The organism is Mycobacterium sp., assembly GCF_036273375.1.
Taxonomy (GTDB): domain Bacteria; phylum Actinomycetota; class Actinomycetes; order Mycobacteriales; family Mycobacteriaceae; genus Mycobacterium.
Genome location: NZ_DASUHS010000104.1, coordinates 1 through 56,072, shown reverse-complemented (window position 1 = coordinate 56,072; position 56,072 = coordinate 1). Strand labels below are relative to the sequence as shown.

At 66.7% G+C, this 56,072-nt stretch carries 49 protein-coding genes and 2 riboswitches; of the genes, 32 read left to right on the top strand and 17 right to left on the bottom strand.

Annotated elements, in window-relative coordinates:
- Positions 1-979: 979 nt before the first annotated feature.
- From VFW69_RS10465 to VFW69_RS10420, 10 genes are all read left to right on the top strand, one after another.
- On the top strand, positions 980-2,236 hold the full coding sequence (locus tag VFW69_RS10465) for a PPE family protein (protein WP_526500864.1): 1,257 nt from the start codon (positions 980-982) through the stop codon (positions 2,234-2,236).
- A 68-nt stretch (positions 2,237-2,304) separates the two neighbouring features.
- Positions 2,305-3,705: a PPE family protein gene (locus VFW69_RS10460; RefSeq protein ID WP_526500862.1), complete on the top strand. Its 1,401-nt coding sequence runs from the start codon at positions 2,305-2,307 to the stop codon at positions 3,703-3,705.
- 70 nt (positions 3,706-3,775) lie between these two features.
- Positions 3,776-4,099: a DUF732 domain-containing protein gene (locus tag VFW69_RS10455; RefSeq protein ID WP_526500860.1), complete on the top strand. Its 324-nt coding sequence runs from the start codon at positions 3,776-3,778 to the stop codon at positions 4,097-4,099.
- Between the two features lie 120 nt (positions 4,100-4,219).
- Positions 4,220-4,543 carry a DUF732 domain-containing protein gene (locus tag VFW69_RS10450; RefSeq protein WP_526500858.1) on the top strand — a complete coding sequence of 108 codons (324 nt, stop codon included), beginning with the start codon at positions 4,220-4,222 and terminating at the stop codon, positions 4,541-4,543.
- A gap of 550 nt (positions 4,544-5,093) precedes the next feature.
- Positions 5,094-6,335 (top strand): PPE family protein, encoded by a 1,242-nt coding sequence (locus VFW69_RS10445; RefSeq protein ID WP_526500856.1) that lies wholly within the window; start codon positions 5,094-5,096, stop codon positions 6,333-6,335.
- A 181-nt stretch (positions 6,336-6,516) separates the two neighbouring features.
- Positions 6,517-7,917, top strand: a complete 1,401-nt coding sequence (locus VFW69_RS10440; protein WP_526500854.1) for a PPE family protein — start codon at positions 6,517-6,519, stop codon at positions 7,915-7,917.
- A complete protein-coding gene (locus VFW69_RS10435; RefSeq protein WP_526500852.1) occupies positions 7,914-8,231 on the top strand; it encodes a DUF732 domain-containing protein in 318 nt (105 codons plus the stop codon). The genes VFW69_RS10440 and VFW69_RS10435 overlap by 4 nt, the downstream gene beginning before the upstream one ends.
- 121 nt (positions 8,232-8,352) lie before the next feature.
- The gene (locus VFW69_RS10430; RefSeq protein ID WP_526500850.1) at positions 8,353-9,069 is read left to right on the top strand and encodes an MgtC/SapB family protein; all 717 of its coding nucleotides are present in this window, start codon (positions 8,353-8,355) and stop codon (positions 9,067-9,069) included.
- Positions 9,070-9,109: 40 nt separating this feature from the next.
- Positions 9,110-10,054: a sterol desaturase family protein gene (locus VFW69_RS10425; protein ID WP_526500848.1), complete on the top strand. Its 945-nt coding sequence runs from the start codon at positions 9,110-9,112 to the stop codon at positions 10,052-10,054.
- Positions 10,055-10,151: 97 nt separating this feature from the next.
- Positions 10,152-10,829: an Rv1815 family serine proteinase gene (locus VFW69_RS10420; protein WP_526500846.1), complete on the top strand. Its 678-nt coding sequence runs from the start codon at positions 10,152-10,154 to the stop codon at positions 10,827-10,829.
- Between the two features lie 6 nt (positions 10,830-10,835).
- On the opposite strand, the gene VFW69_RS10415 is transcribed toward VFW69_RS10420, so the two are convergent.
- Complete coding sequence (locus VFW69_RS10415) at positions 10,836-11,291, bottom strand: nitroreductase/quinone reductase family protein (protein WP_526500844.1); 456 nt, start codon at positions 11,289-11,291, stop codon at positions 10,836-10,838.
- Positions 11,292-11,413: 122 nt separating this feature from the next.
- Here VFW69_RS10415 and VFW69_RS10410 point away from each other — a divergent pair, with 122 nt between their 5' ends.
- The 3 genes from VFW69_RS10410 to VFW69_RS10400 all read left to right on the top strand — a co-directional run bounded on the left by VFW69_RS10410 (position 11,414) and on the right by VFW69_RS10400 (position 14,275).
- Positions 11,414-12,097 carry a TetR/AcrR family transcriptional regulator gene (locus VFW69_RS10410; RefSeq protein ID WP_526500842.1) on the top strand — a complete coding sequence of 228 codons (684 nt, stop codon included), beginning with the start codon at positions 11,414-11,416 and terminating at the stop codon, positions 12,095-12,097.
- 133 nt (positions 12,098-12,230) lie between these two features.
- Positions 12,231-12,731, top strand: coding sequence for a VOC family protein (locus tag VFW69_RS10405; protein WP_526500840.1), 501 nt, complete (start codon positions 12,231-12,233; stop codon positions 12,729-12,731).
- A gap of 50 nt (positions 12,732-12,781) precedes the next feature.
- Positions 12,782-14,275 (top strand): FAD-binding protein, encoded by a 1,494-nt coding sequence (locus VFW69_RS10400; protein WP_526500838.1) that lies wholly within the window; start codon positions 12,782-12,784, stop codon positions 14,273-14,275.
- Between the two features lie 6 nt (positions 14,276-14,281).
- Here the strand turns inward: VFW69_RS10400 and bacA are convergent, their stop codons facing one another.
- Complete coding sequence (bacA, locus tag VFW69_RS10395) at positions 14,282-16,201, bottom strand: vitamin B12 ABC transporter pemease/ATP-binding protein BacA (protein ID WP_526500836.1); 1,920 nt, start codon at positions 16,199-16,201, stop codon at positions 14,282-14,284.
- Between the two features lie 93 nt (positions 16,202-16,294).
- On the opposite strand from bacA, the gene VFW69_RS10390 reads away from it, so the two are divergent.
- The 12 genes from VFW69_RS10390 (at position 16,295) to gcvP (ending at position 30,003) form a co-directional block, all read left to right on the top strand.
- Positions 16,295-17,938: an acetolactate synthase gene (locus VFW69_RS10390; RefSeq protein WP_526500834.1), complete on the top strand. Its 1,644-nt coding sequence runs from the start codon at positions 16,295-16,297 to the stop codon at positions 17,936-17,938.
- An 89-nt stretch (positions 17,939-18,027) separates the two neighbouring features.
- On the top strand, positions 18,028-20,358 hold the full coding sequence (gene secA2, locus VFW69_RS10385) for an accessory Sec system translocase SecA2 (protein ID WP_526500832.1): 2,331 nt from the start codon (positions 18,028-18,030) through the stop codon (positions 20,356-20,358).
- Positions 20,359-20,568: 210 nt separating this feature from the next.
- Positions 20,569-21,198 carry a CDP-alcohol phosphatidyltransferase family protein gene (locus VFW69_RS10380; RefSeq protein WP_526500830.1) on the top strand — a complete coding sequence of 210 codons (630 nt, stop codon included), beginning with the start codon at positions 20,569-20,571 and terminating at the stop codon, positions 21,196-21,198.
- Positions 21,191-22,117, top strand: a complete 927-nt coding sequence (locus tag VFW69_RS10375) for a DUF881 domain-containing protein (protein ID WP_526500828.1) — start codon at positions 21,191-21,193, stop codon at positions 22,115-22,117. Before VFW69_RS10380 ends, VFW69_RS10375 begins: the two co-directional genes overlap by 8 nt.
- A gap of 55 nt (positions 22,118-22,172) precedes the next feature.
- Positions 22,173-22,505, top strand: coding sequence for a small basic family protein (locus VFW69_RS10370; protein WP_007170008.1), 333 nt, complete (start codon positions 22,173-22,175; stop codon positions 22,503-22,505).
- A 136-nt stretch (positions 22,506-22,641) separates the two neighbouring features.
- On the top strand, positions 22,642-23,406 hold the full coding sequence (locus VFW69_RS10365; RefSeq protein WP_526500868.1) for a DUF881 domain-containing protein: 765 nt from the start codon (positions 22,642-22,644) through the stop codon (positions 23,404-23,406).
- A gap of 28 nt (positions 23,407-23,434) precedes the next feature.
- Entirely contained in the window at positions 23,435-23,833 is a 399-nt protein-coding gene (gcvH, locus tag VFW69_RS10360) for a glycine cleavage system protein GcvH (RefSeq protein WP_083096518.1), read from the top strand.
- A 294-nt stretch (positions 23,834-24,127) separates the two neighbouring features.
- The gene (gene garA / locus VFW69_RS10355; protein WP_526500866.1) at positions 24,128-24,589 is read left to right on the top strand and encodes a glycogen accumulation regulator GarA; all 462 of its coding nucleotides are present in this window, start codon (positions 24,128-24,130) and stop codon (positions 24,587-24,589) included.
- Positions 24,589-25,329 (top strand): transcriptional regulator FtsR, encoded by a 741-nt coding sequence (gene ftsR / locus VFW69_RS10350; protein WP_526500824.1) that lies wholly within the window; start codon positions 24,589-24,591, stop codon positions 25,327-25,329. Before garA ends, ftsR begins: the two co-directional genes overlap by 1 nt.
- A 112-nt stretch (positions 25,330-25,441) precedes the next feature.
- Positions 25,442-25,936, top strand: a complete 495-nt coding sequence (locus VFW69_RS10345) for a bifunctional nuclease family protein (RefSeq protein ID WP_007771374.1) — start codon at positions 25,442-25,444, stop codon at positions 25,934-25,936.
- A 278-nt stretch (positions 25,937-26,214) separates the two neighbouring features.
- Positions 26,215-26,844 (top strand): MerR family transcriptional regulator, encoded by a 630-nt coding sequence (locus tag VFW69_RS10340; protein WP_526500822.1) that lies wholly within the window; start codon positions 26,215-26,217, stop codon positions 26,842-26,844.
- A gap of 51 nt (positions 26,845-26,895) precedes the next feature.
- Positions 26,896-26,993: riboswitch (glycine riboswitch) on the top strand.
- Positions 26,994-27,119, top strand: a riboswitch (glycine riboswitch). It abuts the riboswitch before it with no gap.
- Between the two features lie 52 nt (positions 27,120-27,171).
- Complete coding sequence (gene gcvP, locus VFW69_RS10335) at positions 27,172-30,003, top strand: aminomethyl-transferring glycine dehydrogenase (RefSeq protein ID WP_526500819.1); 2,832 nt, start codon at positions 27,172-27,174, stop codon at positions 30,001-30,003.
- Positions 30,004-30,036: 33 nt separating this feature from the next.
- On the opposite strand, the gene VFW69_RS10330 is transcribed toward gcvP, so the two are convergent.
- The 8 genes from VFW69_RS10330 to VFW69_RS10295 all read right to left on the bottom strand — a co-directional run bounded on the left by VFW69_RS10330 (position 30,037) and on the right by VFW69_RS10295 (position 41,850).
- Positions 30,037-32,160 (bottom strand): vWA domain-containing protein, encoded by a 2,124-nt coding sequence (locus tag VFW69_RS10330; RefSeq protein ID WP_526500817.1) that lies wholly within the window; start codon positions 32,158-32,160, stop codon positions 30,037-30,039.
- 100 nt (positions 32,161-32,260) lie between these two features.
- Positions 32,261-34,465 (bottom strand): malate synthase G, encoded by a 2,205-nt coding sequence (locus tag VFW69_RS10325; protein ID WP_526500815.1) that lies wholly within the window; start codon positions 34,463-34,465, stop codon positions 32,261-32,263.
- A gap of 279 nt (positions 34,466-34,744) precedes the next feature.
- On the bottom strand, positions 34,745-35,785 hold the full coding sequence (locus VFW69_RS10320) for a CBS domain-containing protein (protein WP_526500813.1): 1,041 nt from the start codon (positions 35,783-35,785) through the stop codon (positions 34,745-34,747).
- Positions 35,782-37,152 (bottom strand): CNNM domain-containing protein, encoded by a 1,371-nt coding sequence (locus tag VFW69_RS10315; RefSeq protein ID WP_526500811.1) that lies wholly within the window; start codon positions 37,150-37,152, stop codon positions 35,782-35,784. The genes VFW69_RS10320 and VFW69_RS10315 overlap by 4 nt, the downstream gene beginning before the upstream one ends.
- 259 nt (positions 37,153-37,411) lie before the next feature.
- Entirely contained in the window at positions 37,412-38,848 is a 1,437-nt protein-coding gene (locus tag VFW69_RS10310) for a GuaB1 family IMP dehydrogenase-related protein (RefSeq protein ID WP_526500809.1), read from the bottom strand.
- Between the two features lie 49 nt (positions 38,849-38,897).
- Positions 38,898-40,367, bottom strand: coding sequence for an NADP-dependent phosphogluconate dehydrogenase (gene gnd / locus VFW69_RS10305; protein WP_526500807.1), 1,470 nt, complete (start codon positions 40,365-40,367; stop codon positions 38,898-38,900).
- A gap of 98 nt (positions 40,368-40,465) precedes the next feature.
- A complete protein-coding gene (locus VFW69_RS10300; protein WP_526500805.1) occupies positions 40,466-41,416 on the bottom strand; it encodes a M56 family metallopeptidase in 951 nt (316 codons plus the stop codon).
- A 14-nt stretch (positions 41,417-41,430) separates the two neighbouring features.
- Positions 41,431-41,850: a BlaI/MecI/CopY family transcriptional regulator gene (locus VFW69_RS10295; protein WP_526500803.1), complete on the bottom strand. Its 420-nt coding sequence runs from the start codon at positions 41,848-41,850 to the stop codon at positions 41,431-41,433.
- Between the two features lie 316 nt (positions 41,851-42,166).
- Between VFW69_RS10295 and VFW69_RS10290 the strand changes: the two genes are divergently transcribed.
- On the top strand, positions 42,167-42,595 hold the full coding sequence (locus VFW69_RS10290; RefSeq protein WP_526500801.1) for a PaaI family thioesterase: 429 nt from the start codon (positions 42,167-42,169) through the stop codon (positions 42,593-42,595).
- 76 nt (positions 42,596-42,671) lie between these two features.
- On the opposite strand, the gene ndh is transcribed toward VFW69_RS10290, so the two are convergent.
- The 4 genes from ndh to VFW69_RS10270 form a co-directional block, all read right to left on the bottom strand.
- Positions 42,672-44,057: a type II NADH:quinone oxidoreductase Ndh gene (gene ndh / locus VFW69_RS10285; RefSeq protein ID WP_526500799.1), complete on the bottom strand. Its 1,386-nt coding sequence runs from the start codon at positions 44,055-44,057 to the stop codon at positions 42,672-42,674.
- Between the two features lie 191 nt (positions 44,058-44,248).
- Positions 44,249-44,629, bottom strand: a complete 381-nt coding sequence (locus tag VFW69_RS10280) for a DUF4189 domain-containing protein (RefSeq protein ID WP_526500797.1) — start codon at positions 44,627-44,629, stop codon at positions 44,249-44,251.
- Positions 44,630-44,742: 113 nt separating this feature from the next.
- Positions 44,743-45,660: an LLM class F420-dependent oxidoreductase gene (locus VFW69_RS10275; protein ID WP_526500795.1), complete on the bottom strand. Its 918-nt coding sequence runs from the start codon at positions 45,658-45,660 to the stop codon at positions 44,743-44,745.
- 52 nt (positions 45,661-45,712) lie between these two features.
- Positions 45,713-46,390: an SDR family oxidoreductase gene (locus tag VFW69_RS10270; RefSeq protein ID WP_526500793.1), complete on the bottom strand. Its 678-nt coding sequence runs from the start codon at positions 46,388-46,390 to the stop codon at positions 45,713-45,715.
- 179 nt (positions 46,391-46,569) lie between these two features.
- Here VFW69_RS10270 and modA point away from each other — a divergent pair, with 179 nt between their 5' ends.
- From modA to VFW69_RS10240, 6 genes are all read left to right on the top strand, one after another.
- The gene (modA, locus tag VFW69_RS10265; RefSeq protein WP_526500790.1) at positions 46,570-47,346 is read left to right on the top strand and encodes a molybdate ABC transporter substrate-binding protein; all 777 of its coding nucleotides are present in this window, start codon (positions 46,570-46,572) and stop codon (positions 47,344-47,346) included.
- A gap of 7 nt (positions 47,347-47,353) precedes the next feature.
- Positions 47,354-48,148: an ABC transporter permease gene (locus tag VFW69_RS10260; RefSeq protein ID WP_526500788.1), complete on the top strand. Its 795-nt coding sequence runs from the start codon at positions 47,354-47,356 to the stop codon at positions 48,146-48,148.
- A gap of 2 nt (positions 48,149-48,150) precedes the next feature.
- Positions 48,151-49,254 (top strand): sulfate/molybdate ABC transporter ATP-binding protein, encoded by a 1,104-nt coding sequence (locus tag VFW69_RS10255; RefSeq protein ID WP_526500786.1) that lies wholly within the window; start codon positions 48,151-48,153, stop codon positions 49,252-49,254.
- A 123-nt stretch (positions 49,255-49,377) separates the two neighbouring features.
- On the top strand, positions 49,378-50,466 hold the full coding sequence (locus tag VFW69_RS10250) for an APA family fibronectin-binding glycoprotein (RefSeq protein ID WP_526500784.1): 1,089 nt from the start codon (positions 49,378-49,380) through the stop codon (positions 50,464-50,466).
- A gap of 137 nt (positions 50,467-50,603) precedes the next feature.
- Positions 50,604-50,906, top strand: a complete 303-nt coding sequence (locus VFW69_RS10245; RefSeq protein ID WP_526500782.1) for a GlsB/YeaQ/YmgE family stress response membrane protein — start codon at positions 50,604-50,606, stop codon at positions 50,904-50,906.
- 47 nt (positions 50,907-50,953) lie between these two features.
- On the top strand, positions 50,954-51,982 hold the full coding sequence (locus VFW69_RS10240; protein WP_526500780.1) for a zinc-binding alcohol dehydrogenase family protein: 1,029 nt from the start codon (positions 50,954-50,956) through the stop codon (positions 51,980-51,982).
- A 7-nt stretch (positions 51,983-51,989) separates the two neighbouring features.
- Here VFW69_RS10240 and VFW69_RS10235 read toward each other — a convergent pair whose 3' ends face one another.
- From VFW69_RS10235 to VFW69_RS10225, 3 genes are all read right to left on the bottom strand, one after another.
- Positions 51,990-52,751 carry a CPBP family intramembrane glutamic endopeptidase gene (locus tag VFW69_RS10235; RefSeq protein WP_526500778.1) on the bottom strand — a complete coding sequence of 254 codons (762 nt, stop codon included), beginning with the start codon at positions 52,749-52,751 and terminating at the stop codon, positions 51,990-51,992.
- Positions 52,752-52,844: 93 nt separating this feature from the next.
- Positions 52,845-55,229, bottom strand: coding sequence for a phosphoketolase family protein (locus VFW69_RS10230; protein ID WP_526500776.1), 2,385 nt, complete (start codon positions 55,227-55,229; stop codon positions 52,845-52,847).
- A gap of 44 nt (positions 55,230-55,273) precedes the next feature.
- The gene (locus VFW69_RS10225; protein WP_526500774.1) at positions 55,274-56,071 is read right to left on the bottom strand and encodes an SDR family NAD(P)-dependent oxidoreductase; all 798 of its coding nucleotides are present in this window, start codon (positions 56,069-56,071) and stop codon (positions 55,274-55,276) included.
- Position 56,072: the final 1 nt, after the last annotated feature.

Here is a 56,072-nt window from a genome sequence, read left to right as displayed (position 1 = left end):
ATGGCCCCACAGGAAATTGTCAGTAGCTAATCAGTGCCACAGCAGACTTGCCGCGTCTACTTCGTATAGGTGAACTCGAGGAGAACGGTTTGACGATCAACGACCCGGTTCGGCGACGTGGATCCCCACGGTGTCGTGTTTTCGTGGACGCCGCCTGGCAGGAGGCGGGGCACCAGGCCCTCGTGTCTGATGCGCCTGTGGCCGAAGGCTTGTGGGGCGGTGGCGCGCGGGAGTTCTGCAGCGGTGCTGGGTCGCGGCCTCAGGTCGTCCCGCGGGCGAGCCCATGCATCGGCAGGAGGTCCGGCCCACGAATAGCAAAGTAACAAGTGCCGACGGCGCAGTCGGTCCGAATTGGTTTAGCTGAATTCCGGAGAATGACCGAAGGCACCGAATGAACTTCGGCGCCGGATTTCCAGTGGCGCCGGTACCATAAATGCCGATCCGACTATTTCGGGGCCCGCAACCAACAAATATTGATGCAGGAGGTTGTCACATTCGCGACGGGATACGATAAATACGGCTTTCGGTCTATGCGATTGGCGACGACACCGATCCACAGATTGTTATTTAGTGCGCTTACAGATTAAATTCTAATTTGCTTTGAACTGTGGCTGGATGCTGCCCACTAACGCCTGACGTAAGTGATTTGGGCCACTAATCCGGTGGTGACGACGCGGATCTCTCACAGCCTCTCAAAGCCGGCGATATCTATTTGTTACAAAGATTTACCTGACCGGGCCGCCCACCGAAATAAGGGATGGGCACCATCGTCAGTGCATAGCAGCGTTGCTTGACTAGTCGTTCGCACGCCATTTAGGCGCAGGTCCAGAGCTAGGAGCGGTATGGCTTTGTTGTCTGCAGCACATGGAATCTGCGCATGTATCCGGTAGCGAATTCGATGAATTCCGCGACTTTGTCGATGTCGGGGTCGCGAAGCGGCGCCGACCATGGCCGCCAGAAGAGGGACCGGAGGTTTTAGATGTTGGATTTCGGGGCTTATCCGCCGGAATACAACTCGGGGCGGATGTACGTCGGGGCGGGATCGGGGCCGCTGCTGGCCGCTGCGGCGGCGTGGGACGAATTGGCCGCGGAACTGCAAAGCACCGGGGCGTCCTACAGCTCGACAATCGAAACTCTCGCAACGGGCCCGTGGACCGGCCCCTCATCCATCGCAATGGCGGCCGCGGCAGCACCGTACGTGGCGTGGATCCACGCCACCGGCGCGCAAGCAGAGCAGACGAGCGCCCAGGCCAAACTCGCGGCCGGCGCCTACGAGGCCGCGTTCGCGGCGACAGTTCCGCCGCCGGTGATCGCCGCCAACCGCTCGCTGCTCGCGACTTTGGTCGCCACCAACATCCTCGGCCAGAACACTCCGGCGATCGCCGCCACCGAAGCCCACTACATGGAGATGTGGGCGCAGGATGCCGTCGCAATGTACGCATACACCGCGTCGTCGGCGAGTGCCTCTCGGCTGGCGCAGTTTGCCGAGCCACCGCGCACTACCAACGACTCGGCCGGTCCGACGCAAGCCGCCGCGGTAAGTCAAAGCACTGGGCAATCAAGCTCAAACACCGCTGCTCAGGTGTCCCAGCTGAGCACCGGGATGCAGCCGGCGGTACAAGCCGCGACAACAGCGGCTGATCCGTCATCGGGCAGCGGACTTACGGTGCCGAGTTTCATCACCAACTGGAACGAATTCTGGTCGGTGGTCACCGGGCCCTTCTCGCCCCAGTCATGGAGCACCATTCCAGGCGGTCCGTTCCTGTCGTTCGGCCAGGCGTATGCCTGGGGACAAAACGGTCAGGGCGCGGCCGCCTATCTGGCTGGGCCGAAAGCCATTTCCGGGGCGTTGGCGCCGCTGACCAGTGGCGCCAACGCCGTCAAGCCGATGCTCAGCTCCGCCGTCGGGGCGGGGCAGGCGACGGGGTCGATGGGCAAAGCCGCTCTGGTGGGCAGCATGTCGGTGCCGCAGGGCTGGGCGGAAGCCGCCCCGGCGATCCGAACAGTCGCCCAGGGGCTGCCGGCCAACATGGCAGCGGTGCCCGCCGCGATGGCCGGTGAGGAGGGTGTCTTCAACCAGATGGCCTTATCCAGCCTGGCCGGACGCGCCGTCGCGGCCGCCGCAACCCGACCGGTCGGCGGCGCCGCGTCGATGGCTGGTTCGCTGGGTGGCGTTGCCGCCGAGGCTGATCCGGCCGCGGCCACCATCATCGTGATCCCGTGCATCGAGGAGTGACCGCGATGACCAACCCGTATGGCAGCCAAGCGCTGTCGATCCAGGCAGCCAGGTAGGAGGTACGAGCCATGTTTTACGGAGCCTTTCCGCCGGAGTTCAATTCGGGCCGGATGTACAGCGGTCCGGGGGCGGGGTCGTTGGTTGCGGCCGCAGCGGCCTGGCAGAACCTGGCCACCGAATTGCAGTCCACCGCAACGTCGTACTCGTCGGTGCTCTCGAGCCTGACGGCCGGGCCCTGGGTTGGTCCGTCTTCGCTCGCCATGGCGAGCGCCGCCGCGCCCTACGTGGCCTGGATGCAGCAAACCGCCGCGCAGGCCGCACAATCCGCGACCCAGGCCACCGAGGCGGCCACCGCCTACGAGACGGCATTCGCCGCGCACGTGCCGCCCGCGGTGATCGCGGAGAACCGGGCCCTGCTCGCGCAGCTGGTGGCGACAAACCTGTTCGGGCAGAACACTTCGGCGATCGCCGCGAATGAGACCCAATACAGCGAATTTTGGGCTCAGGATGCCACGGCGATGGACACGTACTTCGCCTCGTCGGCGACCGCATCCAACAATCTGACGGAATTCAGCCCTGCGCCCCAGACCACCAATGAGGCCGCCGAGCCGATGCAAGCCGCCGCGGTGAGTTCGGCGGCGAGCATCCCGGCCGCCAATGTCGCCAACGCCGCGACGTCGGCGGCGACCACCTTGCCCTACAGCGGGCCGTTCTCCCTCCCAGCGAACCTGGCCTATCTCTACCAGACGTTCATGACGGATCTGTTCAACACCGTCCCGGGCGGGGCCAGCTTCTACACGGCCATGTACAACGCCGTAAAGGTGCCGCTGGGTCTGACCACACAGTTCAACGACATCGGTTTGCTGATCAACTTCCCGTTGTCACAGTGGCTCAAGTTCGCCCCGCCCGTCGGGTACGGGGCGCTGCCGAAGGATGCGCTGGGCGCCGGGCTGGGTGCGCTGGGTTTTGGCCGCGGCACCTTGTACAGCTCGATCAGCCCGACCGCCGGCATGGGCAATGCCGGCACCCTGGTCGGCAAGCTGTCGATCCCGCCGAGCTGGGCCACGTCCACCCCGGCCATCAGGACAGTCGCCGCCGCGCTGTCGGCCGCCGGGTCCGAGGCCGTGCCCGCGGCCGCGCTGGGCCAGGGGAGTCTGTTCAGTTCGATGGGGCTGGCCGGGATGCTGGGCAGCGCAGTGGGCTCCGGTGGGCCCACCGTGGCGCGTGCGGGTGTGCGTAACCGGATGACTCCGATCAAGGACCTTAAAGACAAGCAATCGCCGGAACAGCTGAAACGCCTAGTCGCACAGATCTCGGAGAAACCCGAAACGGTGCAGCACCACAACGTCGATCAAGAAAATCTCGACGCCCTTCTCGAGCAGCTGGCCAAGAAGCCCGGCATCCACGCGGTGCACCTGAAGAAGGGCGACAAGTCGAAAGTCATCCCGGCCGATGCCCAGTTAGGTTGAGGGACAAACCAAATCAGCCTAGCCATGTACTAAATACGAAAACCGGCTCGCAACGGAAAGGGTGGGCAAAATGAAAAGACTACTGGCGCTACTTGGTGTGCTGACGATGATCGGCCTTGCCGCCCCGGCATACGCGGATCCTCCGCCTGCGCCGGACGGCGACGACGGAGGCTTCGTCGCCGCGCTACACCAAGCCGGCTTCAGCTTCAACAGCCCGGGTTCGGCCGTAGCCGCCGGCAGGGCGGTGTGCTCCTGCCTGAACAACGGGGAATCGGGCCTGGAGTTGGTGCACGACGTGAAGGCCCACAATCCCGGGATGGATATGGAGATGGCGTCGAACTTCGCTGTGCTTTCCGCGAAGTACTACTGTCCTCAGCAGCTCTCCAAGGCGTGACCGCGGCGTGCGGGTGGTGATCGTGTGCTTGCCTGAGCTCGAATGCTCTGCCGCTGAACAGAACTGCGGAACCCCGCCCGCCGCTGCGAACAACACCGCAACATGGGACAGTCACTAACCATGAGACTGGTGCTGGCGCTCAGCGCCGTCATTTCGGCCACGATCGGCATAGCTCCGCTCGCGCATGCCGACCCTTTGCCACCCGGCGGCGACGAGGCCCGTTTCCTTGCCTCGCTGCGGAGTGCGGGCATCACCTACTCGACCCCCGAGGGGGCGATCAAGTTCGCCAAAGCGGTGTGCGTGTCCCTAGGCAACGGTGTGTTCGGCCCGCAAATGGTTGACGAACTGAAGAGCGAAAATCCCGGGCTCACCAACGATCACGCGACGTCATTCTTGGCGATCGCGACGAAATACTATTGCCCGCAGCAACTTAACCGAAGATAGCCGCTGGGCCACGCGGCGATGGTGTCTTCGAGCGGGGCGCGTGTCACCCCAGAGTCGGTGCATACAACCCAAATTCGCGTCGCAGGAATCAGTTGTCGGCTGCGCTGCCCGGTGTAGGCGCAGTGGGCTGCACAAAGCAACAATGCGACCGCATATCGCCGGCCGGTCGCCGTCACACGCTGCCGATGACTTACTGGCCACCAGAGCGAAAACCTTAAAGGGGATTGGAATAATGACTTCATCGCTAAATAGTCTGGCCCACAATAACTTTCGCGCAGCTAGGGGCAGCCGGCCCGGCGCGCTAACCCTCCCCTCCCCAAGAACGGCCTGACCAGGGAGTTCGCAATACGACGCCGCGCCTGTGTCGGTCAAATACCGATCCAGAGAAGTTTTCAGCCGAAGGACCGGTGAGGAGCGCTGTCAGGGAAACACATGCAAAATATATATGTCCGCCAGCCGATCTCATGAATTCCATTTGAGTCGCAGCTCATTTGCGAGCTGTTCGCATATTCCCCCCTACCGTTGCACAGAGGAGGACGGGAGGCAACGGGTGGACTTCGGGGGGCTGCCACCAGAGGTCAATTCGGGACGGATGTACGTGGGCGCCGGATCGGGGCCCTTGCTGGCCGCCGCAGCGGCATGGGACGCGCTGGGAGCCGACCTGTATTCCTACGCGGCGGCCTACAGCTCGACGATCTCGGGCATGACCGTTGGGTCCTGGTTAGGACCGGCAGCGACGTCGATGAGTGCCGCGGTTGCCCCGTACGTGGCGTGGGCGGCCGAGACGGCTGCACAGGCAGAGCAGGTGGCGATGCAGGCCCGACTCGCTGCCGCAGCCTACGAGACCGCGTTCGCAGCGACTGTGCCCCCGCCGGTGATCGCCGCCAACCGCAGCCTGTTGATGACGCTGATCGCCACAAACATCCTTGGCCAGAACACCGCGGCCATCGCGGCTGCCGAAGCAGAGTATGCCGAAATGTGGGCCCAGGATGCCGCAGCGATGTATGCCTACGCTGCCTCGTCGGCAGCGGCCACTCAGCTGGCGCCCTTCACCGAGCCGCCGCAGACCACCGATTCGTCCGCGGTGGCAAGACAATCCGCAGCGGTGGCGCAAAGTGCCGCGTCGGACATTCCATCCCAGCTCTCGGCGCTGATCAACGTGACGCCCACGATGCTGCAAGGCCTTGCGACGACCCCTTCGGCGGCGGCGACGCCGGCGGCATCAATCATCGAAGCCCTTTACCCCATCACGGCCGCCCTCAGGCCTTTTTTCGCCGCCATCACCGGCGCTTACAGCCCCATTGGGGCGATCATCCTGCCCGGCGGCTGGTGGCTGCTATCCCTGCAGGCCTTGGGTCTGGCCCAGAACGCGCCGGGTGTCGCCGAACTGCTCGGCGGCGGGAAAGCCATCGCCGGAGGGCTGTCGCCGCTGGCGCCGCTGCGGGGTGGCTACATCTCCGCGGTGACACCAGAGATAGAAGGCGTGGCGGGATCGATGGGCCGCGCGACCCTGGTCGGATCGCTGTCGGTCCCGCAAGGCTGGGCCACAGCCGCACCCGTGATGAAGACAGTCGCCTCGGTACTGCCCGGCGCGCGTTTGGGGGCTGTCCCGGCGATTCCTGCCACATCGCAAGGGGCCATGTTCGGCGAGATGGCCACGGCGAGTCTGGCCGGACGTGTGTTGGCAGGCGCTGGTGTGCGCACCGTGAGCAATGGCACTACCGGCGTCGCTGCAGCGGCGGCCGATGGCGTTGCCACCACGGCCACGATCATCGTGGTTCCGGCGGATTGATGGGGCCTTGGAAGATGACCCCTCAACCGGCATTGATCCAGCGGACCGGACAACCCATGCCTAGTATGACGGCACAGCCGCAAACGCCGCCGATTCGCGGGGTGTTTGCCAGCGCTCTGGCGAGCAGTGCCCGTTCCTTCCCGGCAGTCACCGGGGCGGCCAGCGCTGGGAGGGCCCGGTAATGAACTTCGCGCTCCAGCCACCCGAAATCATCTCCGGCCAGATGTACATGGGTCCGGGGGCGGGACCGATGCTGACGGCCGCCGCCGCGTGGGACGCGTTGGCGGCCGAATTGCAGTCCACGGCGTCGTCCTACAGTTCGATCATCGAGGGCCTGGCCAACGAGGCGTGGGCCGGCCCGTCGGCAGTCGCCATGGCCGCCGCGGCCGTGCCCTACGTGGCATGGATGTCGGCGACCTCGGCGCAGGCCAAGAACGCCGGCGTGCAAGCCACGGCGGCCGCGGGCGCCTATGAGAGCGCCTTCGCGGCGGTGGTGCCGCCGACCGAGATCGCAACCAATCGCATGCGGCTGGCGATGCTGTTGGCAACCAACGTTTTCGGGCAGAACACCGCCGCGATCGCCGCCACCGAGGCCGAATACGGCGAAATGTGGGCGCAGGACGCTGCCGCGATGTTCGGCTACGCCAGCGCGTCTGCGGCCGCCACGCGACTGGCCCCATTCACCGAGCCGCCCCAGACCACCAATGCGACCGGAATCGCGGCCCAGTCGGCCGCGCTGGGCCAGGCCGGCGCTCTGGCGAGCGGTACCGGTGGGGCCGCGGACGCCGCGGCCGCACCGGCCGGCATCATCAGCCAGCTGCTCGAGGCCCTCGGCAACGCTTCCCGCGGTTACATGGAATTCTGGGACGGAGTGCTCAACACGCTCACGGGGTCCCCGTTGGCCGGGACGACGTGGCAGAACACCTTCGGGATCCTCGCCGACATCGGCCGGTTCAGCACGGTCGCCAATGACAGCATGAGCCCGATCAACCTCGCCATGACCGAGTTCAAGATGTTCTACAAACTCCCGGTCGAGGGCATGGATATCCCGAAGTCCGCGCTGGGCGCCGGGCTCGGCTTGCGTTCGGCCGGCGCGGGCCTGACCAGCGCGGTATCGGCGGCCATCGGCGAGGCGAATGTGGTGGGCAAGCTTTCGGTGCCGCCGACCTGGGCGTCGGCGACCCCGGCAATCAGGTTGGCCAGCAGCCTGCCGACCGCCAGTCTGGCCGCGAGCCCCGCGGCCGGGATCCCGGGAAGCCTGCTCGGTCAGATGGCGCTGGGAAGTCTGACCGGAGGCGCCCTCGGCGCTGTCGCGCCGCAAGTCGTGAGCGGAAGGGATGTACGGGTCCGCGCCGGCGGTGCGACGAAGATTGCCGAGCCCGTCAAACTCGACGACGTCATCGCGAAGCTGCAAAAGCAGCCGGAAGCCGTGCAGCACTGGAATGTCGACAAGGCCGGACTCGACGCTCTGCTCGACCAATTGTCCAAAAAGCCCGGCATCCATGCGGTGCACGTGTCCAGCGGAGACAGGCCCAAGGTGACCTTGCCCGACGCCCAGCTCGGAAAGGCGGGGCCAGTATGAGACTTCTACTTGCGCTGCTCGGCGCTTTCGGCGTGACCAGTATCGCGGCCCTCGCGCACGCCGAGCCGGAGGGCGACGATGCGGCGTTCCTGGCCAACCTCAGCAATTCCGGCATCATCTACAGCAGCTCCAGTCAAGCCATCACGTCCGCTAAAGCCGTATGCGGGTTGATGGGCAGGGGCGAAACGGGTTTGCAGGTTGTCAGTGACATCAAGGATCAAAACCCCGGCATGACGATGGACGGCGCGGCCAAATTCGCGGCGCTCGCATCGAGCGCCTACTGCCCCCACCACCTGACGCCCACAACCGGTTAGCCTGGGACTCGCCGCGCGCCGTGAGTACTCCGACGTCGGCGGTTCGGTCGGCCTCCACTTGCAGTTAACCCGGCTTTGGTTAGCTCCCTTCGCCGTCTTGCAACCGGGAAGGAGCGTGTCGTTGGAGACGCTGAGCGCTCTCGATTTCGTGCTCCGGCTGGGGGTCGGCGTGGGCTGCGGTGCCCTCATCGGCCTGGAACGGCAGTGGCGGGCCCGGCGGGCCGGCCTGCGCACCAACGCACTGGTCGCCGGAGGTGCGACGCTGTTCGTCCTCTACGCGGCGGCCACGTCCGATACCAGCCCCACCCGGGTCGCTTCCTATGTCGTGTCCGGTATCGGCTTCCTGGGCGGTGGGGTGATCCTGCGGGAGGGCGTCAACGTCCGCGGCCTCAACACCGCCGCCACCCTGTGGTGCTCGGCGGCTATCGGCGTGCTGGCGGCTTCGGGTCACCTGGTGTTCGCACTGATCGGCACCGGTACCGTCATCGGCATCCACCTGCTGGGGCGCCCGCTCGGCCGGCTGATCGACCGCGACAACAGTGCCGAAGAAGACGAGAGCCTGTTGCCCTACCTCGTGCAGGTGGTCTGCCGTACCAAGCACGAGAAGTACGCGCGGGCCCAGATCGTTCAGCACGCCGGCGGCAACGACATCACGCTTCGCGGAATCCATACCGGCAACCCGGCCGGCGATGAGATCACCCTGACCGCTCACCTGCTGATGAACGGCGATGCTCCGGCCCGCCTGGAGCGGTTGGTGGCCGAACTATCGCTGCTTCCGGGCGTCCGCGCGGTGCAGTGGTATGCCGGAGACGAAGCGCAGTCCGACGATCGTCGCTGAGGGCGAACTGGCGCCCGGCGCGCGTCGTAGTCTTACCTGTGTGAGTGCCCTCTCCGGCTTCCTGTCCGCGCTGCCGCCGCAGATGCGCGATCCTGTGCTTTTCGCCATCCCGTTCTTCCTGCTGCTGTTGACCCTCGAATGGACTGCGGCCCGAAAGCTGGAACACCTCACGGCCGAGGCCGCCGACACGGCGCGAGCGCCGTCGGGGGCCCACTTCACCCGCGACTCGGTGGCCAGCATCTCGATGGGACTGGTTTCGGTCGCGACCACCGCCGGCTGGAAGACCCTGGCGCTGCTCGGCTATGCCGCGATCTATGCGTACCTGGCGCCGTGGCACCTGTCGGCGACGCATTGGTACACCTGGGTCATCGCGATTCTCGGAGTGGATTTGCTCTATTACGCCTATCACCGGATCGCGCACCGGGTCCGATTGATCTGGGCGACGCACCAAGCCCATCACTCCAGCGAGTACTACAACTTCGCCACCGCGCTGCGTCAGAAGTGGAACAACAGCGGTGAGGTCTTGATGTGGATTCCGTTGCCGCTGTTGGGGATTCCACCGTGGATGGTGTTCTTCAGTTTCTCCTTGAACTTGATTTACCAGTTCTGGATACACACCGAGCGGATCGACAAGCTGCCGCGACCGTGCGAGTTCCTGTTCAACACGCCGTCGCATCACCGGGTGCACCACGGGATGGACAAGATGTATCTCGACAAAAACTATGGCGGCATCTTCATCGTCTGGGACCGGCTCTTCGGAACCTTCCAGGCCGAGCTGTTCCGTCCGCATTATGGCCTCACGAAACGCGTGGATACGTTCAACATCTGGACGTTGCAGACTCGCGAATACGTTGCGATCGCCCGCGACTGGCGATCGGCGAGGCGCCTGCGTGATCAACTGGGTTACGTGTTCGGCCCGCCCGGCTGGTTGCCGCGAGCGGCCCGGCACACCGATGCCAACACCGCGGTCGTGACCTCGCTGTAACATTTGCGCAGGGCGGCGCGAAAAGCTGAGCGGGGAGGGCGGTTACGCCGTGACCTCGGCCTCCCGTCGGTATCGGCCCGATGGATCGGAGTTCAGGGTGCATCGTCGTCTGGCACGGCGCGCGTTTGCCGCATTGACTTCTGTCGCAGCTCTCGCCTCCTTGCTGCCGGGTGCGCCGGCCCATGCTGACGTCGTCGTGTACCCGGGCATGGAAATACGCCAGGGCAACCGCGTGTGCACGCTGGGGTATGTCGACCCCGCCCTGAAGATCGCGTTCACCGCGGGACACTGCCGGGGCGGGGGCGGAGTGGTGACGGACCGCGGCGGCACCGTCATCGGCCAGATGGCGGCCTTCCGGGACAACACCCCCAGCGGAACGACCGTGTCCACGAGCCAGACGATCAGCGATTACGAAGCGATCGTGTTGGACAACAGCGTCACGGCGAACAACATCCTGCCGGGCGGTCGTCCGCTGGTCGCGGACCCCGGCCTGACGCTCGCCCCGGGGCAGCCCGTCTGCCATTTCGGCGTGATCACCGGGGAAACCTGCGGGACGGTGGAGAGCGTGAACAACGGCTGGTTCACCATGTCGCACGGTGTGCAGAGCCACAACGGCGATTCGGGCGGACCGGTCTACCTGGCGCCCAACGGCGGCCCCGGACAGCTCGTCGGCATCTTCAACAGCGTGTGGGGCGATTTCCCGGCCGCGGTGTCATGGGGAGCTACCACGCAGGAGGCTCGCGAAGACCTGGGAGTACGCGACAACGCGCACTAGGGGCAGTCAGCCCGCAGTGCCCGTCGGGGTCAGCGCGAACACCGGAATCGAGGGTGCGGCGGCGCGGAATTGCTCGTCGGTGCTGTCCGGGGTCAACCCGGCGACGTAATCCTTGACCTGCCAATACCACTTGGCCAGATAACGCCGCAGCAGCTCGGGCTTGGCCGCGTCGTCGATCTCGCCTGCCCGCATGGGGCGCCGGCGCCAGCGGGGACCCACCTCGACGACGGATGCGGCCCGGACGTTGCGCGCCCACTGGGTGTTGCCGCGCGGGGACACCAGATAGTCCACGCCGTCGACGGTCAGAAGGTTGATCACCACCGCGCGTTGCTTTCCGGTTTTGCGGCCGCGGACGCGCAGCGCCCGGGTTCCAGCGATGCTGATCCCCGCCTCGGCGAGCCAGCGGATAACCCCGTTCGCGGCGCGGGCGGCCCGGTTCGGTTCTTCGTATCGGGTGGACATGATGCGGCCTCTCAGCGAATCCTGGTCGAACTTTCGAGAGCGATGCTCTCTGATTTGAACACGCTGTCACAGCCCGCCGCGGAAAGCAAGAGCGGTGTTCTCGGTTGTGTCACACTGACCGCGTGGGCAAACGCCAGGAATCGCGTGAGCAGATCGAGGCTCGCATCATCGAACTCGGTCGCCGCCAGCTGCTCGATCGCGGTGCGGCCGGATTGTCGGTGCGGGCCATAGCCCGCGACCTGGGGATGGTGTCCTCGGCGGTATACCGCTACGTGTCCAGCCGCGACGAATTGCTGACCTTGCTGCTGGTTGACGCCTATTCCGACCTGGCCGACACAGTGGATCGCGCCCGCGAGACGGTCGGCGACGTGTGGAGCGACGATGTCGTCGCCATCGCGCGTGCAGCCCGCGGCTGGGCCGTCGCACACCCGGCCGGCTGGGCCCTGCTGTATGGCAGTCCCGTTCCCGGATATCACGCACCCCCAGAGCGAACGGTCGCGGTGGGCACCCGGGTCGTCGCGGTGCTGTTCGACGCGGTGGCGGCCGGAATCGCCACAGGCGATATTCGGCTGACGAATGATCTTGCCCCGCAACCGATGTCATCCGACTTCGAACGGATCCGCCACGAATTCGGGTTTCCCGGTGATGACCAGGTCCTGGCCAAGTGCTTCTTGCTGTGGGCGGGGGTACTAGGTGCCATCAGCCTCGAGGTGTTTGGCCAATACGGCGCAGATACCCTGACCGACCCGGAAACCGTTTTCGAGGCCCAGCTCCGGCTGCTGGTCGACGTCCTGAGCCAGCATTGATGGCTTGCGGTGGCGGCCGGTAAGCGGAATTAGAACGTGTTCACCCGGCGATTTGCCGGCCGGACGGGCACGCCATGGCAAAGTCGTTTGGGCCCTTTGAGACGGCCCCGCCACTGGACTATTCTGCGAGGCGATGACGCTTCCCGTTAAATCACCGGCGCAGATTGCCTGGGTCACCGCCGACCTTGATGCCACCGAAACGGCCCTCACCGGCCTGTTAGGCGTGCGAACGTGGGTCCGCATACCCGATGTGCACTTTGCTCCGGACGCGTGCAGCTACCGTGGCCAGCCCGCCGACTTCTTTGCCAGCATCTCGCTGAGCTACCTCGGTGACATGCAACTGGAGCTGATCCAACCGGTTCGCGGCGAGAACATCTATAGTGACTTTTTGTCCGATCGCGGGCCGGGTCTGCACCACATCTGCATGGAGGTCGAGAGCCCCGAGCAACTTGAGGTAACGGTGACCGAGGCCGCCGAGCGGGGCGCCGCGGTCGTTCAGCGAGGCGCGATGCCCGGCGGCATCCAATTCGTCTACCTATCAGCGCCGCAGGCGGGCGTGCCGTATGTCGAGTTTGCGTACGTTGCGCCCGAGATGAGGGCGTTTTACGACTACATCAAACAGGAGCAGCGGTGAGCACGCGCCAACGACGGCGCAGAGCGCAGCGATGAGGAGGAGTGGCGCCAATGAGCACGGAGATACCGGCAACAGTTTGCCCGGATGACGTGACCACATGGTCGGATGACGTCGACGTCGTGGTGATCGGCTTTGGCATCGCCGGCGGCTGCGGCGCGGTCAGCGCGGCGGCCGCCGGAGCGCGGGTGCTGGTGCTCGAACGCGCGGCTGCCGCGGGTGGCACCACTTCGCTTGCCGGAGGCCACTTTTACCTCGGTGGCGGGACCGCGGTGCAGCGGGCGACGGGTCAAGAGGATTCCGTCGAGGAGATGTACAAGTATCTGGTCGAGGTGTCGCGCGAACCCGAGCTGGACAAGATCCGCGCCTACTGCGACGGCAGCGTCGAGCATTTCAATTGGCTGGAAGACTTGGGCTTTCAGTTCGAGCGCAGCTACTACCCGGGCAAGGTCGTCGTTCCCCCGGGCACCGAAGGGCTGAGCTATACGGGCAATGAAAAGGTCTGGCCCTTCTGCGAGCGGGCCAAGCCGGCGCCACGCGGACACTCGGTGCCGGTGCCCGGCGAATTGGGCGGCGCCAGCATGGTTGTCGACCTGCTGCTCAAGCGCGCCGACGCGATGGGCGTGCAGATCCGCTACGAGACCGGGGTCACCAACCTGGTCGTTGACGACGACGGCGCCGTGGTCGGCGTCGCGTGGAAGCATTTCACCGAAACCGGTGCGATCAAGGCCAAGTCCGTCATCATCGCAGCGGGCGGATTCGCGATGAACCCGGAGATGGTCGCCGAGCACACACCCGCGTTGGGCCAGGAGCGACGCACCAAGCATCACGGCGTCGTGGCGCCCTACATCCTGGGCAACCCCAACGACGACGGACTCGGCATCCGGATGGGCGTCTCGGCGGGCGGCGCGACCAAAAATATGGACGAGCTGTTCATCACCGCGGCGGCCTATCCGCCCGAGGTTCTGCTGACCGGTGTGATCGTCAACCAGGAGGGCCAGCGGTTTGTCACCGAGGACTCCTACCACTCGCGCACTTCGGCTTTCGTGCTGGAGCAGCCCGACCACACGGCATACCTGATCGTCGACGAAGCGCACACCGAGATGCCGGCCATGCCGCTGATCCGCTTCCTCGACGGGTACGAGACCATCGCGGAAATGGAAGCCGCGCTGGGCATTCCGGCGGGCAACCTCGCCGCCACGCTGGATCGCTACAACAAGCACGCGGCCGCGGGCGAGGATCCGGATTTTCATAAGCAGCCGGAATTCCTTGCGCCACAAGACAACGGCCCCTGGGCGGTGTTCGACCTGTCGCTCGGACGCGCGATGTATTCGGGATTCACCATCGGCGGCCTCGCGGTGACGCTCGATGGCGAGGTGCAGCGTGCCGACGGAACCGTGGTGCCCGGTTTGTATGCCGCGGGCGCGTGCGCGTCCAACCTCGCCCAGGACGGCAAGGGCTACGCGAGCGGAACGCAGCTGGGTGAAGGCTCGTTCTTCGGGCGCCGCGCCGGAGCGCACGCGGCCGCACGGGCCGGGGGAGCATAGGCGCCGCTAGACCGGCGCGGGTTCCTTATCGACCGGGCCCAGTTGCCACGGGCCGCCGCCGAGCAGGTGCAGCTGCTGCTCGTGGTGCTGCTCGACTGTGGGCCGATGGCTCACGCTGACCATGACGCACTCCGGCAGCTCGGCCCGAACCAATTGATACAGCGCGAATTCCAGGCCCTCGTCCAGCGCGGAGGTGGCCTCGTCGAGGAAGACCGCCTTCGGTTTGGTGAGCAGGATACGCGCGAAGGCAACCCTCTGCTGCTCGCCGGGGGAGAGCACCTTGGCCCAATCGTGGTCTTCGTCCAGCCGGTTGATCAGCGGCGCCAGCGCCACCTTGGTGAGCACGTCGTGCAGCTGCTCATCGGAAATGTTGTCCGGTGAATGCGGATAGGAGACCACGGTCCGCAGGTTGCCGAGTGGCACATACGGCAGCTGTGACAAGAACATGGTCGCGTTGTCGCCGTCCGGGCGGCACAGGGTTCCCGACGCGTACGGCCACAGTTCGGCCAGGCTGCGCAGCAGCGTCGTCTTGCCGGCCCCGGAGCGGCCGGTGATCACGAGGGTGTCGCCGTGGTCGAGCTGAATGTCCAGCGAGTCGACCAGTTGGTCACCCTCCGGCGTGCGCACCTCGATCCCGCGAAGCTCAACTGTCGCCTCCTCACTCGGCTTGACCAGAATCGCTGGAAGCGCGCGACCCTTGCTGTTGGCGTCGACCAGCCCGTGCAATCGGATGATGGCGGCCCGAAAGGAGGCGAACGCGTCATAGTTGTTGCGGAAGAACGACAGCGAGTCGTGAATATTGCCGAATGCCGTCGCCGTCTGGCCCACATCGCCGAAATCGATCTTGCCGGCGAACAGCCGCGGCGCCTGAATCACCCACGGCAGCGGGACGATTGCCTGTGACACCGACCAGTTCCACCCGTTGAAAATGATGGTCCGTCGGACAAAATTGCGGTAGTTACCGATGATCGGCGTGAAGCGCCGCCACAGCTGCGCCCGCTCGACCCGCTCACCGCGGTAAAAGCCGACCGCTTCCGCGGCGTCCCGCAACCTCACCAGGGCGTATCGGAAGGCGGCGTTCAGCCTTTCGTTGTTGAAGCTAAGCCAAATCAACGGGCGCCCAAGCCAAATCGCGACGACGGTCGCGATCAGCACGTAGACCAGAACCGTCCAGAACATCGCCCGGGGTAACACCACGCCAAAGAGATCCAGGTCCCCGGACAGGTTCCACAGGATCGCGGCGAAGGAAATCACCGAGGCCACCGCATTGACCGCCCCAAACAGCAACGTGCTTCCCGTCCCGTTGGACGGGATGTTGGGGGTTCCACCGGCGTTGGCGGTGAAGATGTCGATGTCCTGCTGGATGCGCTGGTCTGGGTTGTCGATGGTGTTGTCGATGAAAAGATCTCGGTAGTAAGCCCGGCCTTCCAGCCAGTCGTCGGTGAGGTTAGCCGTCAACCACATGCGCCAGGCGATGATGAACCGCTGCGTCAGATAAACGTCGGCCGCGAACCGGATGACGTAGAGGGTTGCCAACACGCTGAAGACCGCGAGCGACATCCAAAAGCCATGTACCCCGGACTGTTTGACGCCGTCGTCACCGGCGGCCATTCCCTGAACCGCCTTCTGCACCGCGGTGTACAAGTCGTTGCCCTGGTAGCTGAGCAGCACTACCAACCGCACCGACAGCAGCACCGACAACAGCAACACGCCGAGCATGGCCCACACCCGGACGCGGTGTGCCCCGACGAAGTAGCCGCGGGTGATCCGCCAGAACTGCCTGCCCCAGGGCGTGAGATAGCGGAACGCGAGCAGCACCCCGAACAGACAGATAGCGCTGACCACCCACGCTATGGCGACCCACCGCAACGAATCCATGGGTGCCGCCGACCAGTTGATCGATGGCTTGAAGGGTTTCGGACCCATCGTCGACGTCTCCTTAAGGTCGAGGTGGTCAAACACTCCTCAACTTCAAATCCTTCGGCGAAGGTACCCGACGGACCTGGTTAGGCTGCGGTCATGACTACCGACGCCATCCCCGCACAAACATTGCACGCCGGCCGACTTGTCGCGCGGCGCCTGCGGGCCAGCGGTGTCGACACCGTCTTCACGCTATCCGGCGGCCACCTGTTTTCCATCTACGACGGGTGTCGCGACGAGGGCATCCGGCTGATCGACACGCGCCATGAGCAGACCGCGACGTTCGCCGCCGAAGGCTGGTCGAAAGTGACGCGGACGCCGGGCGTGGCCGCCCTGACCGCGGGGCCGGGCATCACCAACGGGATGAGCGCGATGGCGGCGGCGCAGCAGAACCAGTCGCCGCTGGTGGTGCTGGGCGGCCGGGCGCCGGCGCAGCGCTGGGGCATGGGCTCGTTGCAGGAGATCGACCACGTGCCGTTCGTGGCGCCGCTGGCCCGCTTCGCCGCTACCGCACAGTCGGCGGACGAGGCCGGGCGGCTCGTCGACGACGCGCTGCGCGCGGCGGTTGGTGCGCCGTCGGGCGTGGGTTTCGTGGACTTCCCGATGGACCACGTGTTCTCCATGTCCGACGATGACGGCCGGCCCGGCGCCCTCGTCGACCTGCCGCCGGGGCCCGCACCCGACGGCGATGACCTGGGCCGGGCCGCCGCCCTGCTGTCCGCGGCGAAGCGGCCGGTGATCATGGCGGGCACCAACGTCTGGTGGGGCCGCGGCGAAGCCTCCCTGCTACGCCTTGCCGAAGAACTCCAGATCCCGGTGCTGATGAACGGAATGGCCCGCGGCTCCGTTCCCGCCGATCACCCGCTGGCATTCTCCCGGGTTCGCGGAAAAGCGTTGGGGGAGGCCGACGTTGCGCTGATCGTCGGCGTTCCCATGGACTTCCGGCTCGGCTTCGGCGCGGTGTTCGGGGCGCAGACCCAGCTCATCGTGGCGGACCGAGTCGAACCCGCACGCCGCCATCCGCGGCCGGTGCAGGCCGAGCTCTACGGCGACCTGTTGACGATTCTCGCGGCGCTGGCCCCCGCCACGGGGACCGACCATGCGGACTGGATCGGCGAACTGCGAACCAACGAGACGGCGTCGCGCGCCAAGGAGAAGGCCGAACTCGCCGACGACCGCAGCCCACTGCACCCGATGCGGGTGTATGCGGAACTGGCACCCATGCTGGATCGCGACGCCATCGTCGTGATCGATGCCGGTGATTTCGGGTCGTACGCCGGACGTGTGATCGACAGCTATCAACCGGGTTGCTGGCTGGACAGCGGCCCGTTCGGGTGCCTGGGTTCTGGCCCCGGCTATGCACTGGCCGCCAAGCTGGCCCACCCGGACCGCCAGGTGGTGCTGCTGCAGGGCGACGGCGCGTTCGGCTTCAGCGGCATGGAATGGGACACCCTGGTTCGGCACAACGTGCCGGTCGTGTCCGTGATCGGCAACAACGGAATCTGGGGTCTGGAAAAACACCCCATGGAGGCTTTGTACGGCTATTCGGTGGTGGCGGAGCTGCGCCCGGGGACGCGTTACGACGAGGTAGCGCGCGCCCTGGGCGGCCACGGCGAACTGGTCGCCGCGCCCAGCGAGTTGCGGCCCGCGCTGGAACGCGCCTTCGCCAGCGGGCTGCCCGCCGTCGTCAATGTGCTCACCGATCCCGATGTCGCCTATCCACGCCGCTCCAACCTCGCGTGACGAGTCGTTGCTCCGCACCCCGCGGCGCGACCCGCATCGTCGGCGACTGGCCTGAGTTCGCGCGGCGGCTCACCGCGTACCGTTGACCTGTGCCTAAGACGACCCGCGCTCAACCCGGCCGACTGAGCAGCCGCTTTTGGAAGCTGCTCGGCGCCAGCGCCGAAAAGGACCGCAGCCGCTCTCTCACCCAGGTCACCGACTCGTCGGAGTACGACGACGAGGCGGCCGGACTGACCGACGAGCAGCTACGCAAGGCGTCCGGGCTCCTCAACCTCGATGACCTCGCGGATTCCGACGACATCCCGCAGTTCCTCGCCATCGCTCGGGAGGCGGGCGAGCGGGCGAGTGGGTTGCGGCCGTTCGACGTTCAGCTGTTGGGCGCGTTGCGCATGCTGGCCGGCGACGTCATCGAGATGGCCACCGGTGAGGGCAAGACGCTCGCGGGCGCGATCGCCGCTGCCGGGTACGCGTTGGCCGGACGGCACGTGCACGTCGTGACCATCAACGACTACCTGGCCCGTCGTGACGCCGAATGGATGGGCCCCGTCATCGAAGCCATGGGCCTGACCGTCGGCTGGATCACCGCCGAGTCGACCAGCGAGGAACGCCGGTCCGCGTACGGCTGCGACGTCACCTACGCGTCGGTCAACGAGATCGGCTTCGACGTGCTGCGCGATCAGCTGGTGACCGACGTCGCCGACCTGGTATCGCCCAATCCCGACGTGGCCCTGATCGACGAGGCCGACTCGGTGCTGGTCGACGAGGCACTGGTGCCGCTCGTGCTGGCCGGAACCACCCACCGGGAGACGCCCCGGCTGGAGATCATCGAGCTGGCCGGCCAACTGGAGGCCGGCACCGATTACGACACCGACGCCGACAGCCGCAATGTTCACCTGACCGAGGTCGGCGCCCGGAAGGTCGAAAAGGCGCTCGGCGGAATCGACCTGTACTCCGAGGAACACGTCGTCACCACCCTGACCGAGATCAACGTCGCGCTGCATGCGCACGTGCTGTTGCAGCGCGATGTGCACTACATAGTCCGCGACGACGCGGTGCACCTGATCAACGCCGCGCGCGGCCGCATCGCGCAGCTGCAGCGCTGGCCCGACGGCCTGCAGGCCGCCGTCGAGGCCAAGGAGGGCATCGAGACCACCGAAACGGGTGAGGTGCTCGACACCATCACCGTGCAGGCGCTGATCAACCGCTACAGGACGGTGTGCGGCATGACCGGCACCGCGCTGGCCGCCGGTGAGCAGCTGCGCCAGTTTTACAAGCTCGGGGTTTCACCGATTCCGCCAAATGAGCCCAACATTCGTGAAGACGAGTCCGACCGGGTCTACATCACCGGCGCGGCCAAGAACGACGCGATCGTCGCGCACATCGCCGAGGTGAACGGGACAGGGCAGCCGGTGCTGGTGGGCACCCGCGACGTGGCCGAATCCGAGGACCTGCACGAGCGGCTGCTGCGCCGCGGCGTACCGGCGGTGGTGCTGAACGCCAAAAACGACGCCGAGGAAGCCCAGGTGATCGCCGAGGCCGGCAAATTCGGCGTCGTCACCGTCTCGACGCAGATGGCGGGGCGCGGTACCGACATCCGACTCGGCGGCTCCGACGAAGCCGACCATGACCGGGTCGCCGAGCTGGGCGGGCTGCACGTCGTCGGGACCGGGCGCCACCACACCCAGCGTCTGGACAACCAGTTGCGCGGGCGTGCCGGGCGGCAGGGCGACCCGGGATCGTCGGTGTTCTTCTCGAGTTGGGAAGACGACGTGGTCGCCGCCAACCTCGACCACAACAAGCTGCCGATGGAAACCGACGAAGACGGCAAGATCGTGAGCGCCAAGGCGGCGGGTCTGCTCGACCACGCGCAGCGCGTCGCGGAGGGCCGCATGCTGGACGTGCACGCGAACACCTGGCGCTACAACCAGTTGATCGCCCAGCAGCGCGCCATCATCGTCGATCGTCGTAATACGTTGCTGCGCAACCCAACCGCGCGTGAAGAGCTCGCCGATCTGGCGCCGAAGCGCTACGAGGAGCTGGCCGAGACGGAAGGAATCTCCGAAGAGCGCCTGGAGACGATCTGCCGGCAGATCATGCTCTATCACCTCGACCGTGGCTGGGCCGACCACCTGGCGTACCTGGCCGACATCCGGGAGAGCATCCACCTGCGGGCGTTGGGTCGGCAAAACCCGCTGGACGAGTTTCACCGGCTGGCCGTCGACGCGTTCGCGTCGCTCGCCGCGGACGCGATCGAGGCGGCCCAGCAGACCTTCGAAACCGCGAACGTGCTCGAGGAGGAGCCCGGACTGGACCTGTCCAAACTGGCGCGGCCGACGTCCACGTGGACCTACATGGTCAACGACAACCCGCTGTCGGACGACACGCTGTCCACCCTGAGCCTGCCCGGGGTCTTCCGCTAATCCCGATGGTGTCGACCCGCTGCGCCCGGCTCCGCCGCGCTTGCGATCGCCACTAATCCCGATGGTGTCGACCCGCTGCGCCCGGCTCCGCCGCGCTTGCGATCGCCACTAATCCCGATGGTGTCGGGCGCCGAATGTGCGTCCTGCCGCACGCCGGCGCCCGAGTGTGCAGCCAGCCGCGCACTCGCCGTTGGGCTAAGGTCACGGCTCATGGAGCCCGTGCTTCCGCCCAACCGGGTGCTGACGGTGCCCAACGTGCTCAGCGCCGTCCGCCTGGCGCTGATCCCGGTGTTCGTCTACGCCCTGGTGATCGAGCACGCCAACGGGTGGGCGGTCGCGATTCTGATATTCAGCGGCGCCTCGGACTGGGCCGACGGCAAGATCGCCCGGCTTCTCAATCAGTCCTCGCGGCTGGGTGTGCTGCTCGACCCCGCGGTCGACCGCCTCTACATGGTCGCGGTGCCCATCGTGCTGGCCTTCGGCGGGATCGTGCCGTGGTGGTTCGTCATCGTCCTGCTCGCGCGGGACGGGCTGTTGGCAACCACGCTGCCGCTGCTGTGGAGTCGCGGGCTGTCCGCGTTGCCGGTGACCTACATCGGCAAGGCCGCGACGTTCGCGCTGATGTCCGGCTTTCCATTGGTACTGCTGGGCACCTGGGACGCGCTGTGGAGCCGCGTGACCGGGGCCTGCGGCTGGGCCTTCCTGATCTGGGGTATGTATGCCTACCTGTGGGCCTTCGTGCAGTATGCGGTGCAGATGATTCTCGTGCTGCGACGCATGCCCAAGGTCGACCGCGGTGCTCGCCCGTCGGCCGCGGCGAAGGTGGCTGACCATGGCTGACGCGGACCGTCTGCTCGGCGGTTACGACCCCAATGCCGGTCACAGCGCCCATGTGGCGTCGCGGCCCAACCAGATCCCTGTGCCCTCGCTGTTGCGCGCGCTGCTGTCCGAGCACCTCGATCCCGGGTATGCCGCGGCTGCGGCCAGGCGCGGCATCGCCGACGCACCACGCAGCGGACGCCAGCGCACGTTCGGTTGGCTCTGGCAGGCCGCGGCGGCGCTGCTGATCGCGACGGTTTTCGCCGCCGCGGTGGCGCAGGCCCGCTCGGTGGCCCCCGGAGTGCGCTCCGCGCAGCAGCTGCTGTTGGGCAATGTGCGGTCGACGGAAGGCTCCGCGGCCAAGCTGAACCAGCGCCGCAGCGAGCTGGCGACGCGCGTCGACGATGTGCAGCGCCACGCCCTGGCCGAAAATGCCGAGGGGCAGCGGCTCCTGAAACGGCTTGACGCGCTCAGCCTGGCGGCCGCCAGCACGGCGATCATCGGGCCCGGCCTGAAGGTGACCGTCACCGATCCTGGTGCCAGCCCGAACCTTTCCGACGTGTCCAAGCAGCGGGTCAACGGCAGCAGGCAAATCATCCTGGATCGCGATCTGCAGCTGCTGGTCAACTCGTTGTGGGTGAGCGGTGCCGAGGCCATTTCCGTCGGCGGTGTGCGGATCGGCCCGAATGTGACTATCCGGCAAGCCGGCGGCGCGATCCTGGTCGACAACAACCCGACAAGCAGTCCGTACACGGTCCTGGCGATCGGGCCGCCGCGCGCGATGCGCGATGTCTTCGACAACAGCCCCGGCATGCAGCGACTGAGGCTGCTGCAGAGCTCCTACGGTGTGGTGGTTACGGTGGACGCCGCCGACGGACTAACGCTTCCTGCCGAATCGATCCGGGATGTCAAGTTCGCCAAGCAGATTGGGCCACAGTGAGAAAAGTCCTCAACAGACACATCCTCCTGTGTGAGACGCGGACGGGCAATCAAGCATGATCGGTATCGCAGCACTGGCGATCGGCATCGTGCTCGGCCTGGTTTTTCACCCCGCGGTCCCAGAAGTCGTCCAGCCCTACCTGCCGATCGCGGTGGTCGCGGCGCTGGACGCGGTGTTCGGCGGGTTACGTGCATACCTGGAACGGATTTTCGACCCGAAGGTCTTCGTGATCTCGTTCGTGTTCAACGTCTTCGTGGCCGCCCTGATCGTCTATGTCGGCGATCAATTGGGCGTGGGAACACAGTTGTCCACGGCCATCATCGTTGTGCTGGGTATCCGCATCTTCGGCAACGCCGCCGCCCTGCGCCGTAGGCTGTTCGGGGCATAACGTAGTTGAGGTCAACGTGAGCCAGGATCCGCAAGACCGCACCGTCGGCGGCCAAAGTGATGACGGGCCAACCAGGCCCGGTGACGCCAGGACCGATGCGACGCCGGAACAGGGTGCGCCGCGCGGCCGCCACGAACTGGCCGCGAAAAGCCCGCGTCCTCAAATCGGGCAGGTGCACCGCACCGGGCTATCCGGCATGGTGCGCGGCGGGCGGTCCCGGATGGCCTTTGGGACGCTGGCCGCGATGCTCTGCCTGCTGTTGGGCCTCGCCATCGTCACCCAGGTCCGCCAGACCGAGTCGGGTGACTCACTCGAGACGGCCCGGCCCGCAGACCTTCTGGTGCTGCTGGATTCGTTGCGACAGCGCGAAGGCACGCTCAACACCGAGGTGAACGAGTTACAGAACACGCTGAATTCATTACAGGCGTCCGGAAACAACGACCAGGCCGCGATTCAATCCGCGCAGTCCAGGCTGGCGGCGTTGTCCATTCTCGTCGGGGCGGTCGGGGCCACCGGGCCCGGCGTCACCGTCACCATCGACGACCCCGCCCCCGGGGTTTCGCCCGAGGCGATGCTCGATGTGATCAATGAGTTGCGGGCTGCCGGCGCCGAGGCGATCGAAGTCAACGACGCGCACCAATCGGTGCGAGTAGGTGTCGACACGTGGGTGGTGGGTGTGCCAGGGTCGCTGACCATCGACTCCAAAACACTGTCACCGCCGTATTCGATTCTGGCGATTGGCGATCCACCTACCCTCGCCGCGGCGATGAACATACCCGGTGGCGCGCAGGACACCGTCAAGCGCGTCGGTGCGCGAATGTCCGTCCAGCAGGCCGACCGGGTGGACGTGACCACCTTGCGGCAACCAAAACCGCACCAATACGCTCAGCCCGTCAAGTGAGCACCGCCCGAACAGAACAGGATCTCCCGTGAGCGATATCCCGCCCGACCTGCGCTACACCGCCGAACATGAATGGGTTCGCCGAAGCGGGGATGACACCGTGCGAGTGGGCATCACCGATTTTGCGCAGTCGGCGTTGGGCGATGTCGTTTTCGTTCAGCTGCCCGACGTGGGCACGGAACTGACCGCGGGCGAATCCTTCGGCGAGGTCGAGTCGACGAAATCGGTGTCGGACTTGTACGCCCCGGTATCGGGCAAAGTGTCGGCGGTCAACACCGATCTGGATGGCAGTCCGCAACTGGTGAACTCCGACCCCTACGGAGCCGGCTGGTTGCTGGATGTGCAGGTATCCGAAGTGGGCGAATTGGAGTCGGCCATTTCTTCGCTGCTCGACGCTGAGGCCTACCGCGGAACGCTGACCGAATGACGATTGCTAATGTCCCTGCAGCCCCGCACGGCGAGCGAGCGGTGCAGGCAGGGTACGGGGGAGTCGAAGTTTCGGATCGTCAGGTGGTGGGCGCATTGCAGGCCGGTGCGCGGTACCGTCGACACATCGAGCTTTGAAGGCCTTCGAAGATCGCTGGAAGACACGTGTAAGACACTTGCAAGTAGAAGACGGCAGTAATCGGCATGCCGGGCAAAGAAACCTGGTGCGAAAGCCGGCCGAGCGGCCCGGACAGACAACGCCACAGCAGCCAGTGAGGAGCAGCGCGTGACGGACATGGACAACGATCAGAATTCGGACGAAGTCACGGTAGAGACGACTTCTGTCTTCCGTGCCGACTTCCTCAACGAGCTGGACGCTCCCGCGCAAGCGGGAACCGAGAGTGCGGTATCCGGAGTCGAGGGACTCCCCACGGGTTCGGCGTTGCTGGTCGTCAAGCGGGGACCGAACGCGGGTTCTCGCTTTTTGCTGGACCAACCCACCACGTCCGCGGGTCGGCACCCCGACAGCGACATTTTCCTCGACGACGTAACCGTCAGTCGTCGGCATGCCGAATTCAGGTTGGAAAACAACGAATTCAGCGTGGTCGACGTTGGTAGTCTCAACGGCACTTACGTCAATCGTGAGCCCGTGGACTCCGCAGTGCTCGCCAACGGTGACGAAGTGCAGATCGGCAAGTTCCGCTTGGTGTTTCTGACCGGACCCAAGCAGGGTGAGGATGGAGGATCTTCAGGCTAGTGAGCGCACCCGATAGCTCGGCACTGGCCGGGATGTCGATTGGGGCGGTCCTGGAACTGCTGAGGCCGGACTTCCCCGATGTCACCATCTCCAAGATCCGCTTCTTGGAGGCCGAGGGACTGGTGACGCCGCAACGGGCCGCGTCGGGGTATCGAAGGTTCACCGCATACGACTGCGCGCGGCTGCGGTTCATCCTTACCGCGCAACGTGATCACTACCTGCCGCTGAAGGTCATCAGGGCGCAACTGGACGCCCAACCCGACGGCGAGCTGCCGCCCGTCCGATCGTCGTATTCGGCCCCGCGCCTCGTGTCCGTGGCGGGAACCGGGGCGGACGCCGGCTCCGACACCTCGGCGGTGGCCCCCACCCACGTCCGGCTGAGCCGCGAAGAACTGCTGAACCGCGCGGGCGTAAAGGACGACCTGCTGACCGCGCTACTCAAAGCCGGAGTCATCACCACCGGACCCGCCGGTTTCTTCGACGAGCACGCCGTCGTCATCCTGCAATGCGCGCGGGCGCTGTCGGATTACGGTGTCGAGCCGCGGCATTTGCGCGCTTTCCGCTCGGCCGCCGATAGGCAGTCGGATCTGATCGCCCAAATTGCCGGGCCGGTAGTCAAAGCCGGCAAGGCCGGCGCGCGCGATCGCGCCGACGATTTGGCACGCGAAGTCGCGGCGCTCGCCATCACGCTGCACACGTCGTTGATCAAATCCGCCGTTCGCGACGTTCTGGATCGCTGAGGACTAGACTTCGGTCGACAGCTTGGTTTTCGGCAGTATGGCGGATTTTTGACCTCGCCGTCCCTGGCGATTACCAGTCCAATCGGCGCCATTATGCGGAGGGCAGACACAGATGGGTGAAGTTCGTGTTGTCGGCATTCGCGTCGAGCAGCCGCAGAACCAGCCGGTGCTGTTACTACGCGAAACCAATGGTGACCGTTACCTTCCGATCTGGATCGGTCAGTCGGAGGCCGCCGCCATCGCGCTCGAGCAGCAAGGCGTTGAGCCCCCGCGCCCGTTGACGCACGATCTGATCAGGGATGTTATTGCCGCGCTTGGGCATTCGCTGAAAGAGGTGCGGATCGTCGATCTGCAAGAAGGCACTTTCTACGCTGACCTGGTATTCGACCGCAACATCACCGTGTCGGCCCGTCCGTCCGACTCGGTGGCGATCGCACTGCGGGTCGGCGTTCCGATCTACGTCGAAGAAGGCGTGCTCGCCCAGGCCGGCCTCTTGATTCCCGACGAGAGTGACGAGGAAGGCGGCACCGCGGTCCGGGAGGACGAGGTGGAGAAGTTCAAGGAATTTCTCGACAGCGTGTCTCCCGACGATTTCAAAGCCACCTAGCGCACACCCGTCACGACCAGCACTTGGGTACGGCGGTGCGGCTGGTTTAGCCTGGAAAGTGATATCACGGATCCATCTCAAACCACACCATGATGTCGACACGCTGGCGGATAGCCCGCCCACTTGGCCCCGCGGCGGCCATACTTTGTTCGCGACTACAGGCGCGGCGGCTATCGGACAGCGTAAGCTCAACTAGCACTCGGGCCTGAGCAAACGTGGCTGCAACGCAGCCAGGGACGCAGCTAACGACGAGAGCGCGATCGCGGAGAGGAACCACCGTGAGCGAGCAGCCACGCCAAGAGCAGCTCAACCTAGCTGAGAACGGCAGCCCGGCGACCAGTGACCGCAGCGTCACCGTAGCCAGCCCACCCGTGCAGCCCGGACTCTTCCCGGACGACTCCGTGCCCGACGAGCTGGTCGGCTACCGCGGTCCGAGTGCCTGCCAGATAGCCGGTATCACGTACCGGCAGCTGGACTACTGGGCACGCACTTCGCTGGTGGTCCCGTCGATCCGCAGCGCGGCAGGCTCCGGCAGCCAGCGGCTCTATTCGTTCAAGGACATCCTGGTCCTCAAGATCGTCAAGCGGTTGCTCGACACCGGAATCTCGTTGCACAACATCCGCGTCGCGGTCGATCATCTGCGTCAGCGTGGTGTCCAGGATCTGGCCAACATCACCCTGTTCTCCGACGGCACCACGGTTTACGAGTGCACGTCGGCCGAAGAGGTCGTCGACCTGCTGCAGGGCGGGCAGGGCGTCTTCGGCATCGCCGTGTCGGGCGCCATGCGCGAGCTGACCGGCGTCATCGCGGACTTCCCCGGCGAACGGGCCGACGGAGGCGAGTCGATCGCCGAGCCCGAGGACGAACTGGCGTCCCGGCGCAAGCACCGCGACCGCAAGATCGGCTGACGGCGCGCCAGGGGCCGGGCCGCAAGCGGCCGGGTAAACTGGGCTGCGCATCGCATTCGAGCGGGAGAGTTTCGTGGCTGCCAGTCACGGACGCCGAAGGAGCAACACCTCTCCGTCAACCTCTCAGGCACCCGGACCGCACGAAATCATGATGCCTCTGGAAAGCGGTGTGGACCCCTGTGGCCCGCACCCGCCGATGGGGAAAGGCGCGCGGGCAGCATCGGGCGCCGAATCTCTCAGGCGCCCGGCGACTGGGTGAAGACAGAGGGAGAGGGCCGTAAGTCCTCTGCCTTGATATGTCTTTGTCCGCCCTATTCAGGAGTTCCAGTGTCCGATCAATTCACTTTCGCTGCTCGGCACATCGGCCCGGACAGCCAGGCCATCGCCGCCATGCTCGCCGTCATCGGTGTGGACTCGCTGGACGAGCTCGCCGCCAAGGCGGTTCCGGCCGGCATCTTGGACCGGCTGACCGACGGTGGCGCCGCGCCCGGTCTCGATCGACTGCCGCCCCCGGCCAGTGAGACCGAGGCGCTGACCGAGTTGCGGTCGTTGGCCGAGGCCAACACGGTGGCGGTGTCCATGATCGGGCAGGGCTACTACGACACGCTCACGCCTGCCGTGTTGCTGCGCAACATCTTGGAGAACCCGGCCTGGTACACCGCCTACACGCCGTACCAGCCGGAGATCAGCCAGGGCCGGCTCGAGGCGCTGCTGAATTTCCAGACGATGGTCGCCGACCTCACCGGCCTCGAGGTCGCCAACGCCTCGATGCTCGACGAGGGCACCGCGGCGGCTGAGGCCATGACGTTGATGCACCGCGCGGCGCGTGGCAAGGCTAACCGCCTAGCGGTGGACGCCGACGTCTTCGCCCAGACCGCGGCCATCCTGGCCACCCGGGCCAAGCCGCTGGGCATCGAGATTGTTACCGCCGACTTGTGCGGTGGTCTTCCCGACGGCGACTTCTTCGGCGTCATCGCCCAGCTGCCCGGGGCCAGTGGCCGCGTCACCGACTGGTCGGACCTGGTGGAGCAGGCGCACGACCGGGGCGCGTTGATCGCCATCGGCGCCGACCTGCTCGCCATGACGCTGATCGAGCCTCCCGGTGAGATCGGTGCCGACGTCGCCTTCGGGAGCACCCAAAGATTCGGCGTGCCAATGGGATTCGGTGGTCCGCACGCCGGCTACCTGGCGGTGCACGCCAGCCATGCGCGGCAGCTGCCGGGCCGGCTGGTCGGTGTGTCGCTGGACGCCGACGGGTCGCCGGCCTACCGGCTGGCGTTGCAGACGCGCGAGCAGCACATCCGCCGCGACAAGGCGACCAGCAACATCTGTACCGCGCAGGTGCTGCTGGCGGTGATGGCCGCGATGTACGCCAGCTACCACGGCGCCGAGGGGCTGACCGCGATGGCGCGCCGCGTGCACGGTCACGCCGAGGCGATCGCCGGCGCCCTCGGCGATGCGTTGGTGCACGACAAGTACTTCGACACCGTGCTGGCCCGGGTGCCCGGACGCGCCGCCGCGGTGATCGCCGCGGCAAAGGCCGACGGCATCAACCTGTGGTGGGTCGACGACGACCACGTGTCGGTGGCCTGCGACGAGGCCACCACCGACGAGCATGTCGCCGCGGTGCTCGAGGCCTTCGGAATGCAAGCCACCGGGCAGGTAGGTGCCGGTGCCGGCATCGTCACCCGCACATCGGAGTTCCTCACCCATCCCGCATTCACCCAGTACCGCACCGAAACGGCGATGATGCGCTACCTGCGCACGCTGGCCGACAAAGATATTGCCCTGGACCGCAGCATGATTCCGCTCGGGTCGTGCACCATGAAGCTGAACGCCGCCGCGGAGATGGAACCGATCACCTGGCCTGAGTTCGCCCGCCAGCATCCGTTCGCACCGGCGTCGGATACCCCCGGCCTGCGGCGTCTCATCGCCGACCTGGAGGCCTGGCTGGTGCAGATCACCGGTTACGACGCCGTCTCGCTGCAACCCAACGCCGGGTCGCAGGGCGAGTACGCCGGGCTGCTGGCCATTCACGAATACCACGCCAGCCGCGGGGAACCGCAACGCGACATCTGCCTCATCCCGTCCAGTGCGCACGGCACCAACGCGGCGTCGGCGGCGCTGGCCGGGATGCGGGTGGTCGTGGTGGCCTGCCACACCAACGGCGACGTGGATCTCGACGACCTGCGCGCCAAAGTCAGCGAGCACCGCGACCGGCTGTCGACGCTGATGATCACGTATCCGTCCACGCACGGCGTCTACGAGCACGACATCGCCGAGATCTGTGCGGCCACCCACGACGCCGGTGGCCAGGTCTACGTCGACGGCGCCAACCTCAACGCGCTGGTCGGGCTGGCGCGGCCGGGCAAGTTCGGCGGCGACGTCAGCCATCTGAACCTGCACAAGACGTTCTGCATTCCGCACGGCGGCGGCGGTCCCGGCGTCGGGCCGGTGGCGGTGCGCTCGCATCTGGCGCCGTTCCTGCCGGGGCACCCGCACGCCCCCGAGCTGCCCCAGGGGCATCCCGTGTCGGCGGCGCCCTACGGGTCGGCTTCGATCCTGCCGATCAGCTGGGCCTTCATCAGGATGATGGGCGCCGAGGGCTTGCGCGCGGCATCGCTGACCGCGATCACCTCGGCCAACTACATCGCCCGGCGCCTCGACGAGTACTTCCCGGTGCTGTACACCGGCGAGAACGGCATGGTCGCCCACGAATGCATCCTGGACCTGCGGGGAATCACCAAGTCCACCGGTGTCACCGTCGATGACGTGGCAAAACGCTTGGCGGACTATGGTTTTCACGCTCCGACCATGAGTTTCCCGGTGGCCGGAACGCTGATGGTGGAGCCCACCGAGAGCGAGACCCTGACCGAAGTCGACGCGTTCTGCGACGCCATGATCGCCATCCGCGGCGAGATCGACCGGGTGGGCGCGGGAGAGTGGCCCGTCGACGACAACCCGTTGCGGGGCGCACCGCACACGGCCGAGTGCCTCCTGATCGGCGAGTGGGACCACCCATACACCCGGGAGCAGGCCGCCTATCCGCTGGGCAAGGAGTTCCGGCCCAAGGTGTGGCCGCCGGTGCGTCGCATCGACGGCGCCTACGGCGATCGCAATCTGGTCTGCTCATGCCCGCCGGTGGAGGCGTTCGCCTGACGGCCGCACCGCCGGTGGTGCCGACGAACGCCGTCAGCTCAGAAAGGTGTTCACCGCCGAAGCGAGGTCGGGGGACGCCGACGTAGCGAGGTTCTGATAGCTACCGCCACTGAGTTGGGAGACCGCTTCCCAGGTCGCCCGGTCCGGGTCTCCTCCGAAATCGATGACATTCACCGCGATGGGCTTGGCCGGATCAGCACTCTTACGGATGAAGTCCTGCAGCCCCTGCCCGTCCAACGATTGATCGGTGTGCGGCCCCGCGGTGATCAACAAGATCGAATTCGTTTGGCCCGCACGATAATTGGTCTGCATATCCTGGTAGAGCATCCGCAGCGTGGTGAATGACACCGCACCGCCGTTCGACGAGTACTGCTTGTCCAGCGCGGCGGCCAGTGCCGCCGAACGCGGCTGGCCGTTGACGGCGTCGGACAGCGGCCCGCCGGCCACCTCCGAGCGGCCCTCGTGCCCGTCGAATGTCCACAGGCCGACCACCGCGGTGGGCGGCAGCGCTTTGATCTTGTCCTGCAGCGCCCCAACCACATTGGCCAGCCGGGATTTTGCGCCTTCCTGTCCGGGCATCGACTGGTCGAGCATGATGGTCGTGGCCTGTCCGCTCGACGGGCTCGCCATCGCCTCGGCGAGGGTGGCCCGCATCGGCTCATCACCTACCGACAGCGCTGCGGGCAGCGCCGGGAAATTCGTAACTGGACTACTGGGCGGTGTCACGCCGTTGACGCGGAAGCCGGCCTTCGCCAGCTTGGCCAGCTGGTCTGACTTATGCATGAAACGCGAGAACTCGCTGGCCGCCGAGGCCTGTTCTCGGCTCAGCCACGAACCGCTGAGCAGCACGGTGGGGTAGTCGGCCACCGCCGCAGACCCTGGCGGAAGCCAGACCCCCAAGGTGCCCTTAGGGTCTGACAACGATTGGCCACGCTGGAAAAGCTGCTGTTCGGTGGTGATTACCGCGTGCACCGGGGCGGTTGCGGGGTCACCGGGCTTCAGCAGCGTGTTCATCGCCTCGGTCAGGGAGTTGTCGGCCAGTTTGGGTTGTGCGCTCAACAGGCTGCGCACCGCGCCGGTGCCCTGCGTCGCCGGGGCGCCGGGCGGTACCGAGGCGGCCGCCACCGCCTCTCCGGCCAGAAACGCTGCGTCCCCGTTGCCATTCATCGGCAGCGCCAGGCGCAGCGAGCCCCAGGCGGGTAAGTTCAGCCCAGCCAACGCATTCGGGTTGGTTTGCAGGCCGGGCAGCGCCGCCCAGTTCTGGTTCGACAAACCCGGCGCGAGTTCGGGGCGGATGGCCAGCACCACCGGCGAGGTGACCAGCGAATGGCTCTCGGTGACGGTCTTCTGGGCCGTCGCCCCGGCGAGGCGCGCGGCCGAGATCGAACTGCCCGGGATCCACAACGCCGGCTGGCCGCCCAGTTCCGCGGGCCACTTGCCGATGAAGCCGTTGAGCACGGCGTCGGAGGTGGCCGGCTTGACGCTCACCACCATGCAGTGGTCACCGATCGGCCCGGCGGATTTGTTGTAGCTTTCCGCGAACTGCGCAACGGAATCGGCGATCGACGGCTCGGCGACGACAGCGACCGTCTCCTGGCCTCCCACACAGCGGCCGGCCGCCGTGTGCGAACGCTTGGACAGCGCGTCACCGAAGAAGCTCCACAGGATCACCGATCCCACCACGACGACGACCGCGACCAGCGCAACAATCACTCCGATGCTGACGCCGCGCCGTCCGCCCTCGCTGCGATGACCGCCCCGCCAATCGCCGAGCCCACGATGCCCGCCGCGGAACAGCGACGGCGGTGAGGCAGGCGGCTCCGGACTCGACGGGCCCGCCGGCCGTGCAGGAAACTCCGGGTAGTCATCGGCGGTGCCGTCTACGAATGAATCCTCGGCCGCGTAGAGATCGTCGTCGTCCGTCGCGAAGCCCTCGTCATCGGGATGGCGACGCGCCTCGGAGTAGTAACCCTCCGCCGAGTAGTCCCCCTCTTCGGAATAGTCACCCTCGTCCGAGTAGAGGTCGGCTTCCTCGCCGTCGCCGGCACTCCGCTGGCGATGTCCTGCCTCTTCGCCTCGAGACGGCTCGTCGACGACGTCGTCGCGAGATGCCTCGACGGGGAAGTCATCAGGGTCGGGCGCAGTGTGCCTACCCATACCAGTGCCTGCGGCCTTTCCGTCGATCCATCGATTGCTCGGCGCCGATCTTAGTCATCGACGGCACTATTACACGTTCCAACCCGATTTGAGCGCAGGCTCAATTCGACTGCGCGGCGTGTGCCTTGGCTTCACGCCGACGGCGATGCAGAATCGGCTCGGTGTAACCGTTGGGTTGCTGCGTTCCGGTCAGGATCAGATCCTGCGCCGCGAGGAAGGCCACGCTGTCGTCGAAGTTGGGCGCCATCGGCAGGTAGGCCGCGTCCTTCGCGTTCTGCTCGTCGACCAGTGGGGCCATCCGCTCCAGGCTGGCCCGCACGTCCTCCTCGGTGATCACGCCGTGGCGCAGCCAGTTGGCCAGCAGCTGGCTCGAAATGCGCAGCGTGGCACGGTCTTCCATCAGCGCCACGTCGTGAATGTCGGGCACCTTCGAGCAGCCGACGCCCTGCGCGACCCAGCGCACCACATAGCCCAGGATGGACTGGCAGTTGTTGTCGACCTCTTCGCGGATCTCCTCGGGAGCCCAGGCCAGTTCCTTGGCCAGCGGGATGGTCAACAGCTCTTCGATCTTGGTGCGCTTCTTGCCGGCGAGCTCCTCCTGCACAGCGCCCACGTCGACGTAGTGGTAGTGCATCGCGTGCAGGGTGGCCGCTGTCGGCGACGGCACCCACGCGGTGGTCGCTCCCGCCTTCGGTTGGCCGATCTTCTGCTCGACCATGTCGGCCATCAGCTCGGTCATCGCCCACATGCCCTTACCGATCTGAGCCTTGCCCTTGAAGCCGGCCGCCAGGCCGATGTCGACGTTGGCGTCCTCATAGGCCTTGATCCACGCGGTGCTCTTCATCGCACCCTTGCGGATCATCGGCCCGGCCTCCATCGAGGTGTGGATCTCGTCGCCGGTGCGGTCCAGGAAGCCGGTGTTGATGAACACGACGCGGTCGGCTGCGGCCTTGATGCAGGCCTTGAGGTTCACGGTGGTGCGCCGTTCCTCGTCCATGATGCCGACCTTGAGGGTGCCCTGGGGCAGGCCGAGGACGTCCTCGACGCGGCTGAACAGCTCGCAGGTGTAGGTGACCTCGTCGGGTCCGTGCATCTTGGGCTTGACGATGTAGATGGACCCGGTGCGGCTGTTGGCCAGCGGCCCGTTCGCGTCACCGGTCTTGAGGCCGTGGATCGCGGTCAGGCCGGTGAACAGCGCGTCCATGATGCCTTCGAACACCTCTTTTTCTTCGTCGCCTTCGCTCCACACGATCGCGTCGTTGGTCATCAGGTGACCCACGTTGCGGACGAACATCAGGCTGCGCCCGGGCAGGGTCAGCTCGCCCTCGCCGTCCGGGGTGGTGTAGGTGCGGTCCTCGTTGAGCACCCGGCTGAACGTCTTGCCGTCCTTCTTCACGTCTTCGGACAGGTCGCCCTTGTTCAGACCGAGCCAGTTGCGGTAGCCGAGCACCTTGTCGTCGGCGTCGACGGCGGCGACCGAGTCCTCGAAGTCCATGATCGTGGTGATGGCCGATTCCAGGACCACGTCCTTGATACCCGCGGAGTCGGTCTTGCCGATCGGTGACTCCGGGTCGATGAGGATTTCGATGTGCAGGCCGTGGTTGGCCAGCAACACCGACCAGTTGGGGGAGCCGAGCTCGCCGGTGTAGCCGGCGAACTGCTCCGGGTTGGCCAGGCCAACGGAGCCGTCGGCGGTCGCGACCTTGAGCTGGCCGTCCTCGACACTGAGCCCCGTAGTGTCGGCCCACGACCCTGATTCCAGCGGCACGGCCTCGTCGAGGAACTTGCGCGCGTAGGCGATCACCTTGTCGCCGCGGACCTTGTTGTAGCTCGTGCCCTTGTCGGCGCCGTCGCTCTCGGGGATGACGTCGGTGCCATAGAGGGCGTCGTAGAGCGAGCCCCACCGGGCATTGGCGGCGTTCAGCGCGAACCGCGCGTTGAGCACCGGCACCACCAGCTGCGGGCCGGCGGTCGTGGTGATCTCGTCGTCCACACCGGAGGTCGTGATGGTGAAGTCTGCGGGTTCGGGTAACAGATAACCGATCTCGGTGAGGAACTCGCGGTACGCCTCGATGTCGAGCGGCTCGATGACACGCTGCCGGTGCCACTTGTCGATCTGTGCCTGCAGCTCGTCACGCCGGCGCAGCAAGTCCTGGTTCTTGGGGGTGAGGTCGGTGACCACCTTGTCGACGCCCGCCCAGAAACTGTCGGGGTCGATGTCGGTGCCGGGCAAGGCCTCGTTGTTCACGAAGTCGTAGAGCACTCTGGCGACGCGCAAGTTCCCCGCCGACACGCGATCAGTCATGATTCTCCTCCATCATGGGCCGCACCGGACCATCGTCGGGCCAGATTGGCAATGTCATAAGCTTACCGAGCGCAGCCTGGTGAGCGTCGTGCGCGCGATCCGCCACAGCAGGTCAGGCCGCGCTGACAGCCCCAAGAACGACGCTGCGGCGAGCACCGGGATGTGTTTCCAGCAACGCATGTTCCGCGTGCAAACGGTCCTCTGCCCTCCAGCATTTTTTAACTGGCAGACGTGAAGATCATACGGGCTGCGCGCAGTCCCACCGGCCGGCCAGTGTCGCTAGGCCTCCCGCATGGTGCCGACCAGGTCTTCAACCAGGTCTTCCATCGCCACCATGGCCACCACGCCTCCGCTTTCGTCCGTCACCAAGGCCAGATGGCTGTTGCTGCGGCGCATCCGCGACAGGGCGTCGGCCAGGGGAAGTGCTCGCGACAGCCGCGGCAGCGGCCGTACCTGCGCCAGATCGATCACCGTCTGCGGATCGTCGCCGAGCGTTAGCACGTCCTTGATGTGCAGATATCCCAGGAAGGCGCCACCGACGCTCGCCACCGGGAACCGGGAGTAACCGGTCTGGGCCAGGGCTTGCTCGACGGCCCCGACCGTCGGGCCCGAGCCCGCCGCGGCGACCGGGACGGCGCGCACACCGGCGAGGGGGACCGCCACGTCACCGACCACGCGGTGGCGAATTTGCAGCGCCCGGGTGAGCCGGGTGTGTTCGTCGCGGTCCAGCAAGCCTTCGGACTCCGATTCGGCGATCATCTCGCTGAGTTCGACGGGGGAGACCGTGATTTCCAGCTCGTCCTTGGGTTCGACGCCGAATGCGCGCACCACCGCGTTCGCGCACTTGTTGTAGAACACGATGAACGGCCGGGCGGCCCGCACGTAGGCCAGGTACGGCGGGACGAGCAGCATCGCGGTGCGCTCCGGGCCGGCCAGTGCGATGTTCTTCGGCACCATCTCGCCCAGCAGCACGTGCAGCGTCACCACGATGGCCAGCGCGATCGCGAACGACAACGTGTGCAGCAGCGCCGGGTGAATCCCGGTGAGCCCCAGCGCCGTTCGTAGCAGATTGGACACCGCCGACTCGCCGATACGCCCGAGTAGCAGCGACGCGGCCGTGACGCCCAACTGGGCACCGGCCAGCATGGACGGCAGTTGCTCCCCGGCGCGAATCACCGTGACCGCGGCCGCTCTGCCCTGCTCGGCCAGCGCTTCGAGGCGGTCGCGCCGCGCCGAGATCAGCGAGAACTCCGCGGCGACGAAGAACGCGTTCACTCCGATCAGCAGGCAGGCCAGCAACAGACCCATGATGTCGCTCATCGGCGTGTCCCGGCCGCGGGAACTTCACCGTGACTGCTCAGTTCGACGAGTTCGAGCAGGTCGATCCGGCGTCCGTCCATCCGGATAACCGTTGCCTGCCAACGCGTCACCGCGTCCAGCAGGCCGTCCGCATCCAACGCGGGCAGCTTGACTGTGTCGCCGGCCACCGGAATGTGACCGATCTCGCGTAGCACCAGCCCGCCGATGGTCTCGTAGGGGCCTTCGGGCGCCCGAAACCCGATGGCGGTGGCCACCTCATCGATGCGTAGCAGGCCCGATACCCGCCAGCCCGTGCCGGCTGGCATCACGTCCGGAGTCGCGTCGTCGTGCTCGTCGCGGACATCGCCGACGATCTCTTCGATCAGGTCCTCGACGGTCACCATGCCGGCGGTGCCGCCGTATTCGTCGACGACCAGCGCCGTCTGCAGGTTGTTGGCCCGGATATCGGCCATCACCGCGTCGCCGTCCAGGGTTGACGGCACCTTCGGAACGGGTTGGGCCACCGTGATCAGCCGCGTCCGGGCACGTTCGGTGCGCGGGATGGCGAACACCTGCTTGACGTGCACGATGCCGACCGTCTCGTCGAGGTCGCCGTCGACGATGGGAAAGCGGGAGAATCCGGACTCGGCGGCCGCGGTCACCAGGTCCGCGACCGTGTCGTTAGTCTGCAGGGCCACGATCTTGGATCGGGGTGTCATCAGCTCCTCGGCGCTCAGGGTGCCGAACTGCAGCGATCGCCGCACCAGGGCCGCCGTGGCGGCGTCCAGGGCGCCGCTGCGCGCCGACGAACGCACCAGCGACAGCAGCTCTTGCGGGGATCGAGCCGACCGCAGCTCTTCGGCCGGTTCAACACCGAGCCGGCGCACGATCCAGTTCGCTGCCCCATTGGTCAGCCGGATCGCCGGGGTGAGCAGCAGCGAGAACAACAGCTGGGCGCCGACGACGGTGCGGGCCGTCGACAGCGGCCGCGCCACCGCCAGGTATTTGGGAACGAGCTCGCCGAACACCATCGACACCGACGTCACGATCAGCAGCACCAGGAAGGCCATGACGGCGTCGCCGACCTTGTCGGATATGCCGATCGCATCCAGCCACGGGTGCGGCAAGTCTTCCACCATCGGATCGGTCAGGTAACCGGCCGCCAGCGTGGTGACCGAGATGCCCAACTGGGCGCCCGACAGTTGAAACGACAGCCGGTGGTGCGCGCGGCGGATCCAGCGGTCGCGGCGTCTACCGCCGCGCGCGTTCGCCTCGACGGCGCTGCGGTCCAGGGTGGTCAGCGAGAACTCCGCGGCGACGAAGACGGCGTTGCCGAAGATGAGCACCGCGATCGCCACAACGCTGACAACGGTGATGGTCAAGTTCATGGCCTGCGCCCCCAGCCGGCCGAGGAGGCAGGCTCGATGAGCAGAGACGGCGCCGGAGGGGGCTCCCCACCGGGCAATTCGTCTGACGGTCCGTGCGCCCGCAAGCCGGTGGCTGGCACGGGTGCCTGCGGCACGTCGATCCTTTCGCTGCCTGGTGGCGGAGCGGTCGCGGTTGCTTCCGTCTTTGCTGTCTTATGCTAGCCCGGGCCGCGCCCGCACGGCGCTGCCCAGTCCGGGCAACGCCGGTCGCTACGCCGTGTCACCACCCCTGCGGTAGCGGATGGCCCTCGGCGAAGCCAGCGGTCGATTGCACCCCGACCACGACCCGCTCATACAGCTGGGCCAGGTTGGCGGCGCCGACATAGGTGCAGGTGCTGCGCACGCCCGAGGTGATGTGATCGAGCAAATCCTCGACACCGCCGCGGGCCGGATCCAGCCCCATCCGGGACGTCGAAATGCCTTCCTCGAACAGCGCTTTGCGGGCCCGATCGAAGGCGGTTTCCGCGCCGCTGCGCGCGACCACCGCCCGTTTAGAGGCCATGCCGTAGCTCTCCTTATACGCCTGGTCGTCGCGGTCGCGCATCAGGTCGCCGGGTGACTCGTAGGTGCCGGCGAACCACGACCCGATCATCACGTTGGACGCCCCGGCGGCCAGCGCCAGCGCTACGTCCCGCGGATGCCGGATGCCGCCATCCGCCCAAACATGTCCGCCCAATGCTCTTGCCGCCGAAGCGCATTCGACTACGGCGGAGAATTGGGGGCGGCCTACACCGGTCATCATCCGGGTGGTGCACATCGCGCCCGGTCCGACGCCGACCTTGACGATGTTCGCCCCGGCGCCCAGCAGATCGCGGGTACCCTCCGCCGAGACCACGTTGCCGGCGGCCAGCGGCACACCCAGCTGCAGCGCCGCGACCGTCCGGATCGACTCCATCGTCTTCACCTGATGCCCGTGCGCCGTGTCGATGACCAACAGGTCGATGCCGGCCTCGACCAGCGACCGCGCCTTGGCTCCGACATCGCCGTTGATGCCGACGGCCGCACCCACCCGCAACCGGCCCCGCGCGTCGACGGCCGGGGTGTACAGGCCCGCGCGGATGGCGCCGGTGCGGGTCAGCACGCCGGCCAGCGTTCCGTCGGCGTTCGTCATGACGGCGACGCCGATGGGGGACTGCTCGAGCAGATCGAAGACCTTGCGCGGCTCGGTTCCCACCGGGGCGGTGACGAAGTCGGTGATTGTGACGTCGCGCACCCGGGTGAAGCGATCCACGCCCAGGCACGACGATTCGCTCACCAGACCGAGGGGACGGCCCTCGAAGGTGACCACGGCGACACCATGCGCACGCTTGTGGATCAGCGCTGTCGCGTCGGACACCGAGTCGTCGGGCCCGAGCACCACCGGGGTGTCGAGCACCAGGTCGCGGCTCTTGACGAACTCCACCGTCTGCTGCACCGCGGTGATCGGGAGATCCTGCGGCAAGATCACGAGTCCGCCACGCCGCGCGATGGTTTCGGCCATCCGGCGCCCGGCCACCGCGGTCATGTTGGCGACGATGACCGGGATGGTCGTGCCCGAGCCGTCACCGGCGGACAGGTCGACGTCAAAGCGGGACGCGACCTCCGAGCGGTTCGGCATCACGAATACGTCGTTGTAAGTCAAATCGTATGCGGGCCTGTGCCCGTCGAGAAACCTCATCGCAGCCGCCCCACCGACTCAAGCCCCCTTCACGCCGTCCGTCGCCCGGCTACGCGGGCACTTCGGTGCGATCTCCGCTCCACAGTGTGTGGAAGCGCTTCTCCGGGTCGTCATCGATCCGGCCGTAGGTGTGTGCGCCGAAGAAGTCCCGCAGGCCCTGAGTGAGCGCGGCGGGCAGGCGCTCGGTGCGCAGCGCGTCGTAGTAGGACAGCGCCGAAGCAAATCCGGGGATCGGGATGCCCAGTTCGGTGGCTTTCACCACGACGCGGCGCCAGCCGTCGATGGATTCCTCGATGGCGCTGCGGAAGTAGGGCGCGACGATCAGGGTCGGCAGGTCGGCGTCGGCGTCGAACGCCTCCTTGATGCGGTTGAGGAACTTCGCGCGGATGATGCAGCCGCCGCGCCAGATCGTCGCCATGTCGCCCGGGGTGATGCCCCAGTCGTACTCGGCGCTGCCCGCCTGGATCTGGTTGAAGCCCTGGGCGTAGGCGATGATCTTCGACGCGTACAGCGCCTTGCTCACGTCGTCGATGAACTGTGTTGCGTCGCTTGGCTTCTCGCCCAGCTTACCGGAGGCCAGGCCGGTGGTGGCCTTGCGCTGGGCGACCGAACCGGACAGGGCACGGGCGAACACCGCCTCGGCGATACCGGTCACCGGCACACCCAGATCGAGCGCCGACTTCACGGTCCAGCGTCCGGTGCCCTTCTGCTCGGCCTCGTCGAGGATGAGGTCGACCAGCGGCTTGCCGGTCTTGGCGTCGGTCTGGCGCAGCACCTGCGCGGTGATCTCGATCAGGAAGCTGTCCAGGTCGCCCTTGTTCCACTCGGCGAACACGTCGGCGATCTCGGGTGCGGTCTTGCCCAGGCCGTCGCGCAACAACTGGTAGGCCTCGCCGATCAGCTGCATGTCGGAGTACTCGATGCCGTTGTGCACCATCTTGACGAAGTGTCCGGCGCCGTCGGGGCCGATGTGGGTGCAACACGGCACGTCGTCGACGTGTGCGGAGATCTCCTCGAGCAGCGGGCCCAGCGACTTGTACGACTCGGCGGGACCGCCCGGCATGATCGACGGGCCGTTGAGCGCGCCCTCTTCGCCGCCCGAGATGCCGGCGCCCACGAAGTGCAGGCCGCGCTCGCGCATCGCCTTCTCCCGGCGGATGGTGTCGGTGTACAGGGCGTTGCCGCCGTCGATGATGATGTCACCTTCTTCCATGGCGTCGGCGAGTTCGTTGATGACGGCGTCGGTGGGCTCGCCGGCCTTGACCATGATCAGCACCCGACGCGGCTTCTCCAGCGCGTCAAGGAATTCCGCAATGGTTTCCGAGCGCACGAACTTGCCCTCGTCGCCGTGCTCTTTGAGCAGCGCATCTGTTTTGGCGACCGAGCGGTTGTGCAGGGCCACGGTGTAGCCGTGCCGGGCGAAGTTACGGGCGATGTTGGAACCCATCACGGCCAGACCCGTGACGCCGATCTGCGCGGAACCGGTCGTGGAGCTGGAAGGGGCATCCGACGAACTCATGTTTTCGCCTCTCAATTTGGAGAACTTTTCGGCAAAAGCTTTCGGTGACACTGTGGCACAGCGAACAGTTGTGCGCCCGGGGTGATCGGCTCGCGGCGTCAGAGGTTGATCAAGCGTTCCAGCTCGGTGAGCCACGGGACGGCCAGGGCGACCGTGGGCACCACGAACACCGCTGCCGCGGCCAGGTATGCGACCGCCGACAACAGCGGGCTGTTGCCGCGTCCGCCCAGCCGGCGCACTCTGAGCACCGTGTTGGGGCCGCTCGCCGCGAGTGCGCCCGACGGGGTCCGCCCCGATGCGCATGCGACCAGTGCCCGGGCCAGGGGAGCGCGGCCCGCGGCGCGGACCGCCGCGTCGTCGGCGAGCAACTCGACCAGAAGCTGGACCGCGCCGAGCGCGTTGGCGCTGCGGACCAGCCGTGGGAAGGCCGCGTGCACGGCGGTGAAGGCTTCCAGCACCAGGTCGTGTCGCGCCCGCAGATGTGCGCGCTCGTGGGTGAGGATCGCCTCGACTTCGGGGTCGGCGAGCGTGCTCAGCGTTCCCTCGCTGACCACCACGCGGCTGCGCACGCCCGGCAGGCAGTAGGCGAGCGGTTGCGGAACGTCCAGCACGCGAAGATCGCGCGTGCGGGCGCAGGGCTGGGACAGCGCCGCGCCGTGGCCCACTCCGACCAGGTCGACCACCATGCGGTGGTGCGCCCGTCGTTTCCGGTTGGCGATGGCCACTTGGACCATCGCGACCATCAGCCGAACACCGACCAGCACGGTCAGGGTGAAGACGCTGATGTAGACCGTCCACAGCGGCCAGCCGAGGCGGTCGGCGGCGCCGACGATGCTGGTCGTGGGCCGCCCGTCGCGGCCGGGCATCAATAAACGGGTGGCGATCGCGATGCCGGCGCTGAACGCCGACAGGACGGCGGCCAGCGCGACGGCTTGCCAGAGCACCATTGCGGCGCGGGGAGCGCGCAGCGGCCAGCGCGCGCGGGCCAACATCGCCGGCACCGGGCCGGTCAGTAGCACCGCGAGGATGGTGAAAGCCAACGCGGACACACTGTTAGTGTCCCTCAGCCCTCCGGGCCAGCGCTAGCAGATGTCGAGTTCTTGCGTTGATTGGCTTCCAGTTCGGCGAGTGCGCGCCGCAGCGCCTCCGCCTCGTCGGCACCGACACGTTCGACGAAGTGCACCAGCGCGGCCTGTCTGCCGCCGGGATCTTCGGCCTGGGCCAGCGCGTCCACCATGAGTCCGGCGACCAGTTCGTCACGACCGTGCACCGGTGCGTACCGGTGTGCCCGGTCGTCGCGGATCTGGGAGACCAGGGTCTTCTTGGCTAACCGCTGCAGCACGGTCATGATCGTGGTGTAGGCCAGGTCACGCTGTGCCGACAACGCCTCATGGACCTGGCGAACGGTCTGAGGCTCGGGCGTGGACCACAGATGGTCCATGACGGCCCGTTCTAGATCCCCCAGCCGTGTCAGTTTGGCCATAGTTCGTTCATCTCCTGAGCGTCGGATCCAGCGTACTCCGGCTTACTACCGACGGTCGTACGGAAGCCTGACAAAACACTGTGTCGGCCGCCGCTGGCACCGCCGCGAACAATGAAGCACCATACAGCTTGCAAAGTTAGGGCAGCCTTGCCTATGCTGAACGAGTCGAGCGATACGGACCGTGTGAGAGTCCTGAGGGCTGCAGCGACCCCCGGTCTACTCGATCGGCGAGCCCCGTGCCTTGAAGGCACGGGGCCTCAGCCGTTTTGCCACAATTCCGTCGCGAGCATGCTTGCGGTGGCCATGGTGTAGACACATGGACGTGCCAGATCCGCAGAAAACGATCCTCCCGCCGGACTTCGCCGCACCCTTCGATCGCGAGATCGGGCTGCAATTCACCGAACTCGGCCCCGACGGTGCCCGCGCACAGCTCGAGGTCACGCCCAAGCTGTTGCAGCCGATGGGTTTGGTTCACGGTGGCGTTTACTGCTCGATGATCGAGAGCATGGCCAGTGTGGCCGCCTACACCTGGTTGGCCGCCCGCGGCGGCGGAAATGTGGTGGGAGTCAACAACAACACCGACTTCCTGCGCTCCATCGGGTCGGGCATGGTGTACGGCACCGTCGAGCCGATCCACCGCGGCCGAAGCCAGCAATTGTGGTTGGTCACCATCACCGACGGCGACGACCGGATCGTCGCCCGCGGTCAGGTGCGACTGCAGAATCTCGAGATTCGCGAAGGCTGATCAGCCGCCGCGCCAACTCATCTCCAATGAAATGCGGTGTCCAGCAACCGCATTGGAGGACGCCTCCGGCGACCGGCTAGCTGGCCCGCCTGGCCGGCGGCCGATTGGTCTCGGCCGCGAGCACAGCCAACTGTTCGAGCCGGGTCCGGGCGAACGCCTGCTGCTCGGTGATGGTGAGCTGGCCGCGCCGGGTGCTCAGGAACGTCACCGTCCAGGACAGCAGAGTGCTGATCTTGGTCTTGAATCCAACCAGGTAGACCAGGTGCAGCACCAGCCACGCGAACCAGGCGAACAGGCCGCTGAACTCGACCGGACCGATCTTGGCGACCGCGGAGAACCGCGACACCGTGGCCATCGAGCCCTTGTCGAAGTATTGGAATGGTTCCCGCTCGGCCGGGTTGGCACCACCGAGTTCAGCCTTGATGGTGCTCGCGACGTACTTTGCGCCCTGAATGGCGCCCTGCGCCACTCCCGGCACGCCTTCGACCGCGGCCAGGTCGCCGATGATGAATACGTTCGGGTGGCCGGGCACCGACAGGTCGGGCAGCACCTTGACGCGGCCGGCCCGGTCCAGTTCGACGGACGACTGATCGGCAAGGTCGCGGCCCAGCGGACTGGCTGACACGCCGGCGGACCAGACCTTGCAGGCCGATTCGATACGCCGAACGGTGCCGTCGGAATCCTTGACGGTGATGCCGTTGCGGTCGACGTCGGTCACCATCGCACCCAGCTGGATCTCCACGCCCATCTTCTCCAGCCGGGCCGCCGCGCGCTGACCCAGCTTGTCGCCGAACGGCGGCAGCACGGCGGGCGCGGCGTCAAGCAGGATGACCCGCGCCCTCGTCGAGTCGATGTGCCGGAAGGAGCCCTTCAATGTGTAGGACGCCAATTCTGCTATCTGCCCGGCCATTTCGACGCCGGTGGGGCCGGCCCCGATCACGGTGAACGTCAGTAGCTTGGCGCGTCGCTCCGGGTCGCGAGACCGCTCGGCCTGTTCGAACGCACTCAGGATCCGGCCCCGCACCTCTAGTGCATCGTCGATCGACTTCATGCCCGGGGCGAACTCGGCGAAATGGTCGTTGCCGAAATACGACTGGCCGGCGCCGGCGGCGACGATCAAGCTGTCGTAGGGAGTGTCGTAAGTGTGCCCGAGTAAGTCGGACACCACGAACTTGCCCTCCAGATCGATGTGCGTGACGTCGCCGAGCAGCACCTGAACATTGCGCTGGCGGCGCAGGACGACACGGGTGGGCGGTGCGATATCGCCTTCGGACACAATGCCCGTCGCCACCTGGTACAGCAGCGGCTGGAAAAGGTGGTGGGTGGTACGGGCGATCAGTTTGATGTCGACGCCTGTGTGCTTGAGTTTCTTTGCCGCGTTAAGTCCGCCGAATCCGGAGCCGATGATGACGACCTGATGCCGGCGCTCCGGTCCAGCTGGGATACCTGGCTGGGGGCTCATGATTCCGCTGCTCCTGACGGGGGCTTTTGGGCGCGCGACTGCGATTAGCCACCACGCTAATAATGCGGATACCCCGACACCTAGTTGATACGCATGTGTTGTTTGCAACACTAACGGTGTGCGGAGGTGAAATACCTGGTGGGCGGCGGCGACTGTGGCGTAGCTATCAGCCTATCGATACGACGCGGCCGTCACTGACCGGAGCCTTCTCCCGCGCAGTGGTCGTGGCCGTCCTGAATCGTTCCGCCGGGGGCGCGCCCCAGCGCCGCCGCCTCAGCCTCTTCGCGTGTCGGACCCCAGCCGCCGAAGTATCTGGATTTGGCCGCGTTCAAGACGAGGGCCACGCACCCACCCTGCCCGCTCGCCAGCAGACGACAGTCGCTGATGCTCTTGCGGCACGTCTCCATGACCGACTTCTCGGCCGCGCCCTGGCTGGATGCTCCGTCGGCGATGTTGATGCGGCCGGTGGAGTCCGATATCGCCATGGCGATCCAGTCGTTGTCGGCGAGCGCGATGGGAGTCGGGGCGAACGCCACGCCGATCGCGATCGCCACCAAGGCTCGTTTCTTCATGGCGGTCCCGGCCCTTTGCTTATGCGCTGCGCCGTCGTGGCACAGGTAAACGCTGCTACACGGAAGTATTACCGCGGCATGGCCAATTCGCGACTCCACACGACCGGCACCGGCTACAGGCCCACGAGCGGACGCAGCGCCTCGCCGGCCGCCTCAATGACACCGGGTGTGTAGAAGGGCAGATTGATGATCACGCCGTCGACGCCCGCGTCGATCACCTTGGTCTTGATCTGATCGGCGACCGAATCCGGCGTGCCGACCACCATCCGCTGCGTCATCTCGGCGGGAACCTGGTCGAGGCTTGCGTTTTCGTCGATCAACACCGTGGTCAGCGTGCTGGTTTCCAGGGTGGCGGGGTCGCGGCCCACCTCGTCGCAGGACCTGCGCACGGCGTCGAGCTTGCGCGGCAGCTCGTCAAAACCGGCGATCACGTTGAGGTGGTCGAAATGGCGTGCAGCGAGCGGGATCGTCTTCTTCTCCCCGCTGCCGCCGATCATCAGCGGAATGTGGTCCCGGAAGCGGGGATTGGCGAACGCCTCGCTGGTTTGATACCACTTGCCCGAGAAAGTGGCCCGCTCGCCCTTGATCATCGGCAGGATGATCTCCAGGGCCTCGTCGAGCCGGTTGAATCTGTCGGTGAAGGTGCCGAACTCGAAGCCCAGCTGATCGTGCTCGAGCTGAAACCATCCGGTACCGATGCCCAGAATCGCCCGGCCCTGGCTCACCACGTCCAGCGTGGTGATGGTCTTAGCGAGCAGACTCGGGTTTCGGTACGAATTGCCGGTCACCAAGGTGCCCAGCTGTACCCGCTCGGTTGCGGTGGCCAGCGCCCCCAGGGCGGTGTAGGCCTCCAGCATCGGCTGATCGGGCGATCCCAACATCGGCAGTTGGTAGAAGTGGTCCATCACGAAAACCGAATCGAATCCGGCGGATTCGGCTTCGCGGGCTTGGGCGATGACGGTGGGGAAGAGTTGCTCAACCCCGGTGCCGTAGGAGAAGTTGGGAATCTGCAGACCGAGTCGAATAGCCACGAGAATTACCGTAGCGATCGACCCCGCCCGGGAGAAGGGTGCGCGCTACGCCTCAGGCGAAACGAGCTAGCGCGCCGTGGCTCACGTGCAAGGTCTGACCGGTGATGTGCCGAGCCGCCGACGTGGTCAAGAACAACGCCAACCGGGCCGCCTCGGCCGCCACCGGCGCCGGCGTGCGGGAGAGTCCGTCGTAGCCGGCCTCGGCGCTGCGTCCACTCGCTACGACGTTGACCGTAATTCCGCGGGTGCCGAAAATGCTTGCTTGGCCGGCAGTCCAGTTAGACAGCGTCGCCTTGATCGCGGCGTCGGCACTTCCCGCCGGCGGGTTCTCGGGCACCACACTGATGATGGAGCCGCCCGAGCGCAGATGGTCACCTACGGCCTGCACGGTCAGCACTGCCGAAAGCACCGTCGCGTCAAGGGCATTGCGCCAGGCGTCGGCCGTATCGGCGATCGAATAGGTGCGTGGGTCGCCTGCGTCCCAGGTTGGTGCCGGCACGTTGACGATGGTGTCCAGATGATGCGGGAACAGGGGACGGGCCTCTTCGAGGCTGGCCGGGTCGGTGGTGTCGCAGACGATCGCATCGACCTCGAGCTCCTTGGCGGCGATCTCCAGTTCACTTTTACGTGCGCCCACGAGGGTCACTTTGTGGCCGTCATCGCGGAAGCCCTCGGCTACCGTGCGCCCCAGGTCCGTGTCTCCGCCGGTAACCAGCACCTCCACTGCCATGACCTCCTCGTGTTCACGCGTTATGGCATCGATCCCACATATGTTACTGGACAGTAGCTAGTCGGCGAAACTCGCCACGGCGCGACGCGCGGATCATTTGCGTAACTATTTGGTCGCTACTTTCTTGCGGCGATTCAACCGCCGAGCGCACCGCATTATCGGCGGGCTAGGGTTCATCCATGCGTCGGATCGCGATCCTGGCCGCTGTTGTTTCGACGGTTCTGACGGCGGGCCTGATCGGATGTGGTCCGAAGTCGCCCTCGCCGCAGACCTCCCCGACATCCGACAAGGTCATGGTGTTCGCCGCGGCGTCGCTGAAGCCGGCGTTCACCCAGATCAGCCAGCAGTTCAAGAACGAGAATCCGGGCATCGGCGTCGACTTCGAGTTCGCCGGGTCTTCCGACCTGGCCACTCAGTTGACGCAGGGCGCGACTGCCGACGTCTTCGCCTCGGCCGACACCGCCCAGATGGACAAGGTCAGCAAGGCCGGGTTGCTGACCGGCAACCCGACGAACTTCGCGTCGAACACCTTGGTGATCGTCACCCTCCCGGGCAACCCAAAGGCAATCAATTCCTTCGCCGACCTGGCCAAGCCCGGCCTCAACGTGGTGATCTGCCAGCAACCGGTGCCGTGCGGCGCGGCGACGCAGCGCGTCGAAGACAGCACCGGGGTGCGTCTCAACCCGGTCAGCGAGGAACTCAGCGTGACGGATGCCCTCAACAAGGTCACCAGCGGCCAGGCCGACGCCGCGCTGGTCTATGTCACCGACGCCAAGTCCGCCGGCAACAAGGTCGCGACTGTGAACTTCCCGGAGGCCGCCAACGCGGTGAACGTCTATCCCATTGGCGTGCTGAAGAAGGCGCCGCTGGCCCCGCAAGGGCAGAAGTTCGTCGACCTGGTGACCTCACCGACCGGGCAACAGATCTTGGCCCAGGCCGGCTTCGCGAAGCCCTGAGGCGCGGGTGCACCGGCCGACGCATCTGCCCCGCTGGGTGTATGTCCCCGCGGCGGTGGGGACCGTCTTCGTGGTGCTGCCGCTGCTGGCGATCGCGGTCAAAGTCGATTGGCCGCATTTCTGGTCGCTGATCACCAGCTCATCGTCGAGGACCGCGTTGTTGCTGAGCCTGAAGACCGCCGCGGCCAGCACGGTGCTGTGCGTGGCGCTGGGGGTGCCGATGGCGCTGGTGCTGGCACGCAGCACGGCGCGCGTGATCCGGTTACTTCGGCCGCTGATTCTGCTGCCCCTGGTGCTGCCGCCGGTGGTGGGCGGAATCGCGCTGCTGTACGCCTTCGGCCGGCTCGGTCTGCTCGGGCGCTACCTGGAAGCCGCCGGTGTCAGCATCGCGTTCAGCACCACCGCCGTGGTGCTCGCACAGACCTTCGTCTCGCTGCCGTTCCTGGTGATTTCTTTGGAGGGCGCCGCGCGCACCGCAGGCGCCGATTTCGAGGTGGTGGCCGCGACCCTGGGGGCGCGTCCGAGCGTCGTCTGGTGGCGCGTCACCCTGCCGCTGCTGTTGCCGGGTGTGTTGTCGGGGGCGGTGCTGGCCTTCGCCCGCTCGCTGGGCGAGTTCGGCGCGACGCTGACGTTCGCCGGATCGCGGCAGGGGGTGACCCGCACGCTGCCGCTGGAGATCTACCTGCAACGGGTAACCGACGCCAATGCCGCTGTGGCGCTGTCGATCCTGCTGGTGGTGGTGGCGGCCGTGGTGGTGCTGGGCCTGGGCACTCGCCGGCTAGCCGGAACCGACACCGGATGACCATGAGCGAGTTGCAACTGCGCGCGGTCGTCGCGGACCGCCATGTGGACGTGGAGTTCTCCGTTGCCGCCGGCGAGGTGCTCGCCGTGCTCGGACCCAACGGCGCGGGCAAATCGACGGTGCTGCACGTCATCGCGGGGCTGGTACGTCCCGATGACGGCGTGGTGCGGCTGGGGAACCGGGACCTGACCGACACGGCGGCCGGGATAGACGTGGCTACACACGATCGCCGGGTCGGGCTACTGCTACAGGACGCGTTGCTGTTCCCGCACATGAGCGTGGCCGCCAATGTCGCTTTCGGACCGCACAGCCGGCGCGCGAGGTTGCGCACGGCTCGCGGCGCCCAGACAGCGACGGCGCTGCGCTGGCTGCGGGAGGTGGATGCCGAGCGCTTCGCCGACCGGAAACCGCGACAGCTGTCCGGCGGACAGGCCCAGCGAGTCGCGATCGCCCGGGCGCTGGCGGCCGAACCCGACGTGTTGCTGCTCGACGAACCGCTGGCCGGCCTCGACGTCGCCGCGGCCGCCGCGGTCCGGTCGGTGTTGCGCAACGTCATCACCCGCATCGGCTGCGCGGCGATCCTGGTCACCCACGACCTGCTGGATGTGTTCACCCTGGCCGATCGCGTCCTGGTGCTGGAGTCCGGCAAGATCGCCGAAATCGGCCCGGTAGCCGAGGTTCTCAGCACACCGCGCAGTCATTTCGCGGCCCGCATCGCGGGCATCAACCTGGTGAATGGAACCGTTGCCAGCGACGGCTCGTTGCGCGCGGACGCCGGCGACCGCTGGTATGCGGCCGCTGCGGCGAGCGGCGAACCGCTCTCGCCGGAGCAGCATGCGATCGCAGTGTTCCCGCCAACGGCCGTAGCCGTCTATCGCGATCGCCCGCACGGGAGCCCCCGCAACACCGTTGAGGTCACCGTGGCCGAGTTGGATATCCGCGGACCGGCGGTGTGGGTGCGTGGCGCGCAGCAAGCCGACGGTGCCCCGGGCCTCGCCGCCGAGATCACCGTCGACGCCGCTTCGGAGCTGCAATTGGTGCCCGGGGATCAAGTGTGGTTCTCGGTCAAGGCCCATGAGGTGTCGCTGCATCCCGCCGCCCGCTGAGACGCTCGGCGCACGGCGTCGCGGCCCTTTCAACGTTGCACATTGGCAACATCGGCAAATCCGCGCAGCATTAGTCCGCAATGCACCCTTGCGTCACAGCGGTAACACGGTAGGTTCGTCGCCATGGAGCAGGTGAACCCGACCTCGACCCGTCGCAAAGGACTGTGGACGACGCTGGCGATCACCACGGTGACCGGTGCCAGCGCAGTCGCCATCGCGTTGCCGGCGATTTCTAGCGCCGATCCCGAGGTGCCGACGCCGGTGCCGCCGAGCTCGGCCACGGCCCCGCCGGGGGCGCCGGCGACCAACGCGCCGCCGGCCGCCCCGGCGCCCAACGGTCAACCGGCGCCGGGTGACCCCAACGCGGCGCCACCGCCGCCGCTCAACCCCAACGGGGCACCGCCGCCGCCCGTCGACCCGAATGCACCGCCGCCACCGCCGGCCGACCCGAACGCCGGTCGGATCACCAACGCGGTCGGGGGATTCAGCTACGTCCTGCCCGCCGGCTGGGTGGAGTCGGACGCATCGCACCTCGACTACGGCTCGGCGCTGCTGAGCAAGGTCACCGGCCCCCCGCCGGCGCCCGACCAGCCACCACCGGTCGCCAACGACACTCGCATCGTGATGGGCCGCCTGGACCAAAAGCTCTACGCCAGTGCGGAAGCCAACAATGCTAAGGCCGCGGTGCGGCTGGGGTCGGACATGGGCGAGTTCTTCCTGCCCTATCCGGGCACCCGGATCAACCAGGACGCCACCCCGCTCAACGGAAGCAACGGGAGCACCGGGAGCGCGTCGTACTACGAAGTCAAGTTCAGCGATGCGTCCAAGCCGAGCGGCCAGATCTGGACGGGCGTCATCGGTTCGGCTAACGGTGGGACCGCCCAACGCTGGTTCGTGGTGTGGCTCGGAACCTCGAACGACCCGGTGGACAGGGGTGCTGCCAAAGCGCTCACCGAGTCGATCCAGGCGTGGACACCGCCCGCGGCAGGAGGCCCCGCCGCGCCGGGGGCGCCCGGAACGCCCGCAGCGCCAGGAGCGCCCGCACCGGCGCCGGCGGCGCCCGGAGCACCGGCACCCGGAACACCCGCGGCTCCGGGGGCGCCCGCGGCTCCGGCGGCACCGGGAGCACCCGCGCCGGCTCCGGGTGGCGCGCCGGCCTCCGAGGTCAGCCCGACCCCCACACCGACACCGCAGCAGACGCTCTCGGCCTGACCGCGCCGCTCGACCGGCGCGAAACCGACTGGCTAACCGTCGCCAATTCGGCACTCATTTCGTGACCCAAACTGGGTATACCGAAATGACGGCCCAGCAAATAGCTGGGCTTTGCCAGCGATTGCAAGGAGACTTTCATGACTGTCATGGCAGCTACCGAATTTCTTGCCCGCTCCAGCACTTTGACCAGCGTCGGCTGGATCGGTTACATCATCATCGGCGGTCTCGCCGGAGCCCTCGCCAGCAGGATCATCAGGGGCAGCGGAGCGGGCATCGTGATGGACATTGTCATCGGTATCGTGGGCGCACTGATCGGTGGCTTCATCCTCAGCTTCTTTGTTAACACCGCTGGTGGCGGAATCATTTTCACCTTCATCACGGCGCTGATCGGCGCCCTGCTCCTGCTCTGGATTGTCGGCATGGTGCGCCGCAGGACGTAATCGGCTTAACCCGTTGCGGCCGTGGTGGTTAGCGGCATGATGGATTGATGCCTCCGCCGGTGACCACCACGGCAATGCGCGCCTGGCGCGTACGTCGACCCGGACCGATGAACACCGGCCCGCTGGAGCAAGTCACCACCGAGGTACCACGCCCAGGACCGTCCGAACTGCTGGTGGCCGTGCGCGCGTGCGGGGTCTGCCGCACCGACCTGCACGTCACCGAAGGTGACCTGCCGGTCCACCGCGACCGGGTCACTCCGGGCCACGAAGTGGTCGGTGAGGTCATCGAGATGGGTTCTGAGGCCGGTGGCGAATTCCGGGTGGGGGACCGGGTAGGCATCGCCTGGCTGCGCCACACCTGCGGCGTATGCAAATACTGCCGTCGCGGCGACGAGAACTTATGCCCCCACTCCCGATACACCGGCTGGGACGCCGACGGCGGCTACGCCGAATTCATCACTGTCCCGGCCACTTTCGCGCACCCACTCCCGAGCGGCTACAGCGATACCGAGCTGGCGCCGTTGCTGTGTGCGGGCATCATCGGCTACCGCTCGCTGCTGCGCGCCGAGCTGCCGCCCGGTGGGCGCCTAGGCCTGTACGGCTTCGGCGGCAGCGCGCACATCACCGCGCAGGTGGCGCTGGCGCAGGGCGCCGAAGTGCACGTGATGACCCGCGGATCCCAGGCGCAAGAACTGGCGTTGGAGCTCGGGGCGGCGTCGGCACAAGGCGCCACCGATCCGCCCCCGGTGCCGCTGGATGCCGCGATCTTGTTTGCTCCGGTAGGTGATCTGGTGCTGCCCGCCCTGGAGGCGCTGGACCGCGGCGGCACCCTGGCGATCGCCGGGATCCACCTGTCCGACATCCGGGTCCTGAACTACCAGCGTCACCTGTTCCAGGAACGCCAGGTCCGATCGGTCACGTCCAATACCCGGGCGGACGCGCGGGCATTCCTCGAGTTCGCGGGAAATCACCACATCGAGGTGACGACGCCGGAATATCCGCTTGGACAGGCGGATCGGGCGCTGGCGGATCTGAGCACCGGGCGCATCGCCGGTGCGGCGGTGCTGCTGGTCTGATTCGGCGTCAACTCGACAGGTGCCACACCAACGCTGCGGCCAGTGCGCCGAGCCCGTTCAACGACCAGTGCAAGGCGATGGGCGCGATCAGGCTGCCGCTGCGCCGGCGCAGCCAGCTGAAGACGAATCCAGCGGCCCCGGTCGCCAGCACCGCCCCGGTCACCCCGACCATCATGCCCACCAGCCCGCCGCCGAACAGCCGGGTGAAACCCACGTTGCTGCTGGTCAGCCCAAAGGACGTGGCGACGTGCCACAACCCGAACAACAGCGAACCCGCCAGCGCGACGCCGCGAAAGCCCCAGGCCCGGTTGAGCGCGCCGTGCAAAACACCCCGAAACGCCAGTTCCTCGGGAATCACGGTCTGCAGCGGAATGACGACCATCGAGGCGACCATCGCCCCGGAGATCGTGGCGTAGCGGTTGTTCATGAACATCGGCCGCGTCGCAGGCAGCAGCACGCCCAGCGCGATCACCGACGCCACGACGGCCACGGCGGCCAGCGCGTAACCGAGGCCAGGCTTCCAGTGCTCACGCCCTAGGCCGAGGTCCGCCCAGCCCAAACCTCGGCAGCGCATCAAGATGACCAGCCCGACGGCCGCGGCCGGGACGGTGGCGATACTCGCCCACGGGGTGGTGAAGTGCGCGATCAGGTTGGTCAGCACCAACACCACGACGACGACGACGATGTCGAGGTGGACCCGGAATCGGTGCAGCGCCGAGAGCTTGGACACCGCGGGGTGAATGTCGGCTGTCCCCGTGGCGTCAAGCATCCGACCAGTTTACCGGCGCCGACTGTCCGGCCGGGTCGACGAGATTGCCGTCACGGTCGTGAATGGCCCCGAACCGCCATCACGGCAGTCAGATCACTCAGCCGTCCAGGTCCAGCCGGCGATCCGCGGGTCGTCCTCACCGTGCTCGCGGGTGTACATCCGCGCCGCGAGGCGGGCGTCGACCATGCGCTGTCGCAGCATGGCGGCGCGACCGGCCAGCCCGTCCACCCGGTCAATCACGTCCATGACCAGGTGGAAGCGGTCCAGATCGTTGAGCATCACCATGTCAAAGGGCGTAGTCGTGGTGCCGCGCTCCTTGAAGCCGCGCACGTGCAGGTGGGCGTGGTTGGCGCGGCTGTAAGTTAGCCGGTGGATCAGCCAGGGATAGCCGTGGTAGGCGAAGATGACCGGCTTGTCGCGGGTGAACAGCGCGTCGAACTCGCGGTCCGGCAGGCCGTGCGGGTGCTCGGAATCCGGCTGCAGCCGCATCAAGTCGACGACGTTGATCACCCGGACGCCCAGCTCGGGCAGTTCGGAGCGCAGGATGCCGGCGGCGGCCAGCGTCTCCAAGGTGGGGATGTCGCCGGCACAGGCCAGCACCACGTCGGGTTCGTCGGTGGCCGTACTCGCCCAGGGCCAGATGCCCAGGCCGCGCGTGCAGTGCGCGATCGCTTCGTCCATGTCGAGGTAGGCCAGCGCGGGCTGCTTGCCGGCGACGATGACGTTGATGTAGTCACGGCTGCGTAGGCAGTGATCGGCCACCGAGAGCAGCGTGTTGCCGTCCGGCGGCAGGTAGACGCGGGTCAGCTCCGGTCGCTTGTTGGCGACGAGGTCGATGAAGCCCGGGTCCTGGTGGGACGCGCCGTTGTGGTCCTGCCGCCAGACGTGCGAGCTGAGCAGGTAGTTGAGCGACGCGATCGGCCGCCGCCACGGCAATTCCCGGCTGGTGGCAAGCCATTTCGCGTGCTGATTCATCATCGAGTCGACGATGTGCACGAACGCTTCGTAGCAGTTGAACAACCCGTGCCGCCCGGTCAGCAGGTAGCCCTCCAGCCAGCCCTGGCACAGGTGCTCGGAGAGCACCTCCATCACGTGGCCGTCGGGCGCCAGGTGCTCGTCGTCGGGCTCGACCTCCGAAAGCCACACCTTGTCGGTCGACCCGAAGACCGCGTCGAGCCGATTGGAGGCCGTCTCGTCGGGTCCCATCAACCGGAAGCGGTCCCGGTTGCGGGCGATCACGTCGCGCAGGAACGCGCCGAGCACCCGGGTGGCCTCGTGGGTGGCGGCCGCCGGCCGCTCGACGGCCACGGCGTAGTCGCGAAAGTCCGGCAGGTCCAGATCGTGCAGCAACAGCCCGCCGTTGGCGTGCGGGTTGGCGCTCATCCGGCGGTCTCCGGTGGGTGCCAGCGCTCGCAATTCGTCACGCAGCCTGCCGTTTTCGTCGAAAAGCTGGTCGGGCGCATAGCTGCGCAGCCATTCCTCGAGCTGGGCGCGGTGCTTCGGATTGTCGTGCGTCTCGGACAGCGGCACCTGATGCGAACGCCAGGTGCCCTCGACCTTCTTGCCGTCCACCACCTTGGGTCCGGTCCAGCCTTTGGGCGTGCGCAGCACGATCATCGGCCACACCGGTCGCTCGGCCTGACCGCCACCGCGGGCCGCGGCCTGGATCGCCGTGATGTCGTCGAACGCGTCGTCGAGGGCGGCGGCCAGTTGCTGGTGCACGTCGGCCGGGTCGTCGCCGGCGACGGTGATCGGCCGGTAGCCGTAGCCGCGCAGCAGCGATTCCAGCTCGTCGTGCGGGATGCGGGCCAGCACCGTCGGGTTGGCGATCTTGTAGCCGTTGAGCGCCAGGATGGGCAGCACGGCGCCGTCGGTCACCGGGTTGAGGAACTTGTTGGAATGCCAGCTCGCGGCCAGCGGCCCGGTTTCGGCCTCGCCGTCACCCACGACGCAGGCCACCACCAGGTATGGATTGTCCAGGGCCGCGCCATAGGCGTGCACCAGGGCGTAGCCGAGCTCACCGCCCTCGTGGATGGAGCCCGGCGTCTGGGCCGCCACGTGGCTGGGGATGCCGCCGGGGAAGGAGAACTGCCGGAACAGCTTGCGCAGCCCTTCGGTGTCCTCCTCGATGCCGGTGTACACCTCGCTGTAGGTGCCTTCCAGGTAGGCGTTGGCGACCAGCCCGGGCCCGCCGTGACCCGGCCCGGTCACGTAGATGATGTCGGCGTCGCGGTCGCGGATGATCCGGTTGAGGTGCGCATAGATGAGGTTGAGCCCGGGCGTGGTGCCCCAGTGCCCCAACAACCGCGGTTTGACGTGCTCGGTCGACAACGTCTCGTGGAGCAACGGGTTGTCCAGCAGGTAGATCTGTCCGACCGACAAATAATTGGCGGCGCGCCAGTACTTGTCGAGGAGAGCGAGTTCGTCGTCGGAGAGCGGAGATTGCGAGGGCGCGGGGGTTCGGGTTTCTAGGCTCACTCGGCCGATTGTCCGCGCCTTCGGTGAACAACGCTCGCCCGCAATTACTCGTCGCCGCGGGCGCGGGCCTCGTACGCCTGGCGCTTCGCGACGTCGACGTCGTCGGTGAAGACGTGGTCACCGCCGAGCATCCGGTTGAGCGCCTCCGCCATCCGGCGCGGCCAGAACTTCTGGGACACCACCATTGCGCCCGCCGCTTTGGTGATCCGCACCCGGGGCTTGGGGTGTGCCACCAGGTTGACGATCGCGTCGGCGATCTCGGCGGGCTCGGCGTTGCGGAACCCTTTCATGCCGGGAGTCCCGGCGACCAGCTCGGTGTTGACGAACGTCGGCAACACCACGGAGAACTTGACCCCGGCCGACCGATACTCGAGCCGGGCGGAGTCGGTGAACGCGACCACCGCGTGCTTGCTGGCGCAGTAGGTAGCCAGGCCGACGATGTTGAGCTCGCCGGCCAGCGAGGCGACGTTGATGACGTGCCCCTTGCCGCGGGGGACCATGCGCTGGGCGGCCAGCTTGCTGCCCAGCACCACGCCGTAGACGTTGATGTCCAGGATCCGCCGGCTGACCACGTCCGGCTCGTCGATGATCCTGCCGACCGGCATGATGCCGGCGTTGTTGATCAGCACGTCGATCGGGCCGAGCTGACGTTCGACCTCGTCCAGGAAATCGGAGAACGAGTGCGGATCGGTGACGTCGAGCTTCCCGTAGACGTCGAGGCCCAGGTCGGCGCCAGACTCCTTCACCCGCATCTCGTCGACATCGCCGATGGCGACCTTGGCACCCAGTTTGTGCAGTGCGGTCGCGGTGGCCAGCCCGATTCCCCGGGCGCCACCGGTGATC

What these genes read in the sequence shown, in the direction of transcription:
- VFW69_RS10465 (WP_526500864.1), top strand. Translation starts at nt 980, where the DNA reads ATGTTGGATTTCGGGGCTTATCCGCCGGAATACAACTCGGGGCGGATG.
- VFW69_RS10460 (WP_526500862.1), top strand. Translation starts at nt 2,305, where the DNA reads ATGTTTTACGGAGCCTTTCCGCCGGAGTTCAATTCGGGCCGGATGTAC.
- VFW69_RS10455 (WP_526500860.1), top strand. Translation starts at nt 3,776, where the DNA reads ATGAAAAGACTACTGGCGCTACTTGGTGTGCTGACGATGATCGGCCTT.
- VFW69_RS10450 (WP_526500858.1), top strand. Translation starts at nt 4,220, where the DNA reads ATGAGACTGGTGCTGGCGCTCAGCGCCGTCATTTCGGCCACGATCGGC.
- VFW69_RS10440 (WP_526500854.1), top strand. Translation starts at nt 6,517, where the DNA reads ATGAACTTCGCGCTCCAGCCACCCGAAATCATCTCCGGCCAGATGTAC.
- VFW69_RS10435 (WP_526500852.1), top strand. Translation starts at nt 7,914, where the DNA reads ATGAGACTTCTACTTGCGCTGCTCGGCGCTTTCGGCGTGACCAGTATC.
- VFW69_RS10415 (WP_526500844.1), bottom strand. Translation starts at nt 11,291, where the DNA reads ATGTCCACCCGATACGAAGAACCGAACCGGGCCGCCCGCGCCGCGAAC.
- VFW69_RS10405 (WP_526500840.1), top strand. Translation starts at nt 12,231, where the DNA reads ATGACGCTTCCCGTTAAATCACCGGCGCAGATTGCCTGGGTCACCGCC.
- VFW69_RS10400 (WP_526500838.1), top strand. Translation starts at nt 12,782, where the DNA reads ATGAGCACGGAGATACCGGCAACAGTTTGCCCGGATGACGTGACCACA.
- bacA (WP_526500836.1), bottom strand. Translation starts at nt 16,201, where the DNA reads ATGGGTCCGAAACCCTTCAAGCCATCGATCAACTGGTCGGCGGCACCC.
- VFW69_RS10390 (WP_526500834.1), top strand. Translation starts at nt 16,295, where the DNA reads ATGACTACCGACGCCATCCCCGCACAAACATTGCACGCCGGCCGACTT.
- VFW69_RS10380 (WP_526500830.1), top strand. Translation starts at nt 20,569, where the DNA reads ATGGAGCCCGTGCTTCCGCCCAACCGGGTGCTGACGGTGCCCAACGTG.
- VFW69_RS10375 (WP_526500828.1), top strand. Translation starts at nt 21,191, where the DNA reads ATGGCTGACGCGGACCGTCTGCTCGGCGGTTACGACCCCAATGCCGGT.
- VFW69_RS10370 (WP_007170008.1), top strand. Translation starts at nt 22,173, where the DNA reads ATGATCGGTATCGCAGCACTGGCGATCGGCATCGTGCTCGGCCTGGTT.
- garA (WP_526500866.1), top strand. Translation starts at nt 24,128, where the DNA reads ATGGACAACGATCAGAATTCGGACGAAGTCACGGTAGAGACGACTTCT.
- VFW69_RS10345 (WP_007771374.1), top strand. Translation starts at nt 25,442, where the DNA reads ATGGGTGAAGTTCGTGTTGTCGGCATTCGCGTCGAGCAGCCGCAGAAC.
- VFW69_RS10330 (WP_526500817.1), bottom strand. Translation starts at nt 32,160, where the DNA reads ATGGGTAGGCACACTGCGCCCGACCCTGATGACTTCCCCGTCGAGGCA.
- VFW69_RS10325 (WP_526500815.1), bottom strand. Translation starts at nt 34,465, where the DNA reads ATGACTGATCGCGTGTCGGCGGGGAACTTGCGCGTCGCCAGAGTGCTC.
- VFW69_RS10320 (WP_526500813.1), bottom strand. Translation starts at nt 35,785, where the DNA reads ATGAGCGACATCATGGGTCTGTTGCTGGCCTGCCTGCTGATCGGAGTG.
- VFW69_RS10315 (WP_526500811.1), bottom strand. Translation starts at nt 37,152, where the DNA reads ATGAACTTGACCATCACCGTTGTCAGCGTTGTGGCGATCGCGGTGCTC.
- VFW69_RS10310 (WP_526500809.1), bottom strand. Translation starts at nt 38,848, where the DNA reads ATGAGGTTTCTCGACGGGCACAGGCCCGCATACGATTTGACTTACAAC.
- gnd (WP_526500807.1), bottom strand. Translation starts at nt 40,367, where the DNA reads ATGAGTTCGTCGGATGCCCCTTCCAGCTCCACGACCGGTTCCGCGCAG.
- VFW69_RS10295 (WP_526500803.1), bottom strand. Translation starts at nt 41,850, where the DNA reads ATGGCCAAACTGACACGGCTGGGGGATCTAGAACGGGCCGTCATGGAC.
- VFW69_RS10290 (WP_526500801.1), top strand. Translation starts at nt 42,167, where the DNA reads ATGGACGTGCCAGATCCGCAGAAAACGATCCTCCCGCCGGACTTCGCC.
- ndh (WP_526500799.1), bottom strand. Translation starts at nt 44,057, where the DNA reads ATGAGCCCCCAGCCAGGTATCCCAGCTGGACCGGAGCGCCGGCATCAG.
- VFW69_RS10280 (WP_526500797.1), bottom strand. Translation starts at nt 44,629, where the DNA reads ATGAAGAAACGAGCCTTGGTGGCGATCGCGATCGGCGTGGCGTTCGCC.
- VFW69_RS10270 (WP_526500793.1), bottom strand. Translation starts at nt 46,390, where the DNA reads ATGGCAGTGGAGGTGCTGGTTACCGGCGGAGACACGGACCTGGGGCGC.
- modA (WP_526500790.1), top strand. Translation starts at nt 46,570, where the DNA reads ATGCGTCGGATCGCGATCCTGGCCGCTGTTGTTTCGACGGTTCTGACG.
- VFW69_RS10255 (WP_526500786.1), top strand. Translation starts at nt 48,151, where the DNA reads ATGAGCGAGTTGCAACTGCGCGCGGTCGTCGCGGACCGCCATGTGGAC.
- VFW69_RS10250 (WP_526500784.1), top strand. Translation starts at nt 49,378, where the DNA reads ATGGAGCAGGTGAACCCGACCTCGACCCGTCGCAAAGGACTGTGGACG.
- VFW69_RS10245 (WP_526500782.1), top strand. Translation starts at nt 50,604, where the DNA reads ATGACTGTCATGGCAGCTACCGAATTTCTTGCCCGCTCCAGCACTTTG.
- VFW69_RS10240 (WP_526500780.1), top strand. Translation starts at nt 50,954, where the DNA reads ATGCCTCCGCCGGTGACCACCACGGCAATGCGCGCCTGGCGCGTACGT.
- VFW69_RS10235 (WP_526500778.1), bottom strand. Translation starts at nt 52,751, where the DNA reads ATGCTTGACGCCACGGGGACAGCCGACATTCACCCCGCGGTGTCCAAG.